General features: G+C 58.9%; 38 protein-coding genes and 1 other RNA gene (1 of these 39 running past the window's edge). 28 read left to right on the forward strand and 11 right to left on the reverse strand.

The features are described from left to right. Positions 1-581, forward strand: the 3' portion of a protein-coding gene (metF, locus tag ASB66_RS24780; RefSeq protein WP_060717655.1) for a methylenetetrahydrofolate reductase [NAD(P)H]. 337 nt of this gene lie to the left of the window's left edge; 581 of the gene's 918 nt are visible here — the last part of the coding sequence; its start codon lies beyond the left edge, outside the window; the stop codon is at positions 579-581. Between the two features lie 574 nt (positions 582-1,155). Here the strand turns inward: metF and ASB66_RS24785 are convergent. From ASB66_RS24785 to ASB66_RS24810, 6 genes are all read right to left on the reverse strand, one after another. Continuing rightward, on the reverse strand, positions 1,156-2,157 hold the full coding sequence (locus ASB66_RS24785) for a GlxA family transcriptional regulator (RefSeq protein ID WP_060717654.1): 1,002 nt from the start codon (positions 2,155-2,157) through the stop codon (positions 1,156-1,158). Positions 2,158-2,162: 5 nt separating this feature from the next. Next, positions 2,163-2,729 carry an isochorismatase family protein gene (locus ASB66_RS24790; RefSeq protein WP_060717699.1) on the reverse strand — a complete coding sequence of 189 codons (567 nt, stop codon included), beginning with the start codon at positions 2,727-2,729 and terminating at the stop codon, positions 2,163-2,165. Positions 2,730-2,931: 202 nt separating this feature from the next. After that, a complete protein-coding gene (locus ASB66_RS24795; RefSeq protein ID WP_060717653.1) occupies positions 2,932-4,122 on the reverse strand; it encodes a lytic murein transglycosylase in 1,191 nt (396 codons plus the stop codon). A gap of 220 nt (positions 4,123-4,342) precedes the next feature. Continuing rightward, positions 4,343-5,146, reverse strand: a complete 804-nt coding sequence (locus ASB66_RS24800; RefSeq protein ID WP_060717698.1) for a glycoside hydrolase family 25 protein — start codon at positions 5,144-5,146, stop codon at positions 4,343-4,345. 224 nt (positions 5,147-5,370) lie between these two features. Next, entirely contained in the window at positions 5,371-6,063 is a 693-nt protein-coding gene (locus ASB66_RS24805; protein WP_060717652.1) for a class I SAM-dependent methyltransferase, read from the reverse strand. Continuing rightward, entirely contained in the window at positions 6,060-7,307 is a 1,248-nt protein-coding gene (locus ASB66_RS24810) for a BtaA family protein (protein WP_060717651.1), read from the reverse strand. The genes ASB66_RS24805 and ASB66_RS24810 overlap by 4 nt, the downstream gene beginning before the upstream one ends. 292 nt (positions 7,308-7,599) lie before the next feature. Between ASB66_RS24810 and ASB66_RS24815 the strand changes: the two genes are divergently transcribed. Further along, complete coding sequence (locus ASB66_RS24815) at positions 7,600-8,967, forward strand: serine hydrolase domain-containing protein (RefSeq protein ID WP_060717650.1); 1,368 nt, start codon at positions 7,600-7,602, stop codon at positions 8,965-8,967. Between the two features lie 54 nt (positions 8,968-9,021). Here the strand turns inward: ASB66_RS24815 and ASB66_RS24820 are convergent, their stop codons facing one another. From ASB66_RS24820 to ASB66_RS24830, 3 genes are all read right to left on the reverse strand, one after another. After that, on the reverse strand, positions 9,022-10,113 hold the full coding sequence (locus tag ASB66_RS24820) for a lytic transglycosylase domain-containing protein (RefSeq protein ID WP_060717649.1): 1,092 nt from the start codon (positions 10,111-10,113) through the stop codon (positions 9,022-9,024). A 253-nt stretch (positions 10,114-10,366) separates the two neighbouring features. Further along, entirely contained in the window at positions 10,367-11,002 is a 636-nt protein-coding gene (locus ASB66_RS24825; protein WP_060717648.1) for a LysE family translocator, read from the reverse strand. A 240-nt stretch (positions 11,003-11,242) separates the two neighbouring features. After that, on the reverse strand, positions 11,243-12,457 hold the full coding sequence (locus ASB66_RS24830; RefSeq protein ID WP_060717697.1) for a pyrophosphate--fructose-6-phosphate 1-phosphotransferase: 1,215 nt from the start codon (positions 12,455-12,457) through the stop codon (positions 11,243-11,245). 320 nt (positions 12,458-12,777) lie between these two features. Here ASB66_RS24830 and ASB66_RS24835 point away from each other — a divergent pair, with 320 nt between their 5' ends. The 17 genes from ASB66_RS24835 (at position 12,778) to murB (ending at position 31,437) form a co-directional block, all read left to right on the forward strand. Then, positions 12,778-13,515 carry a J domain-containing protein gene (locus tag ASB66_RS24835; RefSeq protein WP_060717647.1) on the forward strand — a complete coding sequence of 246 codons (738 nt, stop codon included), beginning with the start codon at positions 12,778-12,780 and terminating at the stop codon, positions 13,513-13,515. Beyond that, complete coding sequence (locus ASB66_RS24840) at positions 13,512-14,270, forward strand: N-acetylmuramoyl-L-alanine amidase (protein ID WP_060717646.1); 759 nt, start codon at positions 13,512-13,514, stop codon at positions 14,268-14,270. Before ASB66_RS24835 ends, ASB66_RS24840 begins: the two co-directional genes overlap by 4 nt. A gap of 295 nt (positions 14,271-14,565) precedes the next feature. Continuing rightward, positions 14,566-15,159, forward strand: a complete 594-nt coding sequence (locus ASB66_RS24845) for a lytic transglycosylase domain-containing protein (RefSeq protein ID WP_060717645.1) — start codon at positions 14,566-14,568, stop codon at positions 15,157-15,159. 161 nt (positions 15,160-15,320) lie between these two features. Beyond that, positions 15,321-16,514, forward strand: coding sequence for an NAD(P)/FAD-dependent oxidoreductase (locus tag ASB66_RS24850; RefSeq protein ID WP_114387023.1), 1,194 nt, complete (start codon positions 15,321-15,323; stop codon positions 16,512-16,514). A gap of 50 nt (positions 16,515-16,564) precedes the next feature. Next, positions 16,565-16,964: RNase P RNA component class A (gene rnpB, locus ASB66_RS24855), an RNA gene on the forward strand. A gap of 432 nt (positions 16,965-17,396) precedes the next feature. Continuing rightward, positions 17,397-17,837 carry a division/cell wall cluster transcriptional repressor MraZ gene (gene mraZ / locus ASB66_RS24860; protein ID WP_060717643.1) on the forward strand — a complete coding sequence of 147 codons (441 nt, stop codon included), beginning with the start codon at positions 17,397-17,399 and terminating at the stop codon, positions 17,835-17,837. Between the two features lie 116 nt (positions 17,838-17,953). Further along, a complete protein-coding gene (rsmH, locus tag ASB66_RS24865; protein ID WP_060717642.1) occupies positions 17,954-18,979 on the forward strand; it encodes a 16S rRNA (cytosine(1402)-N(4))-methyltransferase RsmH in 1,026 nt (341 codons plus the stop codon). A 3-nt stretch (positions 18,980-18,982) separates the two neighbouring features. Next, complete coding sequence (ftsL, locus tag ASB66_RS24870) at positions 18,983-19,402, forward strand: cell division protein FtsL (RefSeq protein WP_060717641.1); 420 nt, start codon at positions 18,983-18,985, stop codon at positions 19,400-19,402. After that, positions 19,402-21,150: a peptidoglycan D,D-transpeptidase FtsI family protein gene (locus ASB66_RS24875; RefSeq protein WP_060717640.1), complete on the forward strand. Its 1,749-nt coding sequence runs from the start codon at positions 19,402-19,404 to the stop codon at positions 21,148-21,150. Before ftsL ends, ASB66_RS24875 begins: the two co-directional genes overlap by 1 nt. A 64-nt stretch (positions 21,151-21,214) precedes the next feature. Continuing rightward, positions 21,215-22,675, forward strand: coding sequence for a UDP-N-acetylmuramoyl-L-alanyl-D-glutamate--2,6-diaminopimelate ligase (locus ASB66_RS24880; protein WP_060717639.1), 1,461 nt, complete (start codon positions 21,215-21,217; stop codon positions 22,673-22,675). Continuing rightward, a complete protein-coding gene (locus tag ASB66_RS24885; protein ID WP_060717638.1) occupies positions 22,672-24,105 on the forward strand; it encodes a UDP-N-acetylmuramoylalanyl-D-glutamyl-2,6-diaminopimelate--D-alanyl-D-alanine ligase in 1,434 nt (477 codons plus the stop codon). Before ASB66_RS24880 ends, ASB66_RS24885 begins: the two co-directional genes overlap by 4 nt. Before the next feature lie 51 nt (positions 24,106-24,156). Then, a complete protein-coding gene (gene mraY / locus ASB66_RS24890) occupies positions 24,157-25,257 on the forward strand; it encodes a phospho-N-acetylmuramoyl-pentapeptide-transferase (protein WP_060717637.1) in 1,101 nt (366 codons plus the stop codon). A gap of 7 nt (positions 25,258-25,264) precedes the next feature. Further along, the gene (murD, locus tag ASB66_RS24895; RefSeq protein WP_060717636.1) at positions 25,265-26,671 is read left to right on the forward strand and encodes a UDP-N-acetylmuramoyl-L-alanine--D-glutamate ligase; all 1,407 of its coding nucleotides are present in this window, start codon (positions 25,265-25,267) and stop codon (positions 26,669-26,671) included. Position 26,672: 1 nt separating this feature from the next. Continuing rightward, positions 26,673-27,827 carry a putative lipid II flippase FtsW gene (ftsW, locus tag ASB66_RS24900; protein ID WP_015916506.1) on the forward strand — a complete coding sequence of 385 codons (1,155 nt, stop codon included), beginning with the start codon at positions 26,673-26,675 and terminating at the stop codon, positions 27,825-27,827. A gap of 18 nt (positions 27,828-27,845) precedes the next feature. After that, positions 27,846-28,967, forward strand: a complete 1,122-nt coding sequence (murG, locus tag ASB66_RS24905) for an undecaprenyldiphospho-muramoylpentapeptide beta-N-acetylglucosaminyltransferase (RefSeq protein WP_114387007.1) — start codon at positions 27,846-27,848, stop codon at positions 28,965-28,967. After that, on the forward strand, positions 28,964-30,382 hold the full coding sequence (gene murC, locus ASB66_RS24910; RefSeq protein ID WP_114387009.1) for a UDP-N-acetylmuramate--L-alanine ligase: 1,419 nt from the start codon (positions 28,964-28,966) through the stop codon (positions 30,380-30,382). Before murG ends, murC begins: the two co-directional genes overlap by 4 nt. An 80-nt stretch (positions 30,383-30,462) precedes the next feature. Then, entirely contained in the window at positions 30,463-31,437 is a 975-nt protein-coding gene (gene murB, locus ASB66_RS24915) for a UDP-N-acetylmuramate dehydrogenase (protein WP_060717633.1), read from the forward strand. Positions 31,438-31,552: 115 nt separating this feature from the next. On the opposite strand, the gene ASB66_RS24920 is transcribed toward murB, so the two are convergent. Continuing rightward, entirely contained in the window at positions 31,553-32,857 is a 1,305-nt protein-coding gene (locus ASB66_RS24920) for an MFS transporter (protein WP_060717632.1), read from the reverse strand. A gap of 453 nt (positions 32,858-33,310) precedes the next feature. Next, positions 33,311-33,604, reverse strand: coding sequence for a hypothetical protein (locus ASB66_RS26380; protein WP_156545207.1), 294 nt, complete (start codon positions 33,602-33,604; stop codon positions 33,311-33,313). Between the two features lie 400 nt (positions 33,605-34,004). Here ASB66_RS26380 and ASB66_RS24930 point away from each other — a divergent pair, with 400 nt between their 5' ends. The 9 genes from ASB66_RS24930 to ASB66_RS24970 form a co-directional block, all read left to right on the forward strand. Continuing rightward, complete coding sequence (locus ASB66_RS24930) at positions 34,005-34,931, forward strand: D-alanine--D-alanine ligase (RefSeq protein WP_060717630.1); 927 nt, start codon at positions 34,005-34,007, stop codon at positions 34,929-34,931. Then, positions 34,919-35,857: a cell division protein FtsQ/DivIB gene (locus ASB66_RS24935; RefSeq protein WP_060717629.1), complete on the forward strand. Its 939-nt coding sequence runs from the start codon at positions 34,919-34,921 to the stop codon at positions 35,855-35,857. The genes ASB66_RS24930 and ASB66_RS24935 overlap by 13 nt, the downstream gene beginning before the upstream one ends. Then, positions 35,854-37,179 (forward strand): cell division protein FtsA, encoded by a 1,326-nt coding sequence (gene ftsA / locus ASB66_RS24940; protein ID WP_015916499.1) that lies wholly within the window; start codon positions 35,854-35,856, stop codon positions 37,177-37,179. Before ASB66_RS24935 ends, ftsA begins: the two co-directional genes overlap by 4 nt. A 102-nt stretch (positions 37,180-37,281) precedes the next feature. Then, on the forward strand, positions 37,282-39,099 hold the full coding sequence (gene ftsZ, locus ASB66_RS24945) for a cell division protein FtsZ (protein ID WP_060717628.1): 1,818 nt from the start codon (positions 37,282-37,284) through the stop codon (positions 39,097-39,099). Positions 39,100-39,523: 424 nt separating this feature from the next. Continuing rightward, positions 39,524-40,480 carry a UDP-3-O-acyl-N-acetylglucosamine deacetylase gene (gene lpxC / locus ASB66_RS24950; RefSeq protein ID WP_060717627.1) on the forward strand — a complete coding sequence of 319 codons (957 nt, stop codon included), beginning with the start codon at positions 39,524-39,526 and terminating at the stop codon, positions 40,478-40,480. A gap of 379 nt (positions 40,481-40,859) precedes the next feature. Next, positions 40,860-41,729, forward strand: a complete 870-nt coding sequence (locus ASB66_RS24955) for an outer membrane protein assembly factor BamD (protein ID WP_060717626.1) — start codon at positions 40,860-40,862, stop codon at positions 41,727-41,729. 46 nt (positions 41,730-41,775) lie between these two features. Next, on the forward strand, positions 41,776-43,449 hold the full coding sequence (gene recN, locus ASB66_RS24960; RefSeq protein WP_060717625.1) for a DNA repair protein RecN: 1,674 nt from the start codon (positions 41,776-41,778) through the stop codon (positions 43,447-43,449). Positions 43,450-43,599: 150 nt separating this feature from the next. After that, positions 43,600-45,048, forward strand: a complete 1,449-nt coding sequence (locus tag ASB66_RS24965) for a phospholipase D-like domain-containing protein (RefSeq protein WP_060717624.1) — start codon at positions 43,600-43,602, stop codon at positions 45,046-45,048. 44 nt (positions 45,049-45,092) lie between these two features. Continuing rightward, positions 45,093-45,769 (forward strand): endonuclease/exonuclease/phosphatase family protein (locus ASB66_RS24970; protein ID WP_234823950.1); only part of this gene is annotated, 677 nt, incomplete at its 3' end.

The raw sequence follows: 45,769 nt of genomic DNA on the forward strand, positions 1-45,769 counted from the left end.
CGACCGGTGTCGGTTCGGCCTATCAACCGCATCCAGGTGGCTTTGAAAACGCGGCAGCCTTGGTGAAGGGCTTGAAAGAGCTTGGCGATTTCGAGATCTCCGTCTCGGCCTATCCGGAAAAGCATCCGGAAAGCGCCGATCTCGCCATGGATCTCGATATGTTGAAACGCAAGGTCGACAATGGCGCGACCCGTGCGCTCACCCAGTTTTTCTTCGATAACGATATTTTCGAGCGCTATCTCGACAAGGTGCGGGCCGCTGGAATCAACATTCCTATCGTGCCGGGCATTATGCCGATCCTCAACCTCACCCAGTTGAAACGCTTTGCCGGAATGTGCGGTACGTCCGTTCCCGCCATGCTGGATCAGCGTTTCGAAGGGTTGGACGACAAGCCCACTGAGCGCGCCAGTGTCGCCGCTGCATTGGCCGCCGAGCAGATCGCTGACCTTCAGGGCCGTGGCATCGACGAATTCCATATCTATACGATGAACCGGGCCCCGCTGGTCAATGCCACGCTGGAACGGCTGGGATTGCAGCGTTCTGATACCGTCGCCGCCGGCCGGGCAGGGGTTATCGCGTAAATCCTGCAATAATTTCACGATAACGACTGCGATAAAACAAACCTTGAAGCGTGTGAGGTTTGCCTGATCGCTCTTCGCCTGAGCGTGAATACGAAGTCGGTTGTTTGCGCTTTTTATAGACCGGTCGACAGCTCACTAATCGCGCTCAATAAAAACCGCCGTGCGCCATCGAGGGCGCACGGCGTTTTTAGCATCGGTGATGATGAAAAGTGTTATGGCGGTCCATGCCGCCGCCGCATACGGTGTTGGAGTTGTTGTCGTCCTCAGATGAAAAGCATCGCTGCGACAAAAAGAAACGCTACTCCGACTGCCAGGATGTTGAAAGAACGTGTCAGTCCCATCTCGGTCTCCCTTGCGTTAACAGTTAAAGAATATGACCGTTTCGTGTCATTTGAAAAGCGAAATATGTGCTGCGATGCAGCAGTCTGCCTGTATAAACTATTGGAATAAAAGGTAACGCACGGAAACATATTGTTAAAATCGCGTGATAACGAAATATTTCATCGTTAATGGCGGCAATGTCATCGGCTTGAATCTGGACCGTTCCGGGACGGACGACTCATTTTTGATGAGGTCAGGGAATGCGCAATGCTGTTGGCGTTCCGCCGTGCAACTTTTTCCAGGCGCGGCGCATGTGTCGGGTGGATGCAAATCCAGAGCGTTGCGCAACGGTTTCCATATCCAACCGTGATGCGGTGACCAGCTGATGGGCCAACGCGACCCGAAGGCGGTTGACGTAATCGGTTACGCTCATGCCGGTTTGCTCGTTAAACAGGCGTGAGAGGCTACGGGCGCTGGTGGCGGCAACGGCTGCCATGCTGGCAACCGTCCAGTTGCCGGCAGGGTCAGCCGAAACCGCATCCTGGACCTTGTGAATGACGGGATGGATGTGGTTACGCCCCTCCAGCCAGGGGGAGAGCTGCGGGTCGTTCCCCGCCCGGCGCAGATAAACGACCAGGTAACGGGCAACGTTGAGTGCTATCGTGTGTCCTGCCTCGTCTGCGACCAGGGCCAGCATCATGTCGATACCGGCGGTGATGCCTGCCGTGCTCAACCTGTCGCGGTCCTGGATATAGAGGCGATTTTCCGCCACTTTTGCGGTGGGTGCCAACTGCCGCAGCTCAGCAATCTCAGTGTGGTGTGCGGTACAGGTATAACCTTCCAATAGTCCAGCGCGGGCCGCCAACAAGGCACCAGAGCAAATGGTGACGAGCTTTACGCCTGGCCGGACAGCAGACCGCAGCCAGGCGACGATAGCGGCCTCCTGGAGCAGATCGTCCGGCTCCGGCTTGTCGTTGATTGCACCGAGCGGCTGTGCGGCATTGCCCAGCACGATAATCATCGCGCCGTCGGCTACGGCATCCGGCAGCGATTCGATCCCGGCAAGTGCCAGGCCGACCGAGCTGTTGACGTGGGGAGAGGGGCCGACATATCGAACCGTGAACCGCACACTGTCCTGCTCAAGGTTGGCCTTGCGCAGGACTTCCATCGGCCCGGCCAGATCCAGCAGCAGCAGGCGTGGTGGCACGACGACAATCATTTCGATAAGGCGCTGCGGCTGGATCAGTTCGGTCATCAAGTCTATGCCGCGATTGTTGTGGGTGGGAGTGACAATGCCTGCTCGACCGTGGCAATGCGTGCGAAGCGACCGGCCAAAACCAGTTCGGTGCGGGCGCGGATCTCCGCCGCGCTCCATTCACGGCCCTGATCGTCGGTCATCGGAAAGGTGAGGGTGGCTTCACTGACGAAATCAACGCTGTAGCCCAGGTCCGACGCATGACGTGTCGTGGTTTCGCAACATTGTTCCGTACGGATACCTGAGACGATCAGATGGCGGATATTGTTTCGGGTCAGCCAGACATCAAGCCCTGTACCGACCAGCGCGCTATGCCGATGCTTGCGGAAAACCGCATCCGGTTCAATCGTCAAAGGGGACAGTGTGGATATGAAGCCTGAGGCCTCGCTAAAAGGGCCAGTGTCGTTCAAATGGAAAATCTGCACCGTGGCAATGCCCGCCTTGCGGGCGCCATCGATCAATGCCTGCTGCCGCTCCAGATAGGTGGGCAACGCTTCCTCGCGGAAATAGGGACGGTGGCGGAAGGATTGCTGTGCATCGATGACCAGCAGGGCAGTGTCTGAATGTGTCATGGCCATTGCCTCCAAGGGAGTTTTTATCGCTGAAGATGTTGTCAGTTTAGCGACGGAACCCCACGGCGAAATACCACTTCCTGACGAGGATAGGACAAATCACGCCAATCTTTATTGTCCATATGGTCCGCTCTGTCGAGCACGAAAAAACCGCGCATTCATGAGAATGCGCGGCTAAAACAACCGGAATTTTTGATGAGGCTTAAAGTGCGGCCAACAGCGCCGGCGTTGGCCAACCATCGGCGGGGATGTTGCGCTTCAGCTGTTCCTTTTGCACGGCGTCGCGGGTGCCGCCGCCCAGAATGCCGTCGATCTCGCCGACGTCATAGCCGAGACCCTTCAGCTTGGTCTGCAATTCCTTCATCTGCACATCGGTCAATCCCTGTTCCGGATTGCCCTTCAGATAAGCTTCCGCACCTTCGAGACGGGTGGCGAAATAGGCGGCAGAGGTCGTGTAGATAAACGACTTGTTCCATTCCAGATAAATGCCGAAATTGGGATAGGTGATGAAGGCTGGTCCCTTGCGGCCTTGCGGCAGCACCAGTTCGCCTTCCAGATCGGCAAATTTGGTATTGCCATCACGCGGCTTGACGCCGAGCTTGAACCAGTCGCCAGCCTTCATGCCGCTGTCGAAGCCACTCTTTTCCCAGGGGAGGGTGTCCGGCACGGTCACTTCCTGAATCCACGGCTCACCGCGCTTAAAACCGAGGTGCTGGATGAATTTCGCTGCCGTCATGATCGCATCGGGTGAGCTGGATTTCAGCGCCACATGGCCGTCGCCGTCGCCATCGACGCCGAAGGCAACGATATCCTTGGGCAGCATCTGCACCTGGCCTACTTCACCAGCCCAGGCACCGGTATTGGTGGCGGGGTCGAGATCGCCGTGCTGGACCATGGTGATCAGCGCCAGCAATTGCGGGCGAAACAGTTCCGGGCGGCGGCAATCATGCGCCAGCGTTACCAGCGCATTGCGGGTGTTGAAATCGCCTTGGACGGCGCCAAAATCGGTTTCCATCGCCCAGAAGGCGGCGATCACGCCGGGGGCAACGCCGTATTCCTTTTCGGCCCGGTCAAAGACCGCGCTATATTGCTGCAATTTCTGCTTTCCCTGGTCCAACCGGCCTTTTGAGACGGTGCGGGTGGAAAACTCGGTAAAGGTCTGTTTGAACACGCCTTGGGCGCGGTCGCGGCCCAACACCTTCTGGTCGATCTGCGCACCGGCCAGCGCCTTGTCAGCTGCCTCAGCAGACGCGCCATTGGCAATGGCTTCCGCCTTGACGCCAGCCAGGAACGCACTGAGATCACCACCGCATTGCGGGGCCTGGGCAAAGGCCGTACCGGCCATAAGGCCGCTCAACACGGCTGCGAGCGTGAAGCGAGACAGGATATGCATGGATAAAGCCCCCGGATATGAAAAGAACATGCTCCGCTCTGCCGAAGCTTTGTGACGGAAGCATGGAGAGGAGCCGGGTTTTACCCGACATGACGCAAAACTGCGACCTACTGCATAATTTCCCCCTGAAATAATTATCAATTTCAGGGGGAAATTATGCAGTAGATATAAAGTGCTACAGCGCAGTGCGCCATGTGTGGCGCACTGCGCTGTAGAATGGTCAGTTCGCTGCGGTCTGTTGGGTCGGAAGGGAAACGGCCTGCACCCATTTGCGCCAGTTCTGCTGGGTACCGGCAAAGACGTTGATATCGGTATCTCCCTTGATGCCGGGGATGACGCCGGTCGAGGTATATTGCCAGAAGGCCCAACGGCGGTCCGGATAGATTTCCGAGGGGTGTTTGGCAACAGCCCGGACCCAGAAATAATGATCCTGGAACGCGCCTTGCAAATTGTCCTTATGAAAATCGACCGATGTATAGATGATCGGCCGCTTGCCGTAATAGGCTTCCAGCCGGTCCATGAAGCGCTTCATTTCGCTGCGCACCACCTCAGCCGGGGGGCGTTTGGTGCAGGTCTTGGACGTGTGGTTCCACTCGACATCGAGAACGGGCGGCATGTCCATCGAGGCTTTCGGCACATTGGCGATGAACCAGTCGGCCTGTTCGTCGGCGCTGGAGCAGAAATAATAGAAATGATAGGGCGCATGCGGCAGCCCAGCGGCATTGGCCTGCTGCCAGTATTCCGCAAATTTCGGATCGATCACATCCTTGCCTTCTGTCGCCTTGATGAAGGCAAAGGAGACGCCGGACTGGCGGACCTGCATCCAGTTGATGTTACCGTTCCATTTCGACACGTCAATGCCGTGCACCTGATGGCGATGCGGGGAATTGACGCCGAAATCCTGCGGGTCCTTGTCCTGGAATTTCGGCTGGATCGAGCCGGTTTCCATGAAATCGTAGCTCGTCGAGGTGCAGGACGTCATCGCCAAACAAATCGGAATAAGTGCCAGAACCAGCGACCGCATCGAAAACCCATTCATTCAACTGTTATGCCAGGGCAGTGCATGCCAATGGCAAGATCAAAAGACGCGGAAAATCAGAACTGAAGATAACACCGATCCGACGAAGCCGAACTGGAAAACCTCCAGCCTGACTTTGCTTCATCATCGTTAAAATGTGGTTATTTTCAACCGCTCATATCGATAGATCGAAAATACCGGCCTAGTGGGCCGGAAAGAGCGGTGATCTGTCAGGCCGCCGGGCGGCGGATAATGGCATGCCAGGCATAGCCGCGGTAGAGCGGGGAAAAGCTCAGTGTCGCACCTGCGGCCTCGGCCTGGGCGGCTAGTTCGTCGCGCAGATTGGCCCGTGGCGTGACGTGAAACCGGGCGAGCCAGGCATGCAGGCCTGTTCGGAACCAGCCTGGCAATTGTTCCTGTTGTCCAAAATCGACGATATGCAGCGAGCCGCCGGGGTTTAAGGCGGCAAGCGAACAGGCAATCGCCTTTTGCCAGTCGGGGATCATCGACAGAGCATAGGAAATCAGGACACGGTCGAAACCGGTCATGGCAAAATCGGCTGAGGTGAACGCCGAAGCGTCGGCGATGCGCAGATCCGGCTGGCGGGGGCGACCGCGAAAATTACGTCTGGCCTGCACCAGCATTTCGCTGGAAATGTCCAGACCATAGAGATGCGACATCGGGTAAAGCCGCTCCGTGCAGATCAGATTGCGGCCCGTACCACAGGCCACTTCCAGCAGGCTGCCATCCTTCGGCAGATCCAGTCCGACAATGGCCGTATCACGCCCAAGCAGGTAATATTTGCGGGTCAGGTCATAGATATGACGCTGGCTGCGATAGACCTGATCCATCTTGCTGGCATGCTGCCGGTCCAGGTTCATATCCGGGCCGGACCGATCCTGACCGATACGGGCATCGCTCATGCCGTCTTCTCATAGATATGGAAGCCACCGTAAATTGCCGAGCGGTCTAGCGCGTTGAAATGCACGGACAGGTCTTTCAGATAGGACCATTGCTCGGCGAGCGCCGGGGAAATCCGGCCTTCGATCACGCTTTTTTCGGCAGCGGTCCGGAAGATCACTCGCGCATCCTTGGCGGCAGTACGGGTAATTTCGGTCCACAGATCGTTCAACTGTTCGTCGGTCATCCAGTCCTGGGCATCGAGCAGAATGAACCGATCGACGCTGCCTGCGGGCTTGGTGGACAGCAGTTCGGTATAGCTGGCGTGATGGACGTTGACGCGGTCGACGCTGGTGCGGATCGTCCGGTAGTAATCGGCCCGCAGATAATCCGGCAGTGCGCCTTCATGAGATTTGGGATAGCGGCGGGCGAATGCCTGCCAGGCAAAATAATTATCCCGCAGCGAGAAGTGACAGGCGAGCTTTTCCAACCGGCCTTTCAGCACAGGGGCAATGGTGCCGGTTTCCGAAACACTGGCCAGTTCGTCATATTGTTGCGGCGGAATGCCGAGGCCGAACAGCGAGCTTTTGCGGTTGGTCAGCCAGCGGATAACCGGCTTTTCAAACAGCGGCGCGATGCGGGTCTCGAAAAACTGCCGCTGTTCGCGCGGGGTCCGGCACTGGGTGATTTCTTCCAGCTTGACGCCGTGCAGGCGGGCGAGAAGATGCGTGGCAGTGATGAAACGGCCCAGCAGACCGGTGCGGTAGAAATTGCCGTTGAACACCCGGATGCGGCGGCGCCCGGTCAAGGTGCGGCGGCTCCAATAGCGCCGCGTGGTGGCGTCCAGATGCGGCGCCACATATTGCTCGACCATGGAGGCATTGCCCCGGGCATTGTCGGTGCCCAGCAGGCGCACCACGGCGGTATGATCGGGCAAATGCCGGAAGGCGGCCAGCTTCAGCTTGTTGAGGGCGATGTGATGCGGATTGAGATCGACGACGTCGATGCTGTCAGGCTCGCGCGACAGATAGGCCAGCATGTTGCAGCCACCGGAGCCGATGGTGACGACACGGTGGCCAGCGGTAAGTTGCATGGCCTGCATGTCAACATCCGGGTCTTCCCAGATCTGCGGATAGACCAAGCCGGAAAACAGCAGGCCAAACAACCGCTCCGACAGGCCTTTGCGTGACAGCGCATTGTGTTGAAGCAGCGCCGATTTCAGCTTCTGATTTTTGCGGAATCCGGCATCTGGAACAAGTTCTGTCATGTGAAGGGTGCCCCGTTCTGAAGTTTTTATCGGAATAGTGCTTGTCCAATACAGTTTGATGACGGGACCTGTTGACCAGTGGCTGGGCTGTGCGTCCGGGGAAAATCCCATGATTTTTCAACCATCATACCCTTTCATGCCCGCAGTAATCATGCTTGCATGCAGACCTCGTGTGGCGGCTTGTGAAACAGAATCACTTTTCCGCTCCAGGTCATTGTTTAAGCATCGGATTTTCCGGACATCGGTTCACAGTACCCGATCCGCGATACCATCCGGCGCGGGAGGAAATTGCATGCGTTTGCTGATCAGGCTTGTCCGTGGACTGCTGCTTGCTGTCCTGGTGATTGTCGCCGGTACTGCCTTTTGGCTTTGGCTGGCGCCGCCGGAATTGCTGCGGGTCGGCACCGGCTACGCCGCCAAAATTGTCTGCTCCAACGTGTTCATTGCCAAGCGTGATCCAATGGAGGTTCTGGCCGAGGATGTGCAGGCGCCGGGTCATCCGCTGTTGCGTTTCCTGCGGCTGGATGTCGACAGGGATGCAGGCACAGTCACGGCTTATATGTTTGGAGCTTTTGCCCCCAGCACAGCCATTGCCCGTCCGGGGCTGGGCTGCACCAACGTTCCCGACGGAAAAATCGATGCGGCTCGCAAGGTGCTTCTGCCGCAGCAGGTTCCTGTTGCCGTAGCACCGAACCCAGCGCCTTGGCCGGATGGAACGGGTGCACCGCATACCGACCCGGTGCTGGCGGGCATTCTTGCCGATTCGGCCCTGACCGGGCCATCGATGCGGGCCACATTGGTGATTCGGGATGGTGAGTTGCTTGGTGAGGCCTATGGTCCGGGTTTTGGTCCCGATACGCCGCTGATCGGCTGGTCGATGACCAAGACCGTCATGGCCATGCTGATCGGCCAGCGGATGGGGGACGGCGGGCTTGACCTCGACAAGGACCATTTGTTGCCGCAATGGACGGACGGGCGCGCCGCAATCACCCTGCGCCAATTGATGGGCATGGAAAGCGGCCTGCGGTTCAACGAGGATTATGGCGATGTCAGCGATGCAACGCGCATGCTGTTTCTTCAGCCGGATCAGGCGGCATTCGTCGCCTCCCAGCCGCTGGATGCGACGCCCGGGACGCTGTTTCACTATTCGACCGGCACCAGCGTGCTGCTGGCTCGCCTGCTGATGAATAGTTTGCCGCCTGAACAGGCATTGTCTTATCCCCAAACATTCTTGTTCAAGCCGCTCGGCATGACCAGCGCCGTGCTGGAGGCAGATGAAACCGGCACTTTGGCGGGTGGCTCCTATCTCTATGCCAATGCCCGCGATTGGGCCAAGCTTGCCCAATGCCTGTTGCAGGATGGCGTCTGGCAGGGGCGGCGTCTGTTGCCGGAAGGCTATGTAAAAACCATGGGGACCCCGACCAAGTCATCAGGCGGCACCTACGGGCAGGGGCAGATCTGGCGGAGCGGGCCGGGCCGGGAGCCAGATTCCAGCTTCGGCATTACCGAGGAGGCCCTCTGGTTTCAGGGCCATGATGGGCAAACGATTGCGATTGTCCCGTCACGCAAGCTGATTGTGCTGCGGATGGGGCTGACGCCTGCCTGGGATAACTACAGGCCGCAGAAATTGCTAAAAGCGGTTCTGGACGCAATGCCGTAGGAAACCGAAGCGGCATAAAGGGATAATGGTCCGTGTCGGTATGGACGAAGTGGTTTACTGCACGTCGTCCAGCAAGCCTTTGCGCTTGGCGTCGAAATAATAGCCACGAGCATAGAGGCGGACGGCATTGTCATTGTTGTTTTCGGCCACCATCCACGCGCCGCGCAAATATTTGATCGCGTATTTCAGGTTGGTTTCCGGGTCGAACAGGCCCTCTGCCGGACCTTCATACCCCAAAGAACGGGCCGTATTATAGCGGATCTGCATCAGCCCATAATTGCCGCGGTTATAGGCGGAGGGATTATAACGGCTTTCCCGGTGAATGACCCGGTGGATCAGCGCCGACGGCATTCCGTACAGGGCTGCATATTTGTTGACCAGACCATTGATCACCGTCGGGCCGCGACTTGCCGTTTCACTTGCGCCAGAAGCGGTGCTTTTGGAGGCTTCCGGCGTGGCGCTTGGCATGGGACCGGGTGCGCTGGTGTCGAATTGTGCGTCCAGCAGGGCGAATGATTTGCCAACCGGTTTTGCCGGTGAGGCATAGGCGACAGACGATGAGGCAGGAGACGTCGGGCGCGGCGTGGGAATGGCCGAATGCATGGCCATGACATCCGGCTGCAATGCTTCATTCTCAAGGCCAATCGGCTCATTTTCCGAAACGCGGGCTGGTGCATTCGCGGATGAGGGGACGGTGCTGACCGTTGGTCCGAGCGAGGCGACCTGCGTCAAACCTGGCTTCTGGATCGGATAAGGCCCTTGGCCGGTCGCGAGGTTAACCGTCTGACCTGTGCCGGACGCGCCGTTTATGGCGGCCAGCGCATTGTTTCCCGATCCGGTATTGGCAAGCGCCGTGACAGCAGATTGCGACGGTGGCGTCACGGTATGCGTTCCAGGAGCAACCGTCGTCATCGTGCCGTTTGCGGCGACCACAGTTGTCGAGGTGCCTGTGGCAACGGTGCCATTTGCCGGTGTAGCGGTGCTGGCGCCCGGCTGTGATGTAGCGGCAACAGCTTTGTGAGCCGAGGCGGGTTTAGGCGCTATATCGGCTTTGGAATTGTCATTGACATTGGTGCAACTGGAAAGGGCTGCGACGATGACAGCAGTGATGCTGATGGCAATCGTGCGGTCCGTTTTCGCTGTCATGCAGATGTCCGTCGGCTATTGAAACGAGCGTTACCCATGGGCAACGCACGAACTATTAACATCGGATTCACAAATTTGACAGCCCCCTTGAAGGCTAATACCAACGATCATTGAAAATGACCGCTGCTATTCCCTTTGCGAATATCGCAAGTCACTGATGTATTTGAGATATTTTCAATGTCATCAAGGCGAGGATGTGGTCCACAGCCTCAAGCCTTGGTATAAAATGCGATAACCTATCAAACAACCCTGTTCAGGCGGCGATCCGGCGATAACCGGCGCTGACGGAGCGGGCGGAGATCAGCATGGATTTGCCCTTCGGCTGCACCATTCGACGTGCCGAGCGGCGGCGAATCATCCTGTCAAAAGCGTGCGCATAAATTGCCTGAAGCCCGCAGGCAAAGGCTGCCAGACCCAGGAAAGCCAGTTCCATGGCCAGAAAATCGCCGCTGAACGGCGAAAAGCCCGATGTGATCTGCGTGGTGATCGCCAACAGAAAGACGAGTGTGCGCGGATTCAGAGCCGAACCGATTACGGCCTGCGACACAATGACCATGGCTCTTCGGTCGGCAAGATTGTCGTTATCGGCCACCGGGCCAATATGCAGCGGCGCCCGCCACAGCCTGAGCGCCAGAACCATCAACACCGCCATGCCCGGCCACCGCAGCGCAGAGAGCACCGTGGCGTTGATATTGCTCATTGTCTGGGCCATTCCGAATACCAGGCAGGCGGCGATGCTATAGCCTGTCATGCAGCCAAGCACGCAGAGTGTCGCAGCCCGACCGCCGCCCGCTTGCCGACAGGCAATGATCCGCTTGGTATTGCGCCCAGGCACAACAAGGAAGGCAGCGCTTGCTGCTGAAAACAACAGCCAATCCTGAAATGTCATGGGCCTGCCTCCGTGTTCGGTAAGCCTGTGTCGGGATGTCGTGAGTCTCATCCCGGCCCGGGCAGTTCCGATACAAACATAGCAGCGCCGCATGCCATTGGCACCGGCGCTGTCACAATAAATAGTCTGTCATTTCCGTTAGGAAAACCCAAGGCGGGTCCGAACAGTCATGCAGGGATGCTTCGGGTCGTTATACCGTCCGCATCGCCTGCAAACAGAAGCCACCATTCGACGTCGAGGTCAATGTGCCGGACGGAATTTCTGGCCCAGATGGTCCATCACATCTTTGAACCATGGTGTGGAGAGATCGAAAGCCTTGCCGCCCTTGATGCGGGGGAATTCGATGGCGCGCAATTTGCCGCCCTGGTCCTCGTCATGACCGGTGACGCCGGAAACGCCGTTCAACCCGCTTTCAACGGCAAGATCCACCATGCTCTGGATCAGCCGCAGGTCCTCGTAATTGGCTGGGGCCGAACGGGCGTAATAGCCTGACTTCTGCACCATCGAGCGTTCGGCATCCAGCAATTTGGCGAAATGCTTCTGGAACCAGCCGCCGACATTGATGGTATCGAGCTTTACATGGCCGAAAGCGTCGCGCTTGATCTCTTCGCCCGCCTTTTCGCGGTCGGCGATGATTTCATCCATGCAAGCGCCTTCCGAAACGAACAGGGTGACGAAGCCGGTGCGGTCCATCAGTTCCTTCAACCGCTCGGCCTCGGCCTCCATGTCGAAATGGGTCTCGGGCAGATAAAGACCGTCGATGGTCTTCAGTTCTTCATTCATCATGAAGCCCTCGACATATTCATTATGCTTGATGCGCTGGATATAGGCGCGGGCGGTCGCCGCTGTCAGCCAGCCGCAATGGCGGCCCATGACTTCGTGGATGACCAGCGTGCGTGGTGCGGCGCTCTGCTCGTTGGAGACATGGTCGAAGAAGCGGGCGCCGACATCCGCTGCCGTCCAGGCGCCGAGCGACTGGCGGATCGGCACGACATCGTTGTCGACCGTTTTGGGCAGGCCGACGACGGTCAGGTCATAGCCATTGGCGCCGAGATAGGCCGCGAGATCAGCCGCCGTCGTATTGGTGTCGTCACCGCCGATCGTGTGCAGAATGGTGATGCCATCGGCGGCCAGGCGCTCAGCGGCCACCTGCAACGGGTTCTGGCCTTCCTTCACCAGGCCGCGCTTGACGCAATCGGCGACATTGGTGAGCTTGACGCGGCTATTGCCGATTGGCGAGCCGCCATAGCGATGTAGGACGTGGGCCTGTTCGCGCATATGCTGGTTGATCTCGATCTTGTAGTCCATCAACAGGCCGCGATAGCCGGATTTATAGGCGACGATCTCGGCATCGGGCGCGATGTCGCTATAGCGCTCGATCAACCCACCGACGGCCGATGAAAGGCAGGGCGCCAGGCCCCCGGCGGTCAGCAACGCGACTTTGGTCTTGGCCATCAAATCCTCCTTCTTGCGGACAAAACGCCGCAGACGTTTACGAAATGGTGCCAATGGATGCGACAGAGGCCGGATGCTGTAAAGCGAAAAATTGAACAAAATCCGCAGTTTCGTGGAAATGTCATCAGCCACGGAAATATAATCGTTTCAAATGGAAAGCGGTAAGCGGGAGGCTTGTGGAAAAGCTAGTATGCCAGCGAAGACGTGAAGCATCGGCTGATTCCGCACTGCGGCACAACCTGGAAAGTGAACAAAGTTTAACCCGAAACAGTGGGGTGCTTCCCTTGCATTTCAAGTGATAATTTGGTCAATCTGTCAAAATGATTTTCGATTTCGCCTGCCAACACTTATCGTCACTCTGGGAGCGGCTGCTCGGCGCGGTCAGCGACGCGGCTGGCAATGCCTTGTCGTCGATTGTCGAAGCGATCCGCACCGTCTTCGAAGGCGATCCGGAAACGCGCAGGCGTGTGTCTTTTTCCGTGGCGATCATCGCGCTTTCCGCCAAGATGGCCAAGGCCGATGGCGTCGTGTCGCAGGCCGAGGTCAATGCGTTTCGCAGCATTTTCGATTTTCCGCCGGAAGAGGCTCGCAACGTCGCGCGCCTCTATAATCTCGCCAAGCAGGATATTGCCGGTTACGAAGCCTATGCTGAAAAGCTCGCCAATCTCTGCGGCTCGCGCACCAGAGGGTGCCCGGTGCTTGAAGAGATTGTCGATGCCTTGTTTCACATCGCCACGGCGGATGGGCTGATCCACGAGAAGGAACTGGCTTTTCTGTCGCGCATCGCCGAAATTTTCGAGATCGGCGAGGATCGGTTTGAGCAGATTTCCGCCCGCCATCTCGCGCCCGACCATGATCCCTATGGCATTCTCGGCGTATCGCGCAGCGATGATTTTGGCACGATTCGCAAACGCTACCGGGCGCTGGCCTCCGAGCATCATCCCGACCGGCTGCATGCGCGTGGCCTGCCGGTGGAAATGCATGCCGCCGCCCATCAACGGATGGCCAGTTTCAACGCGGCCTATGCCGCGATTGAAAAGGAACGCCGGGCCGCATGACTGCATTCATCGCCGATTATCCAGACGCCGTGGTGGTGCCATCCCCCAATCACGGTGAGCGCATCGACTGCGCGGCCCCCGACACCATCATTCTGCATTATACCGGCATGCCGAGCGAAGAGGCAGCCCTCTCGTGGCTCTGCACTGTCGAAAGCCAGGTTTCCAGCCATTATCTAGTGCGCGAAAACGGTGATGTTGTGCAGATGGTGCCGGAAGACCGCAGGGCCTGGCATGCTGGCAAGAGTTTCTGGGCGGGCGCGACCGATATCAATTCCCGCTCTGTTGGCATCGAGATTGCCAATGCCGGACATCCCTCCCTGCCGGACTACCCCGGAAAACAGATCGAAGCCGTCGCACAATTGTGTCTGGATTGTGCAAGCCGCTGGTCCATCGCCCCGGAGCGGGTGCTGGCCCATTCCGATATTGCCCCCGTTCGCAAGGTCGATCCAGGCGAACATTTCCCCTGGGGTAGGCTGCACGCCCTGGGCGTAGGGCATTGGGTAGAACCAACCGCGATCACCGGGGGCCGGTTCTTCCAAAGGGGTGATCGCGGCCAGCCGGTCGAAGCCTTGCAGTCCATGCTGTCGCTCTATGGATACCCTGTTGAAATCACTGGGGATTTCGATGGAGCGACCGAGGGTGTCGTCAGAAGTTTCCAGCTGCATTTTCGCCCCTTCAAGGTCGATGGCGTGGCCGATTATTCGACCATCGACACCCTGCATCGCCTGCTGGCGGCACTGCCACGGTTCAGCTGAGGATTGCGGGCCGCTGAGGTTCGCCGACGGCTTTCGTCAGGGTCGAAAACCATCTCTTTTTACCATGCCATAGGATTTCCTTATTGAGTCTGTCTAACAGCAGCCGTCGCAGCCATGGTATTCCTCGGCAGCGGTTGAGATGAACAGCGAATATGATTTCCGAAATGGAAGTCTTTCGCAAATATCAACGATGAGGGCGATGAACATCGCTGTCCTTTGCTGGGCAGTGGACGGGTAAATAGTGCGCTTTGCTGGCATCCGTGTCCGCCCCTTTGTCTGGAGACTGACCTTTTTCATGAAAACCTCGCTTTTCGCTGCCGCGGCATGCATCGCCGTTTCTATGTCTGCCGTTTCCCACGCCGAGGCTGCTGATGCCGGCAAGGGCTTGACCCTGATGGACATGTTGCGTGCCAATAAACAGCAGGCCGACCGCGCCAAGCCGCTTGAGAAAACCAAGCTCTCGAATAAAACCGAGGCTGATAACGAGAAGGCCGATACGCAGGGGGCTGCTGGCAAGGCGCCCTATCATGCCCTGATCTCCTCCTATGCCAAGCAGTATGGCGTGCCGGTGGAACTGGCGAGCGCCGTGGTGAAAATCGAGAGCGGCTTCAATCCGAAAGCGCGCGGCACGCATGGTGAAGTCGGCCTGATGCAGATCAAGCCCGCCACCGCCCGCGCCATGGGCTATACCGGAACCGTCGCCGGGCTTTACGACCCATCGACCAATCTCAAATACGGGATGAAATATCTCGCCATGGCCCATCAGCTCGGCGGCGGCGATACCTGCGGCGCCATCCTGCGCTACAATGCGGGCCACGGCGCGACCCGCATGAACCCGGTTTCAAAGCAATATTGCGGTCAAGTGGAAGCGGCGCTGGAAAACAGCTGAAAACCTGACAGCGTCCCGTCTGCCGATCTTGTGGGGTGAGACGGTTTGACGATCACGCAAGAACCGCAGTTTCTGACGGTTCTTGCGTCAGATCGATCAAACTGCCTGGCAAGTTTGGTTGATAATGCTATCCAGTTGGCAAATCATTCTGGATGAGCGGCATGACGGATCAGGTTTTCAAATATCTCATTATCGGGCGTGGTATGATGGGGGCGGCGGCGGCGCGGCATCTGGCGTTACAATCGGATGGCGTGGCGCTGGTCGGGCCGGATGAGCCTGCCGACAAGCAAAGCCACGAGGGCGTCTTTGCCAGCCATTACGACGAAGCGCGAATCACCCGCACCATCGATGGCGATCCTGTCTGGGCAAAGCTCGCGCATGAGTCGATTGCCCGCTACAATGAAATCGAACAGCAGAGCAGCATCCAGTTTTACCACGAGGCCGGTTGCCTGATTGTCGGGACGAGCCCTGATGGTCATTCCGATTATGTCGACAGGGCAACACGCGCTGCGGAAGGGCTTGGCGTTACCACTCAGTCTTTCGATCATGCCGGTCTTGCCGAGCGTTTCGGTTATTTCCGTTTCGAGCCTGTTTCAAAGGGGATTTATGAGGCGCGTCGCGCTGGCTACGTCAATCCGCGCCGTTTGGTCGAGGCCCAGGCACAGCTTGCGGTTCGGGCGGGAGCAACGCTGATCAGCGACGTGGCCATAGGCACCCGTGATGAGGGCGGTTATGTCGTGGTCACGACCGCAGGCGGCAAGGTGTTAAAGGCCGGAAGAGTGCTGGTGGCGGCAGGCGGATTTTCCATTGCGGATAGACTGTTGCCGCGCCGGATTGATTTGTCGGTTTATGCCCGCACGGTGACCTTTTTCGAAATCGCCGATCAGGATCTGCCCGCCTATCACGGCATGCCATCACTGATTCACGAGCCGTCCAATCCACGCGATCATATCTATCTGCTGCCACCGGTGCGCTACCCGGACGGCAAAACCTATCTCAAGATCGGCGGCGATCCCGATGATGTCAGGTTGACGTCAGAGCCAGAAATTCGAGCCTGGTTCAGGGGTGGCGGACGGGAAAGCGCCCGCGATCATCTGGCGCGCATTTGCAGATCGCTGGTGCCGGGCGTGGCTCAGGCGCCGGTGTCGATGGCGCCCTGCGTGACCTCCTTTACGGGCAGTGGCTATCCGGCCATCGGCTTTAGCGACAGCCCGCGCATCGCGGTGCTGACCGGCGGCTGCGGGGCGGCGGCGAAAAGCTCGGACGAAATTGGCCGGCTGGGTGCCGAGTTGATCCTACGCGGCACGATTGCGCATGAGGATTATGATGCCGATTTCACGCCTGTTTTCGTGTGAGCGCATGATTTCGGTGGCTTTCTCCGGATGTCTCCGTTAATCACGCCGAACCAGTCGGCCGGGCAGCCGCGCTTTACCAATGCCGAAAGGCGGTAGGGTGAGGAAAGTCCGGGCTCCACGGAAACACGGTGCCGGATAACGTCCGGCGAGGGCGACCTCAGGGAAAGTGCCACAGAAAGCAGACCGCCCCGTTTATCGGGGTAAGGGTGAAAGGGTGGGGTAAGAGCCCACCGCGTTCCTGGTGACAGGGACGGCATGGTAAACCCCACCGGGAGCAAGACCGAATAGGGATGACGCGGGTGCTGCGCAAGTGGTGCTACAGCCGGTTTTCGGGCCAGTCATCCGGGTGGGTTGCGAGAGGCGATGCGCAAGTATCGTCCCAGATGAATGGCTGCCACGTTCCGGGAAACCGGGGCCATACAGAACCCGGCTTACAGGCCGACTGGTGTTTCCCTATTTCAGGCATTGCGAATGCTTTACTGGGGGTTGAAAAAGCAATCGCGCATTCGCGTTCATTTTTGCTTTGTTTTGCCTATTTCCTTTTGTTTTCAGCTTGTTAGTGCGCATGTCTGCGGATGTGCGTGTCCTGCTGCGCTCAAACCGCAATAACTATTCATTAATCTTAACAGGTTATAAATTTCCTATACGGCAAACCCGTCCGCCAACCCTAATCCCATTGACGCCCATGGTGTCCCATGTTATCCCATAAGTGCACTGCCGAGGGGCGAATAACGGCCCCGACATGCGAGACTGAGAAGCAGGCCTGGAGTGGCTATTTTTCCTGTTTCGTCCTAGCGGCAAGGGGCTTGTCAGCTCGGGTGTATCAATGGAAATGCGGGTGTGTGGACCGCGTGGATCGGAAAGGGGCGGCGGTAGCGCGTAATGAACCGCTTCTTGTCCAATGCGACGAACCGGATCGATACGAAGGGGCGGGTTTCCGTTCCGGCGGCGTTCCGGGCTGTTTTGGTGGATCGGGGCATCCAGGAGCTTTATTGCTTCCAGGATTTCACCTTTCCGGCGATCAGTATCGGCGGTCCGGATTTGCTGGAGCGTTACGAGCGGCAAATTGTCGGCGAGGATCCGTTTTCGCCGGTTGCCAACGAGATGTCGCTTCTCGTACATGGCGGCGGCGTTTTCATGCGCCTCGACAGCGAGGGGCGGCTGATGGTCACGGATTTTATCCGCGACTTTACGGGTATTACGTCCGAGGTGACCTTTGTCGGTCGTTCGGATCATTTTCAAGTGTGGCAGCCGCAGGCGTTTCACGAGGCGCAGGCGGCGGCAAGAAAGGCACTCGGTCTGAAGAGGGCGGGTTCCAGTTAGGTCATTTCCAGGAACGGTGGAAACCGGTTTTCCGTCCGGAAATGCGCAAATGCAATGATGTAGACTACCTCCATTTTTCTAGGAAAAGTGGAGGTGGTTTGAGACGGAGAAGCGGAATGGTGACGGATCTTGGCGGAGGGTATGCTGAAGCCGATGGCGGACCGGTCCGTCACATTCCGGTTCTTCTCGAGCCTGTCTTGGAAGCACTTGAGCCCTCTGCCGGTAAGGTCATTCTGGACGGCACGTTTGGGGCGGGTGGGTATACCTCGGCTATTCTCGATACTGGTGCTGATGTGATCGCGCTCGACCGTGATCCGAATGCCATTGCAGGCGGTCAAGCCATGGTCGCTGCTCGCGCTGGTCATCTCACGCTTCACCATACCCGATTTTCCACGCTGGATAATTTTGCCCCCGAAGGCGGGCTGGATGGCATCGTGCTGGATATCGGCGTCTCCTCCATGCAGATCGATGAGGCCGAGCGCGGGTTTTCCTTCCAGCGCAACGGGCCGCTCGATATGCGGATGTCCGGCACGGGCGTGTCTGCCGCCGATGTCGTCAACCGTGCCAAGGTCGGTGACCTCATCAGGATTTTCGGCTTTCTGGGCGAAGAAAAGCAATCCGGTCGCATTGCCCGCGCCATCGAAAAGCGCCGCGTCAATCATCCTTTCCAGACCACACGCGATCTGGCCGGCATGATCGAGATCGTGACGCCGCGCAAGGCGAAGGATAAGATCCATCCGGCGACGCGGGTGTTTCAGGCCCTGCGGGTTTTCGTCAATGACGAGCTTGGCGAATTGGCCGAGGCGCTGTTTGCCGCCGAGCGGGCCTTGAAGCCGGGAGGGCGGCTGGTTGTCGTCACCTTTCATTCGCTTGAAGACCGAATCGTCAAGAAATTCTTCTCAGACCGTTCCGGCAAGGCGGCGGGTTCGCGGCATATGCCTATGGCGTTCGAGCGCCCGGCAACCTTCGAGCCTGTCGGTAAGGGAATGGTGACTGCGACAGAAGAAGAGGCCGAGATCAATCCTCGTGCCCGTTCTGCAAAACTACGCGCGGGCATCCGTACCGCGCATCCAGCCATGAAGGCCGATTTTTCCATTTTCGATTTGCCGGATCTTGCGGAAATCGAACGGTTGGGGGCCTGAACCATGCTGCGAACCTTTGACATCGTGATGATCGGCGCCATGGCGGCAGCGGCAGCCGTGACCTACCAGATCAAGCACAATACCGATGAGAAAGTGCAGGATCTGAAGCGCATCGAAGCCGAGATCAAGCTGGAGAAGGATACGATCGAGCTTCTCCAGGCTGACTGGGCCTTGTTGACCCAGCCGAACCGCCTCGAAAAACTGGCCAATACCTTCGGTCAGGAGCTGAAGCTCCAGCAAACCGATCCCAACCAGTTGGCGCGGGCCAATGAATTGCCGATGTTGAAATCCCAGGTGCCTGTGGTACAGGCCCCGGCGGCAAAGACAGGCGGTCCCAAGATCGCCGATGGTATTAAGATGGTGAATGGTAAACCGGTCCCAGTACCGATGGATAAGGTCATAACCGGATCGGTGAAACGCTGATGACTTTTCTTTCCCGTATGATGCTCCTGAAAAGTCGAGCCCATTTCTCCACCGACGTGCGCCGAGGCGGCGTGCGTGGGAAAGGTCGCGCATTCGAAGGCGCCGGTAAGCGCAAGGCCGATATGGCCAAGCGCCGCGTCGGCCTGCTGATTCTGGGTTTCACGCTGGTCTATGGCGTGATTGGCGGACGGCTGGTGCAATACGGCTATGCCCATCCCGAAAGCACCTCCAGCATCATGCCGCCGGATCGGTTGATGGCGGCCCGTCCCGATATTCTCGATCGCAATGGCCAGGTTCTGGCCACCGACATCAGAACCGTGTCGCTGTTTGCAGAGCCGCACAAGATTGTCGATGTGGATGAAGCCGTCGAAAAGCTGCAAACAGTGCTGGCTGATCTCGACAGCCGCGACACCTACAAGAAGCTCTCGTCGAAATCGCATTTCCAGTGGCTTCGCCGTCAGTTGACGCCCAAGCAGCAGAGCCAGATCCTGGCGCTGGGCATTCCCGGCATCGGCTTCCGGCCAGAAATTCGCCGTTTCTATCCCGGTGGGTCCACGGCGGCCCATATCGTCGGTTTCGTCAATATCGACAATCGCGGCATGGCCGGTATGGAGAAATATATCGACAATCAGGGCCTGGCGGATCTGGCCGATCTCGGCATGACCAGCAATGCGCCGCTGGAGCCGGTCAAGCTCTCCATCGACCTGCGCGTCCAGAATATCGTGCATGATGTGGTGGCCGCAGCCCAGGTGAATTTCAAGGCCAAGTCCGCGGGTGCCGTGGTGCTGGATGTCGAAACCGGCGAAGTGCTGGGCATGGCGTCCTATCCCGATTTCGACCCCAACAAGCCCGAGGAAGGCGCCAAGGAAGGCTGGTTGAACCGGATGTCGAACGGCACGTTCGAAATGGGCTCGACCTTCAAATCCTTCACGATGGCGATGGGGCTTGATACCGGTCGGGTGAAGCTGACCGACGTGTTCGATGCACGCTATCCGCTGAAAATCGGTGGATTTACCATCCACGACTTTCACGGCCAGAGCAAATTTCTGAGCGTTCCCGATATTTTCAAATATTCCTCCAATATCGGCACGGCAAAGATCATCGATGTGGTCGGCATTCCCGAGCAGAAGGAATACCTGAACCGTCTTGGACTTCTGACCAAGATGAAGACGGAATTGCCGGAAGTGAAAATGCCGTCTCAGCCGCGGGGTGAGTGGAAGAAGATCAGTTCGGTCACCATTTCCTTCGGCCATGGGGTTGCGACGACACCGTTGCAGACGGCGGTCGCCGGTGCGGCGCTCATCAATGGCGGCAAGTTGATCCAGCCGACATTCCTGCCGCGCACGGCAGATCAGGCCAATGAAGTGGCCGAGGCCGTGCTGAAGCCATCCACCAGTGCCGATATGCGTTATCTCTTTGAATATAATGGTATTAACGGATCCGGTCGTGGGGCGCGTGTTCCCGGTCTCGATGTTGGCGGCAAGACAGGAACAGCCGATAAGGTCGTCAATGGCCGTTATGACAACAAGCTGAATTTCAACGCCTTTCTGGGTGCCTTCCCAATGAGCAAGCCACGCTATGTGGTTCTCAGCTTTATCGACGAGCCCTTGAGCGGCGAGGGCGGTGGTACGATTTCGGCCTTTACCGCTTTGCCGATCGTGCGCGACGTTATTCGCAGAACTGCCCCAATTCTCGGTGTAGAACCCAATTACGGACAGGTGGGCAATGATATGCTCGTCTCATATTGAGGACGATTGATTCGCCGTTGCCGCAGGGCTCTGCTCCTGCTGCGCGGCAGGGGACAGGTAGACAATGAAACTGCGAGATCTCGCCAGCGGCGATTTTGGGGATCTGACCGGACCACTGGAGGGGCCGGTCGGCGACGTTGAGATCACCGGCCTAACCGCCGACAGCCGCAAGGTTGAACCCGGCATGCTGTTCGTGGCTTTGCAGGGCGTCAAGGCCGATGGTGCGGGTTTCGTTGCCGATGCAGTAGTGCGGGGCGCTGCTGCCGTGCTCTCGGGGTCGCATCTGGATATTGCTGTTCCGTCTCTGGTTACCGACCAGCCGCGCCATGCGCTGGCGCTTCTTGCTGCTCGCTTTTATTCCGGCCAGCCGGAAACCATGGTGGCGGTAACCGGCACGGCTGGCAAGACATCGGTTGCCTCCTTCACACGCCAGATCTGGGCTTATGCCGGGCTTGCCAGCGCGCAGATCGGCACGACCGGGGTGATTTCCCCAACCCGCAGCGATTACGGTTCGCTGACCACGCCCGATCCGGTCGCCCTGCACAAATTGCTGGCAGACCTTGCGCAAGAGGGCGTGACCCATGCGGCCATGGAAGCCTCCAGTCATGGTCTAGACCAGAGCCGGTTGGACGGTGTGCGGCTTGCGGCTGCCGCCTTTACCAATCTTGGCCGCGACCACATGGATTATCACCCGACCGTTGCCGATTATATGGCGGCAAAGATGCGGCTGTTCGACACCCTGCTGCCCAAGGGGTCTCCGGCGGTGATCTTTGCCGATGACGAATGGTCGGCGGAAGCAATCCGGTTGGCAAGGCAGGCGGGTCATGATGTGCGCACCGTTGGCCGGGCCGGGGATTTCCTCAGCCTGAAACGGGTCGAGCACTTCCGTCATAAGCAGATCGCCGAAATCCACCATCAGGGCGGGATATATGAAGTCGATCTGCCGCTGGCGGGCGATTTTCAGATTGCCAATGCGCTGGTGTCCGCTGGTCTTGCTATTTCCACCGGCGTCGAGGTTTCGGTTGCTCTGAAGGCACTGGAAAAGCTGCAAGGTGCTTCGGGCCGCCTGGAGCTGGTAGGGCAGGCGAAAAGCGGCGCGCTGGCCTATGTCGATTACGCTCATAAGCCGGATGCTTTGGAAAAGGTGCTGACGGCGGTGAGGCCCTTTACCAGCGGCAGAATTATCGTGGTGTTTGGCTGCGGCGGCGACCGCGACAAGGGCAAACGCCCGATCATGGGGGAGATCGCCGACCGGCTGGCCGATATCGTCATCGTCACCGATGACAATCCGCGTTCGGAAGTGGCTGCCACCATTCGCGGTGAAGTGATGGCGGCGTCTCCGAAAGGTATTGAGATCGGTGACCGCGCCCAGGCAATCCGCGCCGGTGTGGCAATGCTGGCGACCGGCGATACGCTGATTGTTGCAGGCAAGGGCCATGAAGAGGGCCAGATTGTCGGTGCACAGACGCTGCCGTTTTCCGATCATGCCGAAATCCGCAAAGCCATGGAGGAGTTTCACCCTTGACCTTGCTCTGGACCATCGAAGACCTGGTTGCGGCCATGACCGGACGCCCGGTCGGCACCATGCCGCCGGGCATTACCGGCATTTCCATTGATAGCCGCAGCATCCAGCCCGGAGAAGCCTTTTTCGCCATCAAGGGCGACCGGGTGGACGGGCATGATTACGCCAGCATTGCCGTGGCGAATGGCGCGGCGCTGATGGTTGTCAATGAGGCCAAACTGCCAGCCCTTGGCCGGTTGACCGTGCCGATGATCGTCGTTGACGATGTGTTGCAGGCGTTGGGAAGGCTGGCCATCGCTGCCCGCGCTCGCTCAAGGGCAAGGATCGTTGCTGTGACCGGTTCGGTCGGCAAGACGACGACCAAGGAAATGCTGCGTCAGGTGCTGGCACCGTCAGGTGAAGTGCATGCTGCCGTCGCCTCCTTCAACAATCACTGGGGCGTGCCGCTGACATTGGCGCGCATGCCCGCCACTGCGCAATTCGGCGTGTTTGAGATCGGCATGAATCATTCCGGCGAAATCACCCCGCTGGTGCAGATGGTCCGCCCGCATCTGGCGATCATAACCACCATTGCGCCTGCCCACCTCGGCAATTTTGCCAGTGTCGATGAGATCGCCGATGCCAAGGCGGAAATCTTTTCCGGTGTCGCTGCCAATGGCGGCGTGCTGTTGAACCACGACAATCCCTATTTCGAATATCTGGAACACAAGGCACAGGAAGCGGGTATCACCCACATCCATTCCTTCGGCCAGCATGCCAAGGCGGAATTCCGGCTGGCAGAATTTGATGGTGCTGCCGAAAGCTCCACCGCCTGGGCCATTATCGATGGCGAGACCCGTGAAGTGGTGATCGCCGCACCGGGCCGCCACATCGCTGAAAACGCCATGGCGGCGCTGGGCGCAGCCCGGCTTCTGGGTGCCGATCTGGATGGTGCGGTCGATGCATTGAGCAGACTTTCACCGGTCAAGGGTCGGGGGGAGCGCCATCGGCTGCGCTGTGCCTCGGGTCTCTTCACGTTGATTGATGAAAGCTATAACGCCAATCCCGCCTCGATGCGTGCCGCCATCGCGGTGCTGGCCGCAGCCCAGCCGCGTGGCGAGGGTCGACGCATCGCTGTGCTTGGCGATATGCTGGAGATGGGTGAGTTTTCCGAGGAATTGCACGCCGATCTGGCTGGCCCCCTGCTGGCCGCCGGGATCGAACATGTCTGGCTGGCCGGACCGGCCATGGCGGCATTGCGGGCGCAATTGCCGGAGACCGTTTCCGTTTCGTCTTTCGATACCGTTGAAGATCTTGCCGCTTTTGCCGTTGCCTCGGTTCACGGTGGCGATGTGGTGATGGTCAAGTCGTCGCTGGGCATCGGTTTTGGCAAGATTGTCGCGGCTTTGCTTGACAACTATCCCCCATTGGACGACACCCGCCGCCCAGAATAGGCTAATGCCAGACCCGCGTCGCGGGCTGGATAAATGTTAGAAAGTGCCTTTATGCTGATTTGGCTTGTTGAGCTCGCAAACCACGTACAATTTTTCAACCTGTTCCGGTACATCACCTTCCGGACCGGGGCGGCGATGTTCACGGCAGCCTTGATCGTCTTCCTGTTCGGGCCGAAGATCATCGCCTCTCTCAAGGTGCGTCAGGGCAAGGGCCAGCCGATCCGCGCCGATGGGCCGCAGACCCATTTCAAAAAATCCGGTACGCCGACCATGGGCGGGCTGATGATTCTGGCGGGTATTGTCGGCTCCTCACTGCTTTGGGCTGATCTGTCCAATGTCTATGTGGTGGCGACGCTGCTGGTGACGCTGGGCTTCGGTGCCATCGGCTTTTACGACGACTACCTGAAGGTCACCAAACAGTCGGACAAGGGCTTTTCCGGCAAGGCGCGGCTGGCCATCGAGTTTCTGATTGCCGGTATCGCGGTATTCTTCATGATGGAGGCGGCAAAGATTTCCGCGCCGCAAGGCCCGCATCTGGCTACCTCCATCGCCTTTCCGTTCTTCAAGGACGCGCTGCTGAATGTCGGCTATTTCTTCATCGTCTTTGGCGGCTTTGTCATCGTTTCCGCCGGTAACGCCGTCAACCTGACGGACGGGCTGGACGGGCTGGCCATCGTGCCTGTGATGATCGCCTCGGCTGCTTTCGGGCTGATTGCCTATCTCGCCGGTAATGCGGTATTTTCAGGATATTTGCAGATCAATTTCGTGCCGGGTACCGGCGAACTGGCCGTCATCCTTGGCGCGGTCATCGGGGCCGGACTTGGCTTCCTGTGGTTCAATGCGCCGCCAGCGGCAATTTTCATGGGCGATACCGGTTCGCTGGCGTTGGGTGGCTTGATCGGCACGGTAGCGGTGGCCACCAAGCACGAGATCGTCATGGTGATCATCGGCGGCCTGTTCGTGATGGAAACCCTGTCGGTGATCATCCAGGTGTTCTGGTACAAGCGCACCAAGAAGCGGGTGTTTCTGATGGCGCCGATCCATCACCATTTTGAAAAGAAGGGCTGGACGGAAAGCCAGGTCGTCATTCGGTTCTGGATCATTGCGGTCGGCCTTGCCATGCTGGGCCTTGCCACGCTGAAGCTGCGGTGAGGGCACGATGATCCCGATTACCAGCTTTTCCGATTGCAACGTCGCATTGTTTGGGCTTGGCGGCTCCGGCCTTGCCACGGCTCGCGCCCTGGTGGCCGGAGGTGCGTCGGTGACGGTCTGGGATGACAATTCTGACAGTGTCGAGAAGGCGCGATTGGAAGGGCTGGAAGTGCTGGATCTGCGCCAAATCGACTGGAGCAGGCTTTCCGCTTTTGTTTTGTCGCCAGGCGTGCCGCTGACCCATCCGAAACCGCATTGGACGGTGGATCTGGCAAAGGCAGCGGGCGTCGAAATCATTGGCGATATCGAGCTTTTCGTGCGCGAACGTCAGGCGAAGGCGCCAGATTGCCCGTTCATCGCCATTACCGGCACCAATGGCAAATCGACCACCACGGCGCTGATCGGTCATATTCTTCGCCACAACGGCTATGACGTGCAGATCGGCGGCAATATCGGCACGGCGGTGCTGACCCTGGAACCACCCGCGCCTGATCGTTATTATGTGGTGGAATGCTCATCCTACCAGATTGATCTTGCCCCCGGCATTGATCCGACGGCAGGCATTCTCTTGAACCTCACCCCCGACCATCTCGACCGTCACGGCAGCATGGAAAATTATGCGGCAGTGAAGGAGCGGCTGGTGTCGGGCAGCGGTGTGGCAATCATCGGCGTCGATGACGATTATTGCCTTGAGATCGCTACGCGGCTCGAAGAGGCGGGCAAAGAGGTCGTGCGGATTTCCAAGGGCCAGCCTTTGACCGACGGCCTTTACAATGACGGCCAGCGTATTGTGCGTGGCGCTGCCGAGGTGATCGCCGACCTGAACGGCATCGCCACGCTGCGGGGCAGCCACAATGCTCAGAACGCGGCAGCCGCCATTGCTGCTTGCCTGACGGTCGGTTTATCGAAAGAGCAGATCCAGGCTGGCTTGTCCTCCTTTGCAGGGTTGAAGCACCGGATGCAGCCGGTTGGGCGGCGCGGGCATGTGGTCTTCGTCAATGACAGCAAGGCGACCAATGCCGAGGCGTCTGCACCGGCCTTGTCCAGTTACGAGCGGATCTACTGGATCGCTGGCGGCTTGCCCAAGCAGGGTGGGATTGCCAGCCTTTCACCGCTGTTTCCGCGCATTGCCAAGGCCTATCTGATCGGCGAGGCGGCGTCCGGCTTTGCCGCCACGCTCGGCAATGCCGTTCCTTACGAAATTTCCGGTACGCTGGACCGGGCGCTTGCCCATGCCAGCGCCGATGCGCAAGACGATGGGAATGGCGGCGAGGTCGCCGTGATGCTTTCCCCGGCTTGCGCAAGCTTCGACCAGTACAAGAATTTTGAAGTCAGGGGCGAAGCCTTCGTTTCGCTGGTAGCCGGGCTTGACGATGTGACGATGCTGATCCAACAGGCTTCAGGAGAGACATGACATGGTAAGCCGTGCAGAACGTGGAGCTTTGGCGGATTGGTTCTGGACCATCGACCGGCTCTTTCTGGTGACATTCATCGTGCTTCTGGGCATCGGTTTCATGCTGTCCTTTGCCGCGTCACCGGCGGTGGCCGAGCGTATCGGGCTGGACAGTTTCCACTTCGTGCGCCGTCAGGCGGCCTTTACCATTCCCTGCCTGGCGACCATGGTCGGCCTATCCTTCCTGTCGCCCCGGCAGGTTCGCCGCGCCGCAGTCCTCATTCTGCTCGCTTCAATTGCCTTGATGATCCTGGCGCTGTTCTTCGGGCCGGAGGTCAAGGGCGCGCATCGCTGGATCAATTTCGGCAGCCTGTCGATCCAGCCTTCGGAATTCATGAAGCCCGCCTTCGTGGTGGTTTGCGCCTGGCTGTTTGCCGAACATGCCCGCCAGCCGGATATTCCCGGCAATTTCTTTGCCATCCTGCTGTTCATGGTGGTCGTGGCGCTGTTGATGGTCCAGCCGGATTTCGGCCAGACCATTCTGACCTCGGTGGTTTGGAGCGGCATGTTCTTCATGGCGGGCGTGCCGTGGATCTTCATCATCGTGCTGGCCCTTGTCGGTGGTGCCGGTTCGACGATTGCTTATTATACCATGCCGCACGTGGCTGGCCGTATCGACCGCTTCCTGACCGGCGAGGGCGATACGTTCCAGGTGGATACGGCGCGTGAAGCGATCATTCGCGGCAATTGGTTCGGGGTTGGGCCGGGTGAAGGCATCGTCAAGCGGATCATTCCCGATGCCCATACCGACTTCATCTTTTCGGTGGCTGCCGAGGAATTCGGCATCATTTTCTGCCTGCTGCTGGTGTCGATCTTCGCCTTCCTGGTCATTCGCGGTCTCGGCCACGCCTTTCGTGAGCGCAACGACTTCAACCGTTTTGCTGTGGCCGGGTTGATCTTGCAGATCGGCGTGCAGTCGATGATCAATATCGGCGTTAACCTGGAACTTCTGCCCGCCAAGGGCATGACGCTGCCCTTGATCTCCTATGGTGGGTCTTCCATGGTGGCAATCGGCGTCACGGCGGGCTTCATCCTGGCATTGACGCGCCATCGGCCGGAGAAGCGTTCGCAGGAGCGACGCCTGTTCCGGTCGGTCCAGGGTGTTCCAGCAGAATAGGGGCCAGCGGAGTAAATTATGACCAAAGGTCTCATTCTTCTTGCCGCCGGGGGAACCGGCGGCCATTTGTTTCCAGCCGAAGCGCTGGCTCACGAGCTAAGAGCCAGAGGCTATAGTGTGCATCTGGTGACGGATAGTCGTGCCGAACGCTATGCGGGCAAGTTTCCAGCCGACGCCATCCATGTCGTACCCTCTGCCACCATCGGCTCGAAAAATCCTGTTGCCATTGCGAAAGCGCTGCTGACGTTGTGGCGCGGCTACCGCGCCGCCCGTACCTTGATCGCAAGCCTGAAACCCCTTGTGGTCATCGGTTTTGGTGGCTATCCGACCATCCCGCCCTTGCTAGCGGCCCGCGCGCTTGGCGTTGCCACTGTTATCCATGAGCAGAACGCCGTCATGGGGCGGGCCAACCGGTTTCTGGCGCCTAGGGTCAAGGCCATTGCCGGTGGCTTCTTGCCAGCGGGCGGTGCCTATGCCGACAAGACCGTGGTGACTGGCAATCCGGTGCGGCCTGCCGTGTTGGCGGCCTCCGAGACGGATTATCAGCCGTCCGGCGATGGAGATCCGTTTGAGCTTGTGGTGTTTGGCGGCAGCCAGGGCGCTCAGCATTTTTCCAATGCCGTGCCAAGCGCCATCTGCATTCTGGACGACGTGCTGCGCGCGCGCCTGCGGGTGACCCAGCAGGCGCGGCCTGAAGATGCCGACCGGGTGAAGGCGCTTTATGAGAAGTTGAAGGTCCCGGCGTCGGTTTCGCCGTTCTTCGGCGATATGGCCGAACGGATCGGCGCATCGCAAATGGTGATCTCCCGCTCCGGCGCGTCTACCGTATCGGAGTTGGGCGTCATTGGCCGCCCTGCGGTGCTCGTCCCCTATCCCTATGCGCTGGATCACGATCAAGCGGCCAACGCGGCGGCGATTTCCGGACAGGGTGGTGCGGTTGTCGTGCCGCAATCGGATCTAACGCCGGAAAAGCTGTCGGCGCTGTTGAAGGACTGGATGACCAGCCCGGCCAAGCTGGCCCATATGGCTGCCTCGGCGCGAAGTGCGGGACAACCGGAGGCAGCAGGCTTGCTTGCTGATCTGGTTCAGACTATTGCCGAAGGCAGACAAGTGAAGACTTTAAAGGACGTGAAAGCATGAAAATGCCGAAGAGCATCGGTCTGGTGCATTTCATCGGGATCGGCGGGATCGGCATGAGCGGCATTGCCGAAGTGCTGCACAATCTCGGCCATCGCGTACAGGGATCGGACCAGGCCGAAAGCGCCAATGTGCAGCGCCTGCGCGCCAAGGGCATCGAGGTGTTTGTCGGCCACAAGCCGGAGAACCTGGGCGATGCCGAGGTCGTTGTCGTTTCCACCGCCATCAAGAAGAACAACCCGGAACTGGTGGCCGCCCGTGAAAAGCTGCTGCCGGTGGTGCGCCGGGCCGAAATGCTGGCCGAGTTGATGCGGTTCCGCAATGCCATCGCCATCGGCGGCACGCATGGCAAGACGACGACCACGTCCATGGTGGCGGCGCTGCTTGAGGCAGGCCAGCTCGACCCGACTGTCATCAATGGCGGTATCATCAATGCCTATGGCACCAATGCCCGCATGGGTGAGGGTGAATGGATGGTGGTCGAGGCCGACGAATCGGACGGCACCTTCCTGAAGCTGCCCGCCGATGTGGCTGTCGTCACCAATATCGACCCTGAGCATCTGGACCATTACGGCAATTTCGACGCCGTGCGCGCCGCGTTTCGTCAGTTCGTCGAGAATGTGCCGTTCTACGGTTTTGGGGTCATGTGCCTCGATCACCCTGAAGTGCAGGCGCTGGTTGGCCGGATCGAAGACCGCAAGGTCGTGACCTATGGTGAGAACCCGCAGGCCGATGTGCGGTTTTTCAATGTGCGCAACGAAGGCACCAAGTCGATTTTCGATGTTGAAATCCGCCGTCGCCGCACGGGCCGTGTTTTCAGCTTCAAAGACCTGACCCTGCCGATGCCGGGCCGCCACAATATTTCCAATGCCTGCGCGGCCATTGCAGTGGCGAACCGGTTGGATATCTCCGAGGAAGCAATCCGCAAGGGGTTGTCGACCTTCGGTGGCGTCAAGCGGCGCTTCACCTTGACCGGCATCTGGAACGGCGTGCAGGTGTTTGACGATTACGGCCATCATCCGGTGGAAATCAAGGCCGTGCTGAAGGCGGCCCGCGAGAGCTGCAAGGGCCGGATCATCGCCGTGCATCAGCCGCATCGCTTCTCCCGCCTGTCGAGTCTATTCGAGGATTTCGCCAATTGCTTCAACGATGCCGATAGTATTCTGTTGTCGCCGGTCTATGCTGCGGGAGAAGATCCCATCGAGGGTATCGATTCTGAAGCGCTGGTATCGCGCATCCGGTCGGGCGGTCATCGGGATGTGCGCTATCTGGCCTCGCCAGATCAGCTGGCCGGAATTGTTTCGACCATTGCACAGCCGGGTGATTTTGTGGTCCTGTTGGGGGCTGGAAATATTACCCAGTGGGCTGCGACCCTGCCCGGGGAATTGGAAAAGGCGGCCTCGTCGCCACAGGAATGAAGCACGGCAGCTGCGCTGCCAGAACAAGAGACAGGCAGGCAGTCTGCCATGAATTGCAAGCGCATTCGGGAAGAATCGGAATGAAACAGGTGGATGGGGAAAAGCTGCTGGCCCGCTTGGGGCCGGGTGTGGATGCGCTGCGGGGACGGTTGACGCCGGACGCGCCGATGGACCGGGTCACCTGGTTTCAGGCGGGCGGTTTGGCGGAACTGATGTTTCAGCCGCATGACAGGGACGATCTGGTCACCTTCCTGAAGCTGCTGCCCGATGATGTGCCGCTCACCGTGGTCGGCGTCGGCTCCAACCTTTTGGTGCGCGATGGCGGCATTCCCGGCGTTGTGATCCGCCTGTCGGCCAAGGGGTTTGGCGGCCTTGAGCTGGAAGGCGAAAATCGCATCCGCGCTGGTGCCATCTGCCCGGACAAGCATATCGCTGCCATGGCGATGGACAACAATATCGGCGGGTTCGCGTTCTACTACGGCATTCCCGGCTCGATCGGCGGTGCGCTCAGGATGAATGCTGGCGCCAATGGCGGCGAGACGGCGGAGCGGGTGGTTGAGGTCGAGGCCGTGGATCGCCAGGGCAATCTGCATGTGCTGTCCAAGGCTGATATGGGCTATGGCTACCGTCACTCCTCAGCGCCGGAAGGTTTGATCTTCATCAGCGGGTTGTTTGAAGGTTTCCCTCAGGAGAAATCGGCGATCCGGGCTGAAATGGACGCCGTGCGCCAACACCGCGAAACCGTGCAGCCGGTCAAGGAAAAGACTGGTGGCTCGACCTTCAAGAACCCGGAAGGCCATTCGGCCTGGGAATTGATCGATGAAGTCGGTGGACGCGGTCTGATGATCGGCGGCGCACAAATGTCGTCGCTGCATTGCAATTTCATGATCAATGTCGGCCATGCTACGGCCTATGATCTCGAATATCTGGGCGAGACCATCCGTGGTCAGGTATTCGAACAGTCCGGTATCAAGCTGCAATGGGAAATCAAGCGCCTCGGCCTGTTCATGCCCGGCAGCGAAGTCCGGCCCTTCATGGGCGTGACGAGCGAATAAACCAAACGGCTATTTATAAAAAACGCCGCCAGGTGAATCACTTGGCGGCGTTTTTTGTTGTTCAGAATCTGATTCAACTTGGCCAGAAGAAGCCCGGCGACCCGGGCCTCGAAACTTAAACTTCGCCCTTGCGGGATGCGAGTATGCAGACCAGCGTGATTACGGCAGCAAGGCCGAGATAGTAGCCGACATAGGCCATGCCGTAATTGGCTTGGAGCCAGGTGGCCGCATAGGGCGCCAGCGACGCACCAACGATGCCTGCGAAGTTGAAGGTCAGCGAAGCGCCGGTATAGCGAACATTGGTCGGGAAGGGGGCCGACAGCGCTGCGCCGATCAGCGCATAGGTCATGCCCATCAAGGCCATGGAGCCAGCGGCGAAGATTGCCACACCTGTCTCCCCTGCGGTCAAGAGAACCGGCAGCAGGAAGGAGAAACCGGCGATCATCACGGTGATGCCGATCAGCGCCTTGCGACGACCGATCTTGTCGCCGACCTTGGCCGTCAACGGAATGAAGATGCCGAACACCACCGAGCTCATGATCTGAATTTCTAGAGCGTCGAGGAAGGGGATCTGCAAGACCTTGATATTGTAAGACAGCAGCCAGGCCGTTCCAATGTAGAACAGCACGAAAGTGACCAGCGCGACGAAAGTGCCGAGGAACAGGCTGCGCTTGTATTTGCCGAAGATTTCGGCAACCGGCACGGCCACCCGCTCATGGGCGTCCATGGCTTTTTGGAAGGCTGGCGTTTCGGAAATCGAGAAGCGCACCCAAAGACCGATGACGATCAGCAGGGTCGAGGCCAGGAATGGAACGCGCCAGCCCCAGGCCATCAGGTCGTCTTTGGAAATCACGTGCAGCAGCAGCCAGAAAATGCCCGAGGACAGGAACAGGCCAACCGGCGCGCCAAGCTGCGGGAACATTGCATACCAGTTGCGCTTGCCTTCCGGAGCATTTTCAGTGGCCAGCAAGACCGCGCCACCCCATTCGCCGCCGAGGCCAAAGCCCTGACCGAACCGGCACAGCGCCAGCAGCAATGGCGCAAACACACCGATCTGCGCATACGTCGGCAGAAGGCCGATCACCACGGTGGAAATGCCCATGGTCAGCAGAGCTGCGACCAGCGTCGTCTTGCGGCCGATACGGTCACCGAAATGGCCGAACACCACAGCGCCTAGCGGACGGGCGAAAAACGCGATGGAGAAGGTTGCAAACGAGGCCAGCAGAGCTGTCATCGGATCGCTGTTGGGGAAGAACAGCGCCGGGAAAACCAGCACGGCCGCGGTTGCATAGACATAGAAATCAAAGAATTCGATTGTGGTGCCGACCAGGCTTGCCGTCAGGACTCGTGCAGGAGAATTCAATGCAACAGGTGCCAGCGGCTCGGCGGACGGCGATACGGTGCGTATCGCATCAGTCATGGTGATGGGGTCCAATTTGAGTTAAATGGTGGTTTTTCGCAATCGTGCCGTACGTTCAAAGAGTATGCGGCACTTGTCGTTAGCGGTTGGCTTTACGCATTTGCATGGGCAATTTCAACTGGTTCTGCTTATTTTGGCGCTATAAGCGGTGTTTTCCTGGTCAATCCTCATGCAAGGAAAGCCGGTTGAAAATCATCGGAAACCATCAGGATGAGCGCACGGCTCATCTCTGTGTGCCTTTAGACGAACGAAGTTTAGATTGACTTTTATCATTGTTGTTGTTTATAAAATATTTATATAATTGCGATGTCGGCAAGTGCAACCTGTGGGATTTGTTGACTTAATCGCTCCGCTATTTCCCCGTCACCAATGATAGGATTTAGTCATCGTTGACGGGATTTATTTGGTGCGGCTTCCGGAGGGGCTTTATGAGACGTTTTCTGTTTGTCTGTTCTATGATGCTGATGGCGGGACAAGCCATTGCGCAAATGCCGCCACCACCAGGTCCAGGTCCTGTGCCACCGGGTCCGGGCGCAATGCCGCCGCCGCCATCCTGTGTCGCACCGCCGCCACGGCGCGGTATGCCTCCGCTGGTTTGCCCCGTCCGCAGGCCGTTGCCACCTGGCGCGCCCTGTAGTTGCCGGCTTCCCGATGGACGGCGCGTTCCAGGCGTTGTGGAACCCTGATACGGATGTGCTGCCTCTGATCGAAACGTGTCCAATCGCGTTTCGATGTTGGGCGGCGCATATCCTTGCAAGCCTTGATTTCGCCTGAGCCCGTCTGGGTTTACGTGGTGTGATGAATTCGAAGCCGTGCCGTACAGGGATCTCATCTTTCCCTCGGCACGGCTTTTTGTTATTTCGGCCATCATGTCGCTGACGATAACCAGCGGACTGTCTTCGTGTACCCATCGGCACGACCTTCTTCAATGCGGGCCTGCGCCTTGCGTCTTGGGGTCGAACCCCTCGGGCACCCTTCGATAACTCCCAGAAAAACAAAAGTAATTTTTGCCCGTTAACACCTGTAAACGGTTCGTTAACCTTAATGGCGTTTTATTATGTCAGGTGCATGAACCGGCGCGATTCGCGCCGCAAGTCGAGCGCAAAGGTAAGGCGGAAAACCGCGATTGTTTTGTTTGGGTGCGTGAATGGCTAAGAAGCATGTTGCCGTATTGCTGGGTGGATTTTCGTCGGAGCGGCCTGTCAGCCTCGCCTCTGGCACCCCTTGTGCATCGGCGCTTGAGGAACATGGCTACCGCGTGACGCGGGTTGATGTTGCCCGCGATATCGCCAGCGTACTCCAAGAGTTGAAGCCTGATGTGGTCTTCAATGCTTTGCACGGTCCTTTCGGTGAGGATGGCACCATTCAGGGCATCCTCGAATATCTCTCCATTCCCTATACGCATTCCGGTGTGCTGGCCTCGGCGCTGGCAATGGACAAGACGCAGGCGAAGATCGTGGCGGCAGCGGCGGGCATTCCCGTGGCTTTCGGTCGCCAAATGTCGCGCTTTGAAATCGGCAATGTCCATCCGATTGAGCCGCCTTACGTCGTCAAGCCAGTGCGGGAAGGTTCCAGCTTCGGCGTGGTGATCGTCAAGGAAGATCAGTCGCATCCGCCGCAGATCCTTGGCTCTTCGGAGTGGCGCTATGGCGACACTGTCATGGTCGAATCCTATGTGGCTGGCCGTGAGCTGACTTGTGGTGTCATGGATGGCAAGCCACTGGCCGTGACCGAGGTGATTGCCAAGGCCAATACATTCTACGATTACGACTCCAAATACGCTGCAGGTGGCTCGGCCCATATCATTCCGGCGCAACTTTCACCGAAAATTTACCAAAAAATACAAGACTTGTCTGTCATGGCCCATAACGCGATCGGGTGCCGTGGCGTCAGTCGGTCTGACTTCCGTTACGACGACCGTTTCTCTGAAGATGGCGACTTGATCTGGCTGGAAGTGAATACCCAGCCGGGCATGACGCCAACCTCGCTTGTGCCTGAAATGGCTGCGCATGCGGGCATTTCCTTTGGTGAATTCGTCAGCTGGATGGTGGAGGACGCTTCGTGTTCACGGTAAGCGCCAAAAAATCTGCAAAGGGCAGCAAGACTGCACCTTATCGCGCGCCGAGCCTGGCGGATGATGGCTTGATGGCCTTGCCCCGTCCAGTTCGCCGGTTGATGCGGTTTGTCGTCGCGCTCTGCTCGGGCAGGGTGGCTGTGCCTGAGCATCTCGGTAAGGTTTCCTTTGCGGCCTATATCCTTGCTGTCGGCGGTTACGGCATCGTCAAGGGCGGTCACTGGCCGGATTTTGCCGAGGCGATGACCTCGACGGCTGGTTTTGCGGTCGAAGATGTCAAGCTGTCGGGCAATGTCCACACGTCCGAAATCGATGTGTTGCAATCGCTGGGTCTGGATGGGGCGACCTCCCTGGTGGCTATCGATGCCGATGATGCACGTCGCAAGGTGGCAGATCTGCCTTGGGTAGAACAGGTCGAGGTCCGCAAGATCTATCCACGGACCATTGAAGTGAATATCAAGGAACGTGAGGCCTATGGTATCTGGCAGCACGGCACCGACCTGTCGCTGATCGAAAAGAGCGGCAGCATCATCGCGCCGCTGCGTGATAATAAATTTGCCACCCTGCCACTGTTCGTTGGCCGTGATGCCGAAGTGGCAGCCCAGGACATTGCCGGAGAGTTTACGACCTGGCCGCAGATTACCGGTCGCGTCAAAGCCTATGTGCGTGTCGCCAGCCGTCGCTGGGATCTCTATCTCGACAATGGCGTCGTGGTGAAGCTTCCTGAAGACGATGTCGATGGCGCGATGGCGCGTCTGGCGAAGATGGAAGCGGATCACCAATTGCTGGACCGCGACATCGCCGCCGTTGACCTTCGCCTTTCAGATCGCATGACCGTCCAATTGACACCTGAGGCGCTGGTGCGCCGTCAGGCTGCGGTGACGGCTCGCGCCAAGGCCCTTGCCAAGACGGAGAAAGAGACATGAGCGTCTTCGGTTCCTCTTTCGGATTGCCCCGTATGAAACCTCTCTCGCACAAACGCAGCCATGTCGTGTCTGTTCTCGATATCGGCTCTACCAAAGTGGTCTGCATGATCGGCCGGCTGACGCCGCGCAAGGAAAGCGATGTTCTGCCGGGCCGGACCCATCATGTCGAAGTGATCGGCATCGGCCATCAGCGTTCGCGTGGCATGAAGTCCGGCGTAATCTCCGATATCGAATCGGTGGAAAGCGTCGTTCGGCTGGCGGTGGATGCCGCCGAGCGCATGGCGGGCCTGACCGTCGACAGCCTGATCGTCAATGTTTCGGCTGGCCGGATCGGTTCGGACGTCTATACCGCCACCATTGATCTTGGCGGCCAGGAAGTGGAAAGCGCCGATCTCAAGCGTGTTCTGTCTGCGGCCAGCCATCAATCGCAACGCCGTGACCGGGTGCTGCTGCATTCGCTGGCGACCGGCTTTTCGCTGGATGGCGAGCGTGGCATCCGCGACCCGCTCGGCATGTTCGGTGATACCCTGGGTGTCGACATGCATGTGGTGACGGCGGAGCGTCCGGCGCTGAAAAATCTCGAGCTTTGCATCAACCGCGCCCATCTGACGGTCGAGGGCCTGGTGGCAACGCCTTACGCTAGCGGCCTCGCGGCTCTGGTGGACGACGAAGTCGAGCTGGGTTGCGCTGCCATTGACATGGGCGGCGGAACCACGACGATTTCCGTCTTTGCCGAGGGCAAGCTGATCCATACGGATGCCATCGCCATTGGCGGCCATCACGTCACGACGGATCTGGCGCGTGGTCTTTCGACCCGCATCGAGGATGCGGAGCGGTTGAAGGTTGTGCATGGTTCGGCCTTTGCCAATGGCTCGGAAGAGCGCGATGTTGTTGCAATTCCGCCAATCGGCGAAGACGATCGCGATTTACCGATCCAGGTTCCACGTTCTTTGCTGACGCGAATCATTCAAGCGCGTATTGAAGAGACTCTGGAGATGATTCGCGACCGAATCCACGCATCGGGCTTTAGCCCCGTGGTCGGCAAGCGTTTGGTTCTGACCGGTGGCGCAAGCCAGTTGACCGGTCTTCCGGAAGTTGCGCGGCGGATGCTCGCCCGCAATGTCCGGATTGGCCGCCCGATGGGGGTCTCTGGCCTGCCTGTGGCGGCCAAGGGACCGGCTTTCTCCACTGCGGTAGGTCTGATGATCTATCCGCAGGTGGCCGATCAGGAGATCGCCGTGGGGCAGGGAGGCTTGTTCTCCTCTGGCTCCGGCAACAGCCGCATGATGCGCGTGGGACAATGGTTGAAAGAGAGTTTTTGAGGACCTGCGCCTTGCGGGTGAAAAATCGATTCGGGGCGCGCGATCAAGAGACAAGACATGGCTAGCGTGGCGATGCGGCCAGGGAAAGAAGGAACGGGTAAAATGACCATCAATCTGAACAAGCCGGATATTACCGAACTCAAGCCGCGCATCACCGTGTTCGGCGTCGGCGGCGGCGGCGGCAATGCCGTTAATAACATGATCACCGCTGGTCTTCAGGGGGTGGATTTTGTTGTTGCCAATACCGATGCCCAGGCCCTGACCATGACCAAGGCAGAGCGGATCATCCAGCTCGGCGCTAATGTCACTGAAGGTCTCGGTGCCGGTTCGCAGCCGGAAGTCGGTCGTGCAGCCGCAGAAGAGTGCATTGATGAGATCATCGATCACCTGAACGGCACCCACATGTGCTTCGTCACCGCTGGCATGGGCGGCGGCACCGGCACCGGTGCGGCTCCGGTCGTTGCCCAGGCTGCTCGTAACAAAGGCATCCTGACGGTTGGTGTTGTTACCAAACCCTTCCATTTCGAAGGCGCGCGCCGCATGCGTCTGGCCGAAGCCGGTATCGATGCCTTGCAGAAGTCGGTCGATACGCTGATCGTTATCCCGAACCAGAACCTGTTCCGCATTGCCAACGACCGGACGACCTTTGCTGACGCTTTCGCGATGGCCGACCAGGTTCTTTATTCTGGCGTTGCCTGCATCACCGACCTGATGGTCAAGGAAGGCCTGATCAATCTCGACTTCGCCGATGTTCGCTCGGTGATGCGTGAGATGGGTCGCGCCATGATGGGCACCGGCGAGGCTTCCGGCCCAGGCCGTGCGCTTCAGGCTGCCGAAGCCGCCATTGCCAACCCGCTGCTCGACGAAACCTCGATGAAGGGCGCGCAGGGCCTGCTGATCTCCATCACCGGTGGTCGCGACCTGACGCTGTTCGAAGTCGACGAAGCCGCAACCCGTATCCGCGAAGAAGTCGATGCCGACGCGAACATCATCCTTGGCGCCACCTTCGACGAAGCGCTGGAAGGCCTGATCCGCGTGTCGGTCGTTGCCACTGGTATCGACCGTGCCGCCAATGCATTGGAAGCACGCGGTGCAGAAATGCGCACGATCTCTGCTAAGCCAGCGATTCGTCCTTCCGCAGCCTTTACGCCTGCTCCTGCCGCTCCGGCACCTCAGCCAGCACCGGTTGCCGCTGCTCCGGCACCAGCTCCGGTTGCCGCAGCTCCGTCGATCTTTGCAACGCGCCCGCTTGATCCGGTCGCCGAGCAGATCCGCAATGCTGAAGCTGAAATGGAACGCGAACTGGAAATCGCTGTCGCCCGTCAGGCCGCCATGCATGCCCAGCCTGAGGTGCAGCAGCCTGCCGCTGCCCAGCCTGCTGACGATTTCCGCCCGCAGAGCAAGCTGTTTTCCTCGTTTGCCGCTCCGGAACAGCCGGTAGCCCGTGCGCAGCAGCCTGCTCCTGCCATGCAGCCCGCTGCTGCCGCGCCACAGCCAGCTTTCCGCCAGGAGCCGGTCGCTCCTGTGATGCGCCAGGAACCTGCCGCGCCGGTCATGCGCCAGCCAGAACAGTCCCGCATGCCGAAGGTCGAGGATTTCTCGCCGGTCGTGCAGGCCGAGCTGGACCATCGCAACCAGCCTGCCGCCCAGCAGGCATCCGAAGATCGTGGTCCGATGGGGCTGCTGCGCCGCATCACCAACTCGCTCGGCCGTCAGGAAGACAACGTTGCTTCCGACATGACCGCACCGGCACCGGCTGCCGCTTCCCAGCAGCGCCGCCCGCTGTCGCCGGAAGCCAGCCTCTATGCACCGCGTCGCGGTAATCTGGACGATCAGGGGCGTCAGGTGCCGCAGCAGCGTGCTGCGCATGATGACGATCAGCTGGAAATTCCGGCCTTCCTGCGCCGCCAGTCGAACTAAAGTCTGTCTTAGGAAAAGCGGAGCCCGCTTTTCCCGAAAAGACAAACGACAGCCAAAAATGCTGAGTCTCTTGCCAGAGACGCGGTTTGCAAACCCGGATCGAAAGATCCGGGTTTCTGTTTTCACGCTGTCGGTTTCAGATGCTGATTTCCTGTTGAGACAGTGCCGTTAATCCACAGTTTTCCAAGGTTTTTTCAAGGATTCGGTTTCGTAACAATCGGAAAGAAACATTGATTTGGATTGTTGGGTTTCCAAACGTATATCCCTGATAACGAAGAGTGTCAGGCAGACCGATGAGTGGTTGGTTGGCGCTTCAGAAGCGACGAGGCCCGGCGGTTACGCAAGGGTATGGACTGGCAGATGAGTAGCCGGTCCAGCCTTCAAGGCCTCGGATCGGATTTGAAGACTTGAAAGGTGAATGTTAATGGCAATCGGTTTGTTGAGCTTCCAGACGACTATCGCTCAACCGGTCACCCTGAAGGGTATCGGCGTGCATTCCGGTCAGCCTGTTACCATGAGCTTTCTGCCTGCCGAAGCCGGAACTGGCATCGTGTTCCACCGCCAGCATGCCAATGGTTCCGTTACCGAGCTGAAGGCTGTCGCCTCCCAGGTCGGCAATACCGATCTCAGCACCGTTCTGGGCTCTTCGCCAACCCATTGGGTGGCCACCGTTGAACATGTGATGGCCGCCATTTATTCGCTTGGTCTCGACAATCTGGTGGTTGAGGTCGATGGACCGGAAACTCCGGTCATGGACGGCAGCTCCGCCGTCTATATCGACGCCATTGAGCAGGTCGGTATTGTCAGCCTCGGTGTCAAGCGCCGCTACATCAGGGTGATGAAGCCGGTTCGGGTCGACAATGGCGCGTCCTGGGCGGAATTTCGCCCCTATGAAGGGACGCGCTTTGAAGTGGAAATCGATTTCGATTGCCCGCTGATCGGCCGCCAGTCCTGGCAGGGCGACCTGACACCCCAGAGCTTCAAGCAGGAATTGTCGCGCGCCCGGACCTTCGGTTTCATGCGCGATGTTGAACGCTTGTGGGCCGCAGGTCTGGCGCTTGGGTCGTCGCTCGAAAATTCCGTGGTGATTTCCGATGATGACAAGGTCGTCAATATCGAGGGTCTTCGCTATCCCGACGAATTTGCCCGTCATAAGACGCTGGATGCTGTAGGCGATCTGGCTCTGGCCGGTGCGCAGTTCATCGGCTGCTACCGCTCCTATCGCGGTGGTCACAAGATGAACTCGCTGGCATTGAAGGCCCTGCTGTCGGATGCTTCGGCCTATGAAGTGGTGGAAGCGCCCGGCGCACGTAGCGGCAAGGCAAGAGTGCGGGAATTCGTTGCAGTCAATGCACCGGGTTTCGCGCCCTGGACGGCATGAAGATTCGCTGCATCGTTTCGCGGAGATCTGTGCTTGGCGACGTTGTCGATAGAATCAGTTGAATTAAAGCGGCGCCGGAAGGCGCCGTTTTCGTGTGGTTGGTTTCGGGCATTTCATCTGATGTTACAGCATCGGAGCGAAGGTTAAGAGCCGATTTTCGGATAAATCCGATGGGAAAGCAAACTGCTATCGCATCGTGCTGATTCCGGTTTTCTGCTCGATGCTATATTGTCCAAAATAAAACAGCAGATTGTGGCGTTACGCCATAAAAATGCGTTAAAACATCACCATTGCGTTGCCCTATCGTTATCTTTATGGCTAAAACGCCAAGCGGAAGCGATGGCTTTTTAGAAGCAGCGCTGCAATCGGGATCTGTCGTATGAGTGAAGTGAAGTCTTCCATGATCAACAAATCAGCGCGGATGCTTGCCGTTTGCCTGTCTGTCGCCGGCGTTGCGCCGCTGCTCAGCGCTTGCAATACCGACAAGGATATCGACATTACCAAGCTCGGCGCCGAGACGGATCCGCCGGAAACCCTCTATAATCAGGGTCTGGCCAACATCAAGGCTGGTAATCTTGCTGAAGCGTCGCGCAAGTTCGACGCCGTTGACAAGCAGAACCCGTTCTCCGACTGGTCGCAGAAGGCGCTTGTCATGAGCACCTTCGTCAAGTACCGGCAGGGCAAATATACCGAGGCGATTTCGACCGGCACGCGCTACATGACGCTTTATCCGTCGACCAAGGATTCGGCCTATGTTCAATATCTGATCGGCCTGTCCAACTGGCGCCAGATCCCCAACGTCACCCAGGACCAGAAATTCTCGTCCAGGACACTTGAGGCGATGGACAAGGTGGTCAAAAACTACCCGACCTCCGAATATGTGTCCGACGCCCAGGAAAAGATGCGCTTTGCTCGCGACCAGCTGGCTGGCAAGGAAATGCAGATCGGCCGCTATTATCTGGAGCGCAAGGAATATCTGGCGTCGATCCAGCGGTTCCGCAATGTGGTCGAGCAATATCCGACGACCAACCAGATCGAAGAAGCGCTGGCGCGTCTCGTGGAAGCCTATTATGCCATGGGCGTTGTGCAGGAAGCGCAGACGGCAGCTGCCGTGCTGGGTCACAACTATCCTGATAGCAAATGGTACAAGGATAGTTTCGAACTGCTGAAAACCGGTGGTCTTGAGCCGCGGGAAGCCCAGGAGAGCTGGATTTCCAGAGCTGGTAAAAAGATTCTGGGCTCATCCTGATTTTCCAGACGGTTTATCCGTCGCCTTCGGAGAGATGTGAACACTCATGCTCGTCCAGCTTTCGATCCGCGACATCGTCTTGATCGAGCGGCTCGACCTTGGCTTTTCGGCCGGTCTGTCTGTGTTGACCGGCGAAACGGGGGCGGGGAAGTCCATTCTACTCGACAGTCTGTCGCTGGCCCTTGGCGGGCGCGGCGATGGCTCCCTTGTGCGCCATGGCGAGGACAAGGGGCAGGTGACAGCGGTATTCGATGTCGCAATGAGCCATCCGGCCCGCCTCATGCTGCGCGAAAACGGCATTGATGACGATGGCGACCTGATTTTCCGCCGGGTGCAATCCGCCGATGGCCGCACCCGCGCCTATGTCAACGACCAGCCGATCAGCGTGCAGCTGATGCGCCAGGCCGGGCAATATCTGGTCGAAATCCATGGACAGCATGATGATCGGGCGCTGGTGGATACCGCCGCCCACCGTCTACTGCTGGACGCTTTTGCCGGACTGACCGAAGAAGCGCAGGCGCTGGGAGACAGCTATCGCCGCTGGCGTGAGGCCGAGCGCGCCTTCAAAATCCACAAGGCCAAGGTCGAGGCTGCTGCCCGCGAGGCGGACTATCTGCGCGCCTCGGTCGAGGAGTTGGAAGGCCTCAGCCCACAGGATGGCGAGGAAGAGGATCTTGCCGAGCGCCGCTCCCGGATGCAGAAATCCGAGCGGATCGCCGGCGATATCGCCGAGGCCAGCGAATTCCTGAATGGCAATGCCTCGCCCGTGCCGATGATCGCCTCGCTGATGCGCCGCTTGGAGCGCAAGAGCAGCGAAGCCCCCGGCCTGCTGGAGGATACCGTCAGCCTGCTGGGCACGGCGCTGGACACCTTGTCGAGCGCGCAGATGGAGGTCGAATCGGCGCTGCGCCGCACCGAGTTCGATCCACGCGAGCTGGAGCGGGTCGAAGAACGGCTGTTTGCACTGCGGGCCGCTGGCCGCAAATATTCGGTCGCTGTGGCCGATCTTCCGGCCCTTGCCGAAAAGATGATCACCGATCTCGCTGATCTCGATGCCGGTGAGGAAAAGCTCGGCACGTTGGAAAAGGCCGTAGCCGAAACCAAGACTGTTTATTTCGCCAGTGCGCAATCCCTGTCGCAGAAGCGCCAGAATGCAGCCTCTTCGCTGGCCGAAGCCGTCATGGACGAACTGCCGGCCCTGAAACTGGAGCGTGCGCGTTTCATGGTCGAGGTGACAGCGGACGCCGACAACGCCACCGCCGACGGTATCGATCTGGTCGAATTCCATGTGCAGACCAACCCCGGCACACGCCCCGGCCCAATCATGAAAGTGGCCTCCGGTGGTGAGCTATCTCGGTTTCTGCTGGCGCTGAAAGTGGCGCTGGCTGACCGAGGCTCTGCCCCGACACTTGTGTTTGACGAAATCGATACTGGCGTTGGTGGGGCTGTGGCCGATGCCATTGGCCAGCGGCTGAAACGGCTGTCGGAGCGCGTCCAGGTCCTGTCAGTGACCCACGCGCCACAGGTGGCCGCACGCGCCGCCACGCATCTGCTGATCTCCAAGGGACCAGCCAGCGGCAACGCGGAAAAGATCGCCACCCAAGTTGCAATGATCGGCCCCGACCATCGCCGCGAGGAAATCGCCCGGATGCTGGCAGGCGCTTCGGTGACCGATGAGGCAAGAGCAGCGGCGGCGAAGCTTCTGGCCGGGGACCATTGACGCCGCCGGATTGCCAATGGATCTTGTTATCCTGTCGTTAGGCCGAGGTGTAGGGGAGGAACAAATCCTGGGTCCAGACGTTTGCGCCAATCTTCGTTTTGCCGAATGCTGCGCGTCCACGCGGCTTGATCCTCTTCATACTGGTAAGTGATGCTTGACCTTATCTCCCATTATTGGCCGCATCTTCTTGCCGTGATTTCCACTGTGATGGGCACGGTGGCTGCTGTGCATGCGGCGATGACCAAGCGCGATGTGCGTTCGGCGCTGTCCTGGGTTGGGGTCATCATTCTGTCGCCGATTATCGGCACGCTGATCTATGCGGTCGCGGGCGTTAACCGGATAAGGCGCGCCTCCTATATGGCGCGCCGGGCGCTGCGGCGGAGCCAGATGGAAGGCGTTCTAGCCCATTACGCCGTGCCGGACGGCGAAGTGAAGGCAAAATTCGGTGGGCGTTTGGAAGCGTTGCGGCATCTGGGCGAGCGGGTCACCCGCCATCCACTGACATCCGGCAATCGTCTGACACCGCTTGCCAGCGGCGACGAGGCCTATGATGCGATGTGTGCGGCCATCGACGCGGCGCAGCATAGTATCCTGTTAGAAACCTATATTTTCGACAGGGACAGCGTTGGCCTTCGGATTGCCGATTGCCTGATTGCGGCACGCAAGCGGGGCGTCGAGGTGCGGGTGTTGATCGATGCGGTCGGCGCGCGCTACAGCGTGCCGAGCATTGTTGGCTATCTCGCCGATGGCGGCATCACGGTCGCTTCTTTCAACGGCAAGGTCATTGTCGGCTTGAGGCTGCCCTATGCCAATCTGCGTACGCATCGCAAAATTCTGGTGGTGGATGGTGCGGTGGGCTTTTTCGGCGGCATAAATATCCGCGAGGCCTTTGCGGGGCCGAATGCGGCCCGCGACACCCATTTTCACGTCACCGGACCTGTCGTGGCCGAACTGTTTTCGGTGGCTGCCGACGATTGGCATTTCGAAACCGATGAGGCCCTGAACGGCGAAGCCTGGCAATTGCATCTGGCCGCTGGCGAAGCAGGCGAGACACCTTACGCCCGCGCTGTGGTGTCCGGCCCGGATGCGCATCTGGAGAGCAATCACCGGGTGCTGACCGGGGCGTTTTCCGTCGCCGAGCGCTCCATCCGCATCCTGTCACCCTATTTCCTGCCGGACAATATTTTCCTGTCGGCGCTGGCGACAGCCGCCCGGCGCGGGGTGGCGGTGGAAATTATCGTTCCCTCGAAAAACAATCTCGCTGTGGTCAGTCATGCGATGAATGCGCAATTCGAGCAGATTATTCGCGATGGCTGCCGGATCTTTCGCTCCACCGGACCGTTCGATCATTCGAAACTGCTGGTGATTGACGATAAATGGGCCTTTGTTGGTTCGTCCAATCTCGATGCCCGCTCGCTGCGGCTAAATTTCGAAATCGATCTGGAAGTCTATGACGACGATTTTGCCCGCTTCGTGGCGCGGCGCATGGACGAAAGCCGGGAAGGGGCCGAGGAAGTGACGCTGGAAAGCTTGCACGCGCGTCCTTTCCTGTTGAAACTGATGCAAAGAGTGCTGTGGCTGGGCTCTCTGGCTTTGTAATGCGGGTGGACATCGGCCTTCTGCCTCCTATGTTTTGAGTGAGAATGAAAAAGCAAACCCATACTCTGCGCGCGCAAATGCTGACCTCGCTGCGCAATCGCCGCAGCCGTCCCCTGACGTCCAACGCGGGTGGGCGGGAAGCGGATACGCCCGGGCTTCTGGTGGCCTCCTACAATGTGCACAAATGCGTCGGCGTGGATGGCCGGTTCGACCCGGAGCGGATTGCGCATGTGATCCGCGAAATCGGTCCTGACGTGATCGCGCTTCAGGAGGCGGACCAGCGTTTCGGCGAGCGCAACGGGCTTCTGGACCTTTCCCGCTTGCAAGGCGAAACCGGTTTGACGCGGGTCCCGGTTGCTGGCCTCACGAAAAGCCATGGCTGGCGCGGCAATGTGCTGCTGTTTCGCGAAGGCGTGGTGCGCGATGTCCATCCTTTCGTGCTGCCGGGGCTGGAGCCGCGCGGCGCCGTGGTGGCGGAAATCGAATTGAGCGGCGGGCGTGAACTCAGGATCATCGCCGCCCATCTTGGCCTGTTGCGCTGGGCGCGGCGTCAGCAGGCGGATTTCATCCTGAAGCTGATGCGCGAGCGGGCTGATTGTCCGACCGTGCTGATGGGGGTTTTCAATGAGTGGCGGGGGGGGGCGGGCGCGGGCGCTGCCCGGCGTGGGGCCGCTGTTTGGCCCGCTGCCACCGCCGGTGCCCAGCTTTCCGGCCCGGGCCC

This window comes from Gillisella vitis (assembly GCF_001541345.2).
Lineage (GTDB): Bacteria > Pseudomonadota > Alphaproteobacteria > Rhizobiales > Rhizobiaceae > Allorhizobium > Allorhizobium vitis.

What these genes read in the sequence shown, in the direction of transcription:
- ASB66_RS24785 (WP_060717654.1), bottom strand. Translation starts at nt 2,157, where the DNA reads ATGACCGAACTGATCCAGCCGCAGCGCCTTATCGAAATGATTGTCGTC.
- ASB66_RS24790 (WP_060717699.1), bottom strand. Translation starts at nt 2,729, where the DNA reads ATGACACATTCAGACACTGCCCTGCTGGTCATCGATGCACAGCAATCC.
- ASB66_RS24795 (WP_060717653.1), bottom strand. Translation starts at nt 4,122, where the DNA reads ATGCATATCCTGTCTCGCTTCACGCTCGCAGCCGTGTTGAGCGGCCTT.
- ASB66_RS24800 (WP_060717698.1), bottom strand. Translation starts at nt 5,146, where the DNA reads ATGCGGTCGCTGGTTCTGGCACTTATTCCGATTTGTTTGGCGATGACG.
- ASB66_RS24805 (WP_060717652.1), bottom strand. Translation starts at nt 6,063, where the DNA reads ATGAGCGATGCCCGTATCGGTCAGGATCGGTCCGGCCCGGATATGAAC.
- ASB66_RS24810 (WP_060717651.1), bottom strand. Translation starts at nt 7,307, where the DNA reads ATGACAGAACTTGTTCCAGATGCCGGATTCCGCAAAAATCAGAAGCTG.
- ASB66_RS24815 (WP_060717650.1), top strand. Translation starts at nt 7,600, where the DNA reads ATGCGTTTGCTGATCAGGCTTGTCCGTGGACTGCTGCTTGCTGTCCTG.
- ASB66_RS24820 (WP_060717649.1), bottom strand. Translation starts at nt 10,113, where the DNA reads ATGACAGCGAAAACGGACCGCACGATTGCCATCAGCATCACTGCTGTC.
- ASB66_RS24825 (WP_060717648.1), bottom strand. Translation starts at nt 11,002, where the DNA reads ATGACATTTCAGGATTGGCTGTTGTTTTCAGCAGCAAGCGCTGCCTTC.
- ASB66_RS24830 (WP_060717697.1), bottom strand. Translation starts at nt 12,457, where the DNA reads ATGGCCAAGACCAAAGTCGCGTTGCTGACCGCCGGGGGCCTGGCGCCC.
- ASB66_RS24835 (WP_060717647.1), top strand. Translation starts at nt 12,778, where the DNA reads ATGATTTTCGATTTCGCCTGCCAACACTTATCGTCACTCTGGGAGCGG.
- ASB66_RS24840 (WP_060717646.1), top strand. Translation starts at nt 13,512, where the DNA reads ATGACTGCATTCATCGCCGATTATCCAGACGCCGTGGTGGTGCCATCC.
- ASB66_RS24845 (WP_060717645.1), top strand. Translation starts at nt 14,566, where the DNA reads ATGAAAACCTCGCTTTTCGCTGCCGCGGCATGCATCGCCGTTTCTATG.
- ASB66_RS24850 (WP_114387023.1), top strand. Translation starts at nt 15,321, where the DNA reads ATGACGGATCAGGTTTTCAAATATCTCATTATCGGGCGTGGTATGATG.
- mraZ (WP_060717643.1), top strand. Translation starts at nt 17,397, where the DNA reads ATGAACCGCTTCTTGTCCAATGCGACGAACCGGATCGATACGAAGGGG.
- rsmH (WP_060717642.1), top strand. Translation starts at nt 17,954, where the DNA reads ATGGTGACGGATCTTGGCGGAGGGTATGCTGAAGCCGATGGCGGACCG.
- ftsL (WP_060717641.1), top strand. Translation starts at nt 18,983, where the DNA reads ATGCTGCGAACCTTTGACATCGTGATGATCGGCGCCATGGCGGCAGCG.
- ASB66_RS24875 (WP_060717640.1), top strand. Translation starts at nt 19,402, where the DNA reads ATGACTTTTCTTTCCCGTATGATGCTCCTGAAAAGTCGAGCCCATTTC.
- ASB66_RS24880 (WP_060717639.1), top strand. Translation starts at nt 21,215, where the DNA reads ATGAAACTGCGAGATCTCGCCAGCGGCGATTTTGGGGATCTGACCGGA.
- mraY (WP_060717637.1), top strand. Translation starts at nt 24,157, where the DNA reads ATGCTGATTTGGCTTGTTGAGCTCGCAAACCACGTACAATTTTTCAAC.
- murD (WP_060717636.1), top strand. Translation starts at nt 25,265, where the DNA reads ATGATCCCGATTACCAGCTTTTCCGATTGCAACGTCGCATTGTTTGGG.
- ftsW (WP_015916506.1), top strand. Translation starts at nt 26,673, where the DNA reads ATGGTAAGCCGTGCAGAACGTGGAGCTTTGGCGGATTGGTTCTGGACC.
- murG (WP_114387007.1), top strand. Translation starts at nt 27,846, where the DNA reads ATGACCAAAGGTCTCATTCTTCTTGCCGCCGGGGGAACCGGCGGCCAT.
- murC (WP_114387009.1), top strand. Translation starts at nt 28,964, where the DNA reads ATGAAAATGCCGAAGAGCATCGGTCTGGTGCATTTCATCGGGATCGGC.
- murB (WP_060717633.1), top strand. Translation starts at nt 30,463, where the DNA reads ATGAAACAGGTGGATGGGGAAAAGCTGCTGGCCCGCTTGGGGCCGGGT.
- ASB66_RS24920 (WP_060717632.1), bottom strand. Translation starts at nt 32,857, where the DNA reads ATGACTGATGCGATACGCACCGTATCGCCGTCCGCCGAGCCGCTGGCA.
- ASB66_RS26380 (WP_156545207.1), bottom strand. Translation starts at nt 33,604, where the DNA reads ATGCGCCGCCCAACATCGAAACGCGATTGGACACGTTTCGATCAGAGG.
- ASB66_RS24930 (WP_060717630.1), top strand. Translation starts at nt 34,005, where the DNA reads ATGGCTAAGAAGCATGTTGCCGTATTGCTGGGTGGATTTTCGTCGGAG.
- ftsA (WP_015916499.1), top strand. Translation starts at nt 35,854, where the DNA reads ATGAGCGTCTTCGGTTCCTCTTTCGGATTGCCCCGTATGAAACCTCTC.
- ftsZ (WP_060717628.1), top strand. Translation starts at nt 37,282, where the DNA reads ATGACCATCAATCTGAACAAGCCGGATATTACCGAACTCAAGCCGCGC.
- lpxC (WP_060717627.1), top strand. Translation starts at nt 39,524, where the DNA reads ATGGCAATCGGTTTGTTGAGCTTCCAGACGACTATCGCTCAACCGGTC.
- ASB66_RS24955 (WP_060717626.1), top strand. Translation starts at nt 40,860, where the DNA reads ATGAGTGAAGTGAAGTCTTCCATGATCAACAAATCAGCGCGGATGCTT.
- recN (WP_060717625.1), top strand. Translation starts at nt 41,776, where the DNA reads ATGCTCGTCCAGCTTTCGATCCGCGACATCGTCTTGATCGAGCGGCTC.
- ASB66_RS24965 (WP_060717624.1), top strand. Translation starts at nt 43,600, where the DNA reads ATGCTTGACCTTATCTCCCATTATTGGCCGCATCTTCTTGCCGTGATT.